Origin of the sequence: Photobacterium lipolyticum (assembly GCF_003026475.1) — a bacterium.
Classification (GTDB): Bacteria; Pseudomonadota; Gammaproteobacteria; order Enterobacterales; family Vibrionaceae; genus Photobacterium; species Photobacterium lipolyticum.
The window spans coordinates 576,715-634,385 of record NZ_PYMC01000001.1; the positions used below are offsets into that span (position 1 = coordinate 576,715).

Annotated in this window: 59 protein-coding genes and 2 tRNA genes; 23 read left to right on the plus strand and 38 right to left on the minus strand. The window is 45.2% G+C overall.

From position 1 onward, the window contains the following. Window positions 1-99: 99 nt before the first annotated feature. The 20 genes from C9I89_RS02525 to C9I89_RS02620 all read right to left on the minus strand — a co-directional run bounded on the left by C9I89_RS02525 (window position 100) and on the right by C9I89_RS02620 (window position 20,586). Window positions 100-1,557, minus strand: a complete 1,458-nt coding sequence (locus C9I89_RS02525; RefSeq protein ID WP_107281755.1) for a sigma-54 dependent transcriptional regulator — start codon at window positions 1,555-1,557, stop codon at window positions 100-102. A 251-nt stretch (window positions 1,558-1,808) separates the two neighbouring features. Beyond that, window positions 1,809-2,213 (minus strand): flagellar export chaperone FliS, encoded by a 405-nt coding sequence (fliS, locus tag C9I89_RS02530; protein ID WP_107281855.1) that lies wholly within the window; start codon window positions 2,211-2,213, stop codon window positions 1,809-1,811. 15 nt (window positions 2,214-2,228) lie between these two features. Beyond that, window positions 2,229-2,513, minus strand: coding sequence for a flagellar rod protein FlaI (locus tag C9I89_RS02535; RefSeq protein WP_107281756.1), 285 nt, complete (start codon window positions 2,511-2,513; stop codon window positions 2,229-2,231). Window positions 2,514-2,531: 18 nt separating this feature from the next. Then, on the minus strand, window positions 2,532-3,905 hold the full coding sequence (gene fliD / locus C9I89_RS02540) for a flagellar filament capping protein FliD (RefSeq protein WP_107281757.1): 1,374 nt from the start codon (window positions 3,903-3,905) through the stop codon (window positions 2,532-2,534). 24 nt (window positions 3,906-3,929) lie between these two features. After that, window positions 3,930-4,364, minus strand: a complete 435-nt coding sequence (locus C9I89_RS02545; RefSeq protein WP_107281758.1) for a flagellar protein FlaG — start codon at window positions 4,362-4,364, stop codon at window positions 3,930-3,932. Between the two features lie 81 nt (window positions 4,365-4,445). After that, window positions 4,446-5,579 (minus strand): flagellin, encoded by a 1,134-nt coding sequence (locus C9I89_RS02550; protein WP_107281759.1) that lies wholly within the window; start codon window positions 5,577-5,579, stop codon window positions 4,446-4,448. A 425-nt stretch (window positions 5,580-6,004) separates the two neighbouring features. After that, window positions 6,005-7,150 carry a flagellin gene (locus C9I89_RS02555; protein ID WP_107281760.1) on the minus strand — a complete coding sequence of 382 codons (1,146 nt, stop codon included), beginning with the start codon at window positions 7,148-7,150 and terminating at the stop codon, window positions 6,005-6,007. 299 nt (window positions 7,151-7,449) lie between these two features. Continuing rightward, on the minus strand, window positions 7,450-8,640 hold the full coding sequence (gene flgL / locus C9I89_RS02560; protein ID WP_107281761.1) for a flagellar hook-associated protein FlgL: 1,191 nt from the start codon (window positions 8,638-8,640) through the stop codon (window positions 7,450-7,452). Window positions 8,641-8,655: 15 nt separating this feature from the next. Next, window positions 8,656-10,539 carry a flagellar hook-associated protein FlgK gene (gene flgK, locus C9I89_RS02565; RefSeq protein ID WP_107281762.1) on the minus strand — a complete coding sequence of 628 codons (1,884 nt, stop codon included), beginning with the start codon at window positions 10,537-10,539 and terminating at the stop codon, window positions 8,656-8,658. Between the two features lie 292 nt (window positions 10,540-10,831). Beyond that, entirely contained in the window at window positions 10,832-11,791 is a 960-nt protein-coding gene (gene flgJ / locus C9I89_RS02570) for a flagellar assembly peptidoglycan hydrolase FlgJ (RefSeq protein WP_107281763.1), read from the minus strand. Between the two features lie 42 nt (window positions 11,792-11,833). Beyond that, window positions 11,834-12,904 (minus strand): flagellar basal body P-ring protein FlgI, encoded by a 1,071-nt coding sequence (locus tag C9I89_RS02575; RefSeq protein ID WP_107281764.1) that lies wholly within the window; start codon window positions 12,902-12,904, stop codon window positions 11,834-11,836. A 189-nt stretch (window positions 12,905-13,093) separates the two neighbouring features. Beyond that, on the minus strand, window positions 13,094-13,864 hold the full coding sequence (gene flgH / locus C9I89_RS02580) for a flagellar basal body L-ring protein FlgH (protein WP_107281765.1): 771 nt from the start codon (window positions 13,862-13,864) through the stop codon (window positions 13,094-13,096). A gap of 17 nt (window positions 13,865-13,881) precedes the next feature. Continuing rightward, window positions 13,882-14,670, minus strand: a complete 789-nt coding sequence (flgG, locus tag C9I89_RS02585) for a flagellar basal-body rod protein FlgG (protein ID WP_107281766.1) — start codon at window positions 14,668-14,670, stop codon at window positions 13,882-13,884. Between the two features lie 20 nt (window positions 14,671-14,690). Then, the gene (gene flgF, locus C9I89_RS02590) at window positions 14,691-15,440 is read right to left on the minus strand and encodes a flagellar basal-body rod protein FlgF (protein ID WP_107281767.1); all 750 of its coding nucleotides are present in this window, start codon (window positions 15,438-15,440) and stop codon (window positions 14,691-14,693) included. A 192-nt stretch (window positions 15,441-15,632) separates the two neighbouring features. Then, window positions 15,633-17,018 carry a flagellar hook protein FlgE gene (flgE, locus tag C9I89_RS02595; protein ID WP_107281768.1) on the minus strand — a complete coding sequence of 462 codons (1,386 nt, stop codon included), beginning with the start codon at window positions 17,016-17,018 and terminating at the stop codon, window positions 15,633-15,635. Window positions 17,019-17,041: 23 nt separating this feature from the next. Next, entirely contained in the window at window positions 17,042-17,758 is a 717-nt protein-coding gene (gene flgD / locus C9I89_RS02600) for a flagellar hook assembly protein FlgD (protein ID WP_107281769.1), read from the minus strand. Window positions 17,759-17,777: 19 nt separating this feature from the next. Then, entirely contained in the window at window positions 17,778-18,194 is a 417-nt protein-coding gene (gene flgC / locus C9I89_RS02605; protein ID WP_107281770.1) for a flagellar basal body rod protein FlgC, read from the minus strand. A gap of 3 nt (window positions 18,195-18,197) precedes the next feature. Beyond that, on the minus strand, window positions 18,198-18,593 hold the full coding sequence (gene flgB / locus C9I89_RS02610) for a flagellar basal body rod protein FlgB (RefSeq protein WP_107281771.1): 396 nt from the start codon (window positions 18,591-18,593) through the stop codon (window positions 18,198-18,200). Between the two features lie 225 nt (window positions 18,594-18,818). Continuing rightward, the gene (locus C9I89_RS02615; protein ID WP_107281772.1) at window positions 18,819-19,649 is read right to left on the minus strand and encodes a protein-glutamate O-methyltransferase; all 831 of its coding nucleotides are present in this window, start codon (window positions 19,647-19,649) and stop codon (window positions 18,819-18,821) included. A 13-nt stretch (window positions 19,650-19,662) separates the two neighbouring features. After that, window positions 19,663-20,586, minus strand: coding sequence for a chemotaxis protein CheV (locus C9I89_RS02620; protein WP_107281773.1), 924 nt, complete (start codon window positions 20,584-20,586; stop codon window positions 19,663-19,665). Window positions 20,587-20,714: 128 nt separating this feature from the next. On the opposite strand from C9I89_RS02620, the gene flgA reads away from it, so the two are divergent. From flgA to C9I89_RS02635, 3 genes are all read left to right on the plus strand, one after another. Continuing rightward, complete coding sequence (flgA, locus tag C9I89_RS02625; protein WP_107281774.1) at window positions 20,715-21,422, plus strand: flagellar basal body P-ring formation chaperone FlgA; 708 nt, start codon at window positions 20,715-20,717, stop codon at window positions 21,420-21,422. A 74-nt stretch (window positions 21,423-21,496) separates the two neighbouring features. Next, a complete protein-coding gene (gene flgM / locus C9I89_RS02630; protein WP_107281775.1) occupies window positions 21,497-21,817 on the plus strand; it encodes a flagellar biosynthesis anti-sigma factor FlgM in 321 nt (106 codons plus the stop codon). A 56-nt stretch (window positions 21,818-21,873) separates the two neighbouring features. Beyond that, a complete protein-coding gene (locus tag C9I89_RS02635) occupies window positions 21,874-22,302 on the plus strand; it encodes a flagella synthesis protein FlgN (protein ID WP_107281776.1) in 429 nt (142 codons plus the stop codon). A gap of 132 nt (window positions 22,303-22,434) precedes the next feature. Here C9I89_RS02635 and C9I89_RS02640 read toward each other — a convergent pair whose 3' ends face one another. Further along, the gene (locus tag C9I89_RS02640; protein ID WP_107281777.1) at window positions 22,435-22,860 is read right to left on the minus strand and encodes an LPP20 family lipoprotein; all 426 of its coding nucleotides are present in this window, start codon (window positions 22,858-22,860) and stop codon (window positions 22,435-22,437) included. 8 nt (window positions 22,861-22,868) lie between these two features. Continuing rightward, complete coding sequence (locus tag C9I89_RS02645; protein ID WP_107281778.1) at window positions 22,869-23,504, minus strand: FlgO family outer membrane protein; 636 nt, start codon at window positions 23,502-23,504, stop codon at window positions 22,869-22,871. Between the two features lie 266 nt (window positions 23,505-23,770). Here C9I89_RS02645 and C9I89_RS02650 point away from each other — a divergent pair, with 266 nt between their 5' ends. Together C9I89_RS02650 and C9I89_RS02655 are read left to right on the plus strand one after the other, a co-directional pair. Beyond that, a complete protein-coding gene (locus C9I89_RS02650; RefSeq protein ID WP_107281779.1) occupies window positions 23,771-24,907 on the plus strand; it encodes a flagellar assembly protein FlgT in 1,137 nt (378 codons plus the stop codon). 62 nt (window positions 24,908-24,969) lie between these two features. Then, a tRNA-Arg gene (locus C9I89_RS02655) sits at window positions 24,970-25,046 on the plus strand. Window positions 25,047-25,281: 235 nt separating this feature from the next. Here the strand turns inward: C9I89_RS02655 and C9I89_RS02660 are convergent. Next, window positions 25,282-25,357: transfer RNA gene (locus C9I89_RS02660), tRNA-Ala, on the minus strand. A 320-nt stretch (window positions 25,358-25,677) separates the two neighbouring features. Between C9I89_RS02660 and C9I89_RS02665 the strand changes: the two genes are divergently transcribed. Continuing rightward, window positions 25,678-25,863, plus strand: a complete 186-nt coding sequence (locus C9I89_RS02665; protein ID WP_107281780.1) for a hypothetical protein — start codon at window positions 25,678-25,680, stop codon at window positions 25,861-25,863. 51 nt (window positions 25,864-25,914) lie between these two features. Here the strand turns inward: C9I89_RS02665 and gltX are convergent, their stop codons facing one another. Next, window positions 25,915-27,339 (minus strand): glutamate--tRNA ligase, encoded by a 1,425-nt coding sequence (gene gltX / locus C9I89_RS02670; protein ID WP_107281781.1) that lies wholly within the window; start codon window positions 27,337-27,339, stop codon window positions 25,915-25,917. A gap of 573 nt (window positions 27,340-27,912) precedes the next feature. Here gltX and C9I89_RS02675 point away from each other — a divergent pair. Continuing rightward, a complete protein-coding gene (locus C9I89_RS02675; RefSeq protein ID WP_107281782.1) occupies window positions 27,913-28,563 on the plus strand; it encodes a DUF2057 domain-containing protein in 651 nt (216 codons plus the stop codon). 323 nt (window positions 28,564-28,886) lie between these two features. On the opposite strand, the gene C9I89_RS02680 is transcribed toward C9I89_RS02675, so the two are convergent. Further along, complete coding sequence (locus C9I89_RS02680; protein ID WP_107281783.1) at window positions 28,887-29,960, minus strand: porin; 1,074 nt, start codon at window positions 29,958-29,960, stop codon at window positions 28,887-28,889. A 744-nt stretch (window positions 29,961-30,704) separates the two neighbouring features. Between C9I89_RS02680 and C9I89_RS02685 the strand changes: the two genes are divergently transcribed. Then, the gene (locus tag C9I89_RS02685; protein WP_107281784.1) at window positions 30,705-31,406 is read left to right on the plus strand and encodes a YccT family protein; all 702 of its coding nucleotides are present in this window, start codon (window positions 30,705-30,707) and stop codon (window positions 31,404-31,406) included. 176 nt (window positions 31,407-31,582) lie between these two features. On the opposite strand, the gene C9I89_RS02690 is transcribed toward C9I89_RS02685, so the two are convergent. From C9I89_RS02690 to zipA, 3 genes are all read right to left on the minus strand, one after another. Beyond that, a complete protein-coding gene (locus C9I89_RS02690) occupies window positions 31,583-32,665 on the minus strand; it encodes a porin (protein ID WP_107281785.1) in 1,083 nt (360 codons plus the stop codon). Between the two features lie 532 nt (window positions 32,666-33,197). Next, entirely contained in the window at window positions 33,198-35,213 is a 2,016-nt protein-coding gene (gene ligA, locus C9I89_RS02695) for an NAD-dependent DNA ligase LigA (RefSeq protein ID WP_107281786.1), read from the minus strand. An 85-nt stretch (window positions 35,214-35,298) separates the two neighbouring features. Then, a complete protein-coding gene (gene zipA, locus C9I89_RS02700) occupies window positions 35,299-36,348 on the minus strand; it encodes a cell division protein ZipA (protein WP_211315191.1) in 1,050 nt (349 codons plus the stop codon). A 365-nt stretch (window positions 36,349-36,713) separates the two neighbouring features. Between zipA and cysZ the strand changes: the two genes are divergently transcribed. The 5 genes from cysZ to crr all read left to right on the plus strand — a co-directional run bounded on the left by cysZ (window position 36,714) and on the right by crr (window position 41,685). Then, entirely contained in the window at window positions 36,714-37,481 is a 768-nt protein-coding gene (gene cysZ, locus C9I89_RS02705; RefSeq protein ID WP_107281788.1) for a sulfate transporter CysZ, read from the plus strand. A 330-nt stretch (window positions 37,482-37,811) separates the two neighbouring features. Continuing rightward, window positions 37,812-38,780: a cysteine synthase A gene (gene cysK / locus C9I89_RS02710; RefSeq protein WP_107281789.1), complete on the plus strand. Its 969-nt coding sequence runs from the start codon at window positions 37,812-37,814 to the stop codon at window positions 38,778-38,780. 315 nt (window positions 38,781-39,095) lie between these two features. Further along, complete coding sequence (locus tag C9I89_RS02715) at window positions 39,096-39,353, plus strand: HPr family phosphocarrier protein (RefSeq protein ID WP_107281790.1); 258 nt, start codon at window positions 39,096-39,098, stop codon at window positions 39,351-39,353. A 54-nt stretch (window positions 39,354-39,407) separates the two neighbouring features. Next, window positions 39,408-41,135 carry a phosphoenolpyruvate-protein phosphotransferase PtsI gene (ptsI, locus tag C9I89_RS02720; RefSeq protein WP_107281791.1) on the plus strand — a complete coding sequence of 576 codons (1,728 nt, stop codon included), beginning with the start codon at window positions 39,408-39,410 and terminating at the stop codon, window positions 41,133-41,135. A gap of 40 nt (window positions 41,136-41,175) precedes the next feature. Next, window positions 41,176-41,685 (plus strand): PTS glucose transporter subunit IIA, encoded by a 510-nt coding sequence (crr, locus tag C9I89_RS02725; RefSeq protein ID WP_107281792.1) that lies wholly within the window; start codon window positions 41,176-41,178, stop codon window positions 41,683-41,685. Window positions 41,686-41,804: 119 nt separating this feature from the next. Here crr and C9I89_RS02730 read toward each other — a convergent pair whose 3' ends face one another. Beyond that, window positions 41,805-42,701 (minus strand): Dyp-type peroxidase, encoded by an 897-nt coding sequence (locus C9I89_RS02730; protein ID WP_107281793.1) that lies wholly within the window; start codon window positions 42,699-42,701, stop codon window positions 41,805-41,807. 177 nt (window positions 42,702-42,878) lie between these two features. Between C9I89_RS02730 and C9I89_RS02735 the strand changes: the two genes are divergently transcribed. Then, window positions 42,879-44,468: an ABC transporter substrate-binding protein gene (locus C9I89_RS02735; RefSeq protein ID WP_107281794.1), complete on the plus strand. Its 1,590-nt coding sequence runs from the start codon at window positions 42,879-42,881 to the stop codon at window positions 44,466-44,468. Between the two features lie 11 nt (window positions 44,469-44,479). On the opposite strand, the gene C9I89_RS02740 is transcribed toward C9I89_RS02735, so the two are convergent. Both C9I89_RS02740 and C9I89_RS02745 read right to left on the minus strand, forming a co-directional pair. After that, window positions 44,480-44,884, minus strand: coding sequence for a hypothetical protein (locus tag C9I89_RS02740; protein ID WP_107281795.1), 405 nt, complete (start codon window positions 44,882-44,884; stop codon window positions 44,480-44,482). Window positions 44,885-44,889: 5 nt separating this feature from the next. Beyond that, window positions 44,890-45,351, minus strand: a complete 462-nt coding sequence (locus C9I89_RS02745; RefSeq protein WP_107281796.1) for a DUF2919 domain-containing protein — start codon at window positions 45,349-45,351, stop codon at window positions 44,890-44,892. 528 nt (window positions 45,352-45,879) lie between these two features. Between C9I89_RS02745 and C9I89_RS02750 the strand changes: the two genes are divergently transcribed. Next, window positions 45,880-46,221, plus strand: coding sequence for a DUF2956 domain-containing protein (locus C9I89_RS02750; RefSeq protein ID WP_107281797.1), 342 nt, complete (start codon window positions 45,880-45,882; stop codon window positions 46,219-46,221). A gap of 46 nt (window positions 46,222-46,267) precedes the next feature. Next, the gene (locus C9I89_RS02755) at window positions 46,268-46,726 is read left to right on the plus strand and encodes a DUF1499 domain-containing protein (protein WP_107281798.1); all 459 of its coding nucleotides are present in this window, start codon (window positions 46,268-46,270) and stop codon (window positions 46,724-46,726) included. Window positions 46,727-46,823: 97 nt separating this feature from the next. Here C9I89_RS02755 and C9I89_RS02760 read toward each other — a convergent pair whose 3' ends face one another. The 6 genes from C9I89_RS02760 to napF form a co-directional block, all read right to left on the minus strand. Beyond that, complete coding sequence (locus tag C9I89_RS02760) at window positions 46,824-46,958, minus strand: TIGR02808 family protein (protein ID WP_107281799.1); 135 nt, start codon at window positions 46,956-46,958, stop codon at window positions 46,824-46,826. 21 nt (window positions 46,959-46,979) lie between these two features. After that, on the minus strand, window positions 46,980-47,552 hold the full coding sequence (locus C9I89_RS02765) for a NapC/NirT family cytochrome c (RefSeq protein ID WP_107281800.1): 573 nt from the start codon (window positions 47,550-47,552) through the stop codon (window positions 46,980-46,982). Between the two features lie 30 nt (window positions 47,553-47,582). Further along, window positions 47,583-48,062 (minus strand): nitrate reductase cytochrome c-type subunit, encoded by a 480-nt coding sequence (locus C9I89_RS02770; protein ID WP_107281801.1) that lies wholly within the window; start codon window positions 48,060-48,062, stop codon window positions 47,583-47,585. A gap of 110 nt (window positions 48,063-48,172) precedes the next feature. After that, window positions 48,173-50,659 carry a periplasmic nitrate reductase subunit alpha gene (gene napA, locus C9I89_RS02775; protein ID WP_107281802.1) on the minus strand — a complete coding sequence of 829 codons (2,487 nt, stop codon included), beginning with the start codon at window positions 50,657-50,659 and terminating at the stop codon, window positions 48,173-48,175. Next, on the minus strand, window positions 50,656-50,928 hold the full coding sequence (locus C9I89_RS02780) for a chaperone NapD (RefSeq protein WP_107281803.1): 273 nt from the start codon (window positions 50,926-50,928) through the stop codon (window positions 50,656-50,658). The genes napA and C9I89_RS02780 overlap by 4 nt, the downstream gene beginning before the upstream one ends. Before the next feature lie 3 nt (window positions 50,929-50,931). Further along, window positions 50,932-51,423, minus strand: a complete 492-nt coding sequence (gene napF, locus C9I89_RS02785; protein WP_107281804.1) for a ferredoxin-type protein NapF — start codon at window positions 51,421-51,423, stop codon at window positions 50,932-50,934. Window positions 51,424-51,712: 289 nt separating this feature from the next. On the opposite strand from napF, the gene narQ reads away from it, so the two are divergent. The 3 genes from narQ to C9I89_RS02800 are packed head-to-tail and all read left to right on the plus strand — an operon-like array spanning window position 51,713 to window position 54,376. Then, window positions 51,713-53,404 carry a nitrate/nitrite two-component system sensor histidine kinase NarQ gene (gene narQ / locus C9I89_RS02790; RefSeq protein WP_107281805.1) on the plus strand — a complete coding sequence of 564 codons (1,692 nt, stop codon included), beginning with the start codon at window positions 51,713-51,715 and terminating at the stop codon, window positions 53,402-53,404. A gap of 10 nt (window positions 53,405-53,414) precedes the next feature. Beyond that, window positions 53,415-54,041 carry a response regulator gene (locus C9I89_RS02795; protein WP_107281806.1) on the plus strand — a complete coding sequence of 209 codons (627 nt, stop codon included), beginning with the start codon at window positions 53,415-53,417 and terminating at the stop codon, window positions 54,039-54,041. Continuing rightward, window positions 54,041-54,376 carry a DUF4156 domain-containing protein gene (locus C9I89_RS02800; protein ID WP_107281807.1) on the plus strand — a complete coding sequence of 112 codons (336 nt, stop codon included), beginning with the start codon at window positions 54,041-54,043 and terminating at the stop codon, window positions 54,374-54,376. The genes C9I89_RS02795 and C9I89_RS02800 overlap by 1 nt, the downstream gene beginning before the upstream one ends. 82 nt (window positions 54,377-54,458) lie before the next feature. Here the strand turns inward: C9I89_RS02800 and C9I89_RS02805 are convergent, their stop codons facing one another. Further along, window positions 54,459-54,740, minus strand: coding sequence for a winged helix-turn-helix domain-containing protein (locus tag C9I89_RS02805; RefSeq protein ID WP_107281808.1), 282 nt, complete (start codon window positions 54,738-54,740; stop codon window positions 54,459-54,461). A 506-nt stretch (window positions 54,741-55,246) separates the two neighbouring features. On the opposite strand from C9I89_RS02805, the gene C9I89_RS02810 reads away from it, so the two are divergent. From C9I89_RS02810 to C9I89_RS02825, 4 genes are read left to right on the plus strand one after another with little or no spacing between them, the layout of a single operon-like run. Beyond that, window positions 55,247-55,612 (plus strand): ArsC family reductase, encoded by a 366-nt coding sequence (locus C9I89_RS02810; RefSeq protein ID WP_107281809.1) that lies wholly within the window; start codon window positions 55,247-55,249, stop codon window positions 55,610-55,612. Window positions 55,613-55,626: 14 nt separating this feature from the next. Continuing rightward, complete coding sequence (gene dapE / locus C9I89_RS02815; RefSeq protein WP_107281810.1) at window positions 55,627-56,760, plus strand: succinyl-diaminopimelate desuccinylase; 1,134 nt, start codon at window positions 55,627-55,629, stop codon at window positions 56,758-56,760. Next, entirely contained in the window at window positions 56,757-57,452 is a 696-nt protein-coding gene (locus C9I89_RS02820) for a M15 family metallopeptidase (protein WP_425440399.1), read from the plus strand. The genes dapE and C9I89_RS02820 overlap by 4 nt, the downstream gene beginning before the upstream one ends. Beyond that, window positions 57,453-57,635 (plus strand): DUF2897 family protein, encoded by a 183-nt coding sequence (locus C9I89_RS02825; protein WP_107281811.1) that lies wholly within the window; start codon window positions 57,453-57,455, stop codon window positions 57,633-57,635. It abuts the gene before it with no gap. The last annotated feature ends 36 nt before the right edge of the window (window positions 57,636-57,671 follow it).

The following is a 57,671-nucleotide window of genomic DNA, read 5'->3' on the forward strand; positions in this document are numbered from 1 at the left end:
TTTCATGCCAAATTAAAACCAATAGTATCAACATGTTGAATAAGAGGAAAGAATACTGGCGGGGTCAAAAAAATGACACCGCCATAGAAAAGTGACAATTTAACGTAAATCTTCTTTGTTTAAACCATACTTACGCATTTTTTCAACCAGAGTCGTTCGGCGCATACCCAGCATATCTGCTGCACGGGCAACAACTCCCATCTGAGCTTCAAGTGCCTGGCAGATCATTTCCACTTCAAGTTCAGCCAGCATCTCTTTCAGGTTCACCCCTTCCGGTGGCAGATCATTTAAGCCTGACATTTCTTCCGGCTCTTCATATGAAGAGGCGAACATATCGGCTAATGCTGCGCGTTCCTGATCTTCTGTTGATAGAAAATTTTCTTCTGGCTGGAAGTCAGGAAGATGACTATAGCGATATTTCATCGGCAAATGATTCACGTCGACCATCTCACCCGGATACAGGATGATAAGGCGCTCAACCAGATTCGCCAGTTCGCGAACATTGCCTGGCCAGTCATGTTCCATTAATGAGGTAATCGCCCGCGGCGTAAAGTGGATTAACTTCGCCCCTTCCGCTTCCATTCTTGCCAGTAGCTCTTGCAGCAACAGTGGCGTATCTTCGATACGTTCACGTAACGCCGGCATTTCGATAGGGAACACATTCAAGCGATAGTATAAATCTTCACGGAACGTGTTCTCGTGGATCATTGCATCGAGATTACGGTGTGTTGCCGCAATAATGCGGACATTGGTTTTAATGGTCGCATTACCACCCACTCGCTCAAAACAACGTTCCTGAAGCACACGCAGTAATTTCACCTGCATCGGCATCGGCATATCACCGATCTCATCAAGAAATAAGGTACCGCCATCTGCCAGCTCAAAACGCCCCTTACGCGAAGCAATCGCGCCGGTGAAGGCCCCTTTTTCATGGCCAAACAATTCACTTTCAAGCAGATCCGGCGGAATAGCACCACAGTTAACAGGCACGAATGGGCCGTCGCGACGAGAAGAATGATAATGAACATTGCGCGCGACAACTTCTTTACCGGTGCCGGATTCCCCAAGGATCAAAACACTGGCATCTGTTGACGCAACTTGTTCTATAAGGTGACGTACCTGGCTGATGCTTTCACTGCGCCCCACCATACTGCGGAATAACATATTCTTCCGCCCGATCTGAGGCACCTGAAAGGTACGCTTACCAAGAAACTCCTGGCAATGGCGTAATGCATCAGCTAATTGACCGTAATTTAACGGTAACTCTAATTCACCCACATAGTTGGGCAACCCTGCTAAGTCACGGGCATGATCAGATAAGGCAATCACCGGGATATGATTATGAATGCGTAAGTAGTCCAAAATTTTCTTGAGTGATTTATTTGAACTAATTTTACCCAGTAAACAGGCACCCCATGCCCTTTCCCAGAGTGGGTTTTCTACTTCATTGGTTGATACCGCTTCATGCTGCTCACCAACAAAACTAAGAATGACACTGAGGTCATGACGGTGCTGCAGATCGTCATCAATAACGAGGGTCTTTGCTATACCTTGCATAGGACTGATATTGCCTGCCTTTATAAGAATTTTCTATTTTGTGGCGTATTCGAGAGGAACAGCAACCAAATGTTATGGCCTGCTATTGTAATAAAAGCACAGGAGAAGGCAACTGGGGACGCATAAAAGCTGTGACCCCAGTACAAAGGAATAAATAAACTAAGACAGGTTTTGGCTAAAATTGGATCTACTCAGCATATTTCTGTAGTTATTTAGCTGTCCTCATTGGCTATAGACAATAAGAATAACTACTACACATCAAGCTGAGTCATGCTGTGATATTCCGTCGGGATCTGCTCCCACGCTGACTTAATCTCACGTAGCATGTCAATCACATCATCAATCAATTCAGCTTTATTCTCCTGGTTTGCCAGGTAAATTTGCTGGATCATGAAGTCGTACAATGCATCAAGGTTGGCCGCAATCTCTCCGCCGTCTTCCATCGACAGGCAGCTGCGTAGGCTGATGATAATATCTAGCGCTTTACCCAAACGCTCACCTTTTACAGCAATAGAACCTTGCTGCATCGCTGCCTTACCCTGGATAAGGCGCTCTATTGCACCGCCCATTAACATCTGAATCACCCGGTGAGGAGATGCCGACGTTAACTGACTGTCTACTGAGACTCGTTTATAAGCCTGTAGCGATCCTCTCATTGCCATTTTATTACCTTACCGAAATTTATTATAAATCTGCATCGAGCGTTGCCCGTGCTGTAGTCGTTGTAGTTGACTTGCTGACAGATCTCTGTGGTGACGGATCCGCGCCAGCAAACACGTCGTCCGCTCAACCGCAGCCTGCCACTCATCTTTATTTAAGCGTTCAGGCTCAGCCATCAACTGTTGTAAAAGAGACTCACGCTGCTGCAGTAACTGTTGCAGCTCATCAGAAGCAACATCACCTTCAACAGCTAAAATCGCCTCCAGTTCATTGTCTAACTGATTTAAACGTTGCATAAAGGCTCTCTTTTATCATTACATCTGGGGCATCATGCTCATCATAGAGCCAAGCTGGCCCTGCATTTTGCCCATTGCTGAATCCATCGCCGTAAATTGGTCATGGGTGCGCTTTTGTACACTATCCATGCGACGATCTAACTTTGCTTGATCAGAATTTAAACGCGTTACCTGATCATTTAAACTGTTTTCCCGTCCTCTGATACTGCCGGTGATCCCGGTATGCGAGTGGATCAAATCTTCAACCCTGCGAGCAAAACCTTTAGGGCCACCAAAAAATTCGCCGACATCGGCAAAATTCTTATCCAGCTGTTTGTCCAGCATGTCATAGTCGACCTCCAGCCGCCCGTTCATACTGGTGGTGATCCCCAATTCACTCAGGGTTTTAACCGACTCTGGCGCGTCTTCGACCGGGTTCGAAAAAGCCGCTCGCAGTTGGTTAGTCACTGCACGGATAATGGTGTCACCCACCAGCGGGCCTTTTTCCTGGGTTTGCGGATCAAACTTGCCGAGTTCCTGGCTGACATCAAAAAACTGGTTATAGGCATTCACAAACTGCTCAATGGCACCGCCAACCTGATTACGATCATAACTCACATCTACGACGGCATGGGGAGTTTCCAGGCCATCGGTCAACTGAGCGAGGTTCAGATCAACCCCCTTGATCGCATCTTCAATCACATTAGCGCTGCTGGTCACGACCGCTAACCCATCAATCAGCACGCGGGCATCTTTCGCCTGCTGCATCTCAGTCATGGAGTTAACGTCATGGTTACTGTTGAAACCAAACTTTTGCAACGTGCTGAATGAAGGCGCATCAACTTTAACCTTGATGCTGTTTTCCTCTCCCGATTTATCAGACGCCAATACTAAACGCGCCCCGACATCATCTTTAATGATGGATGCCATCACTCCGGGGTTAGAAGGATGTCGATTGATCAGGCGAACAACATCAAGAACTTTGCTCTCATCTTCCGGAATATCAACCGTAAACTGCGTACCTGCCAGCCCGATAGCAAGTTTTCCCGCTCCCAATTTCTCTTTTTCATCAAAAGAGCTTGAAACGATTTTGTGGGATTGGGCGAGTTGTTGAACGTTAACCGTATATTTACCGGGAATGGCTTCGGGTGAGGCGGTGGCGGTTAAAACATCAGTGTCGTCAGAGCTCGCCATTCGCGCAGATAATGCATCATTACGACGAAAATCTGACATCAGGTTTTTCATGGTATCTAACGAACCTTTCAGTCGCCCGTAGGCACTGAGACTGACATCAACCTGATCTCGCTGCTGATTAATACGCGCTTCTTTTGGAGCCCGTTCAGATTCAACGATCTTATTAACCATATTGTTAATATCAAGACCTGAAGCGGTGGCCGCTGCGCCTATGTTCATTGACTACCTCAAATGATGCCAGAGTTACACTTTCGTCGTTACCAGCCCCCCGGAATGCGATGCCAGCTGCCGGGAGAGTTCTAACATATCTTCATCAGGGATCTGCCTGACCACATTGCCACTTCGCTTTTCATAGATAGTGACAACATCGCGACCAGATTCTTCATCGATACGAAATGCCAGCCCTTTGTTCAGCGTGCCGACAAACTCTTCGATTTTTTCAACCATTTTCTCAAGCTGTTCGCGTTGGACCTCACTGCGCTTTTCCAGCTCAGCAGATTGCTCTATCCGACGTACGTCCGTTTTACCCTTATCACTACTGTGATCAATACTCGCAGGATTAACGGTGTTTGGTACTGATGGCAAGCCCTGTGAATCGCCTGAAATACTAGCAACATTTGTGCCATTTCTTGATATCGGTGAGGGCTGAGATGAAGTCGATACGGGTTTCATATCCATAATCATTCACCTTCTTACTTTTCTGAAAGCTGCATATAGCAGAAAACGGCAAGGGAAATCCCTTGCCGTTTTTTAGTGGAATTAACCTAGTAGGCTTAGTGCAGCTTGTGGCGCTTGTTTTGCCTGCGCAAGAATTGACGTCGCAGCCTGAGAAAGGATCTGGTTCTTGGTCATATTCGTTGTTTCTTTCGCGAAATCAGTATCACGAATACGGCTGTTAGAGGCAGAAACGTTTTCATTAACGTTATCTAAGTTGTTGATGGTGTGGTTCAGACGGTTCTGAGATGCACCAAGGCTTGCACGATCTGAATCGATTTGCTTCAGGGCGTTATCAAGCACGGCTACCGCTTGCTGTGAACCACCAACACTTGTTACGTCAATGTCTTGAACAGAAGTAGTATCTGCACTTGTAGCTGCTAAACCTAGTGTTGCCTGCAAAGTACCTGATGCAGTGATTTCCTGTCCAGAATCAGACACTAACTGTAATGAAAGAGAACCATCATCATTCTTAGCAACAGAAGCGTTTACATTATCAACAGCACCGTTAATTTTTGTTGCCAGCTCTTCAATATCATCGCCAGATTTAACGTTAACGTCTGTACCATTAATCACCAGATCTTGCGCACCGGCTTCAGCCGTACCATCCGCAGCCTTACCAACTTCCCAATCAGAACCAACTTTTGCAGTACCCGCAGTAGCCGTACTACTCATCGCATCGGCACGAGTATCGGTTAAAGTAAGCTGTACTGCTTCACCGGAATCGGCACCGACCTGAATTGAGCGACTGCCAAACGTACCGTTCATCAGCTTAGTACCACCAAAAGAGGTAGTTTCGGCGATACGGTTGATCTCATCTTTCAGTGCCGTCACTTCTTCTTGGATAGCAACACGGTCATCTTTAGAGTTTGAACCGTTAGCAGATTGTAGTGACAAGTCACGCATGCGTTGCAAGATGTTAGTCGTTTCCTGCATTGAACCTTCTGCGGTCTGTGCCATAGAGATACCGTCATTGGCGTTACGTACCGCCACATCCAGACCACGGCTCTGGGTCATCAAGCGGTTAGAGATTTGCAGACCAGCCGCATCATCTTTCGCGCTGTTGATTTTGCTACCTGTCGCAAGACGCTCCATTGATTTACCTGAAGCTTCAGTCGCCTGGCCTAAGTAACGCTGAGCGGTCATTGCAGAAACGTTAGTGTTTACTGTAACTGCCATAATGTATCTCCTTAAGTATTCAAAATGGCTTGACCAGCCCAGCCGGAAAAACCTTGTTATTCTTAGTACATGAGTTGTAACGGCATGCTCAGGAAAACCTTTAAGTTTTTTTTTAGATAATTTCAAAAACCGCAAGAAGTGTGACCAAGTTAATAAAAATCAACCCGATAATGAACAAAATAGGTTCTGGGGACAGACTTCAAAAATCACTTCCCCATATCAAGCTGTTTGCTCTTCCTAGATACTCGAAACTCAATACTCGTCCCTAACTCCCATAGAACCTCAGGGCCATAGGACCGCTCTTCCCGCCTTTCCTAGAACCTAGAAAACTAGAAAACTAGAAAACTAGAAAAACTTTTCTCCAGACAACAAAAAACGGCAAGAGGTTGCCCCCTTGCCGTTTTGATTATTTCTAAACTGGAAAATTATTGCAGCAGCGTCAGTGCTGCCTGTGGCACTTGCTTGGCCTGAGCCAGGATCGAGGTACTTGCCTGTTGCAAGATCTGGTTCTTAGCCATTTGCGTCGATTCCTTGGCAAAATCCGTATCACGGATACGGCTGTTCGATACCGATACATTTTCGGCAGTATTGGCCAGGTTGTTGATGGTATGGCCCAAACGGTTCTGTTTAGCACCCAAGTCTGCACGCTGAGAGTCGATATACTTCAGTGCTGCATCAATCGTACCTACAGCCTCCTGAGCACCGCCAACCGTGCCTACATCAACGTTTTGTACCGTGACTGACTCACTGGCTGAACCACCGAACAGATCTACACTTCCGCCAGCCGTATCTTTTCCTTGCGCGAGCTTTGTTGTGCCATCAATGGTGACGGCCCCGTTTTCGGAGAATAGCTGAAGCTCGCCTTTTTCGCTGACAGAGGCGACAACGGCGGTTTGCTGACCGTTAATCCGCGTCGCCACTTCTTCAATATCATCGCCTTCAATCATGTTGACTGAGACAGGATCTGCTGAGCCCGCAACATTAATGACTAGTTTATCACCTGCAGCCGCTTTCCAGTCAGCATCCGCCATTCCTTTGGCCTTGATGATATCGCCCCCCATGCGCGAGTCATCGGCACGTACGCTGGTCAAACCCATGATGATCGCTTCACCGGAATCCGCACCGATCTGGAATGCCGCTTCGCCAAACTCACCGTTCAACAGTTTTCGGCCACCAAACGCGGTCGTTTCGGCAATACGATTGAGCTCGTCCTGCAACGCAGACACTTCTTGCTGAATTGCCTCGCGATCCTCATTTGAGTTGGCGCCGTTGGAAGACTGGAGTGACAGATCTCGCATACGCTGCAGAATACTGGTGGATTCTTGCAAGGCACCTTCTGCCGTCTGGGCAATCGAAATACCGTCATTGGCGTTGCGTATGGCGACATTAAGACCACGGGTTTGTGCCACTAAACGGTTGGAAATCTGCAGACCCGCAGCATCATCTTTTGCACTGTTGATTTTGCTACCCGTGGATAGACGCTCCATCGATTGGCTAAGCTCACCAGATGCTTTATTCAGGTAACGCTGCGCAGTCATGGCAGACACGTTGGTGTTTACTGTTACACCCATTTTGCTCTCCTTTGACTTTCGCTTTCAAGCGAAACAGCCTACCCGCAACGAACAGTTCAAAAGACAGTGAAGCGGGGCCAGCTATAATTTATTTATTGGCAATTAATTTGCCACCAGCCCAAACAAAGCAAACAACGTGCCAACATTTAAACCCTTAAATAACAACAAGTTATAGTTTTGAAGGCAATATCAATACAAAAGGCGGCAACAAAATGCCTGTTGAATGGCAGTGTTTGGAAAATGAAAAGCCTTTGCATCAGCAAAGGCTTTTCATTTTCTATACTCAAACCGCTTCAAAATTAAATATAATTAAACAGGTTCAAATCTTTTGTTTTGGCAAAGGCTTGCTGCGATGCCTGCAGTGCCATCATGTTTTCATTTAGCTCAATGACGGCACTGGCATAATCTAGATCTTCCAGGGTGCCGCGAGCCTGGCTCATTACGATTTTAAAATCTTGGTGCATATCTTCCTGACGATCTAAGGTCTGCAGGCGAGTACCCACCTCAGAGCGGGTTCGGTTTATATGCTTGAACGCTTGTGACAGCTCTTCTGCGACCTGATGCAATTCTGCGCTGGATGAGGCATCAGACACATCTTTATCCGCTAGCTCAATCCCCCGCTTAAAGGCATCGAAAACACTGACATGCTCCTGGCGATTCAATGCCAGGCTATCACCGTCTTTAATTTCGCCTTCCAGGTCAATTTGGAGTGTTCCCCACTGGATTCCGGTTTGCGGATCAAAAGGAGCGCTATTAACTAGCGTGCCATTTTGAAAAAGTTCGTATGACGTCCCGGAGCCGGACGCTGAAAACTCCACCCGATATTCTGACTGATCAGTATCATTGCTATTACGGGCCTGTGATAATAGCAACAATGAACCGCTCTGCAGATCATAATCCGCCTGATAGTCGCCATAGGGGTTGGCAACTTCCATAAAGAGTTTATCACCGGCATCATTCACTGGAACATCCACCGAGGGGGCCACTTTTGCCATTCGCTGATAACTATCACCAACATAGGTCACATTGCCACTGCTATCACGGAAAAATGGCTGCTGGCTGTATTGGGTGCCGGCAAAAACAAAATTACCTGACTCATCTTTGCTGTTGACCAGATTCATAAATGAATCGTACAGACCCTGCATATCCTGTTTGTGCGCGATACGGTCATCACCAGACAATGAACCATTGACCATCATCATGGATTTACGCTTTGCCTCATCCAGCAGATTTTCAACTTCAGCAACAGCGGTTTCTTCATTGTTGAGGCGATTTCGCGCCATAGTAATACTTTTTATCGACTGATCGATCTGGGTGTTCTGTTGATCGAAGTTCTGGATATAGATGGATGACACCGGATCATCACCTGCCGTCAGCAGACGTTTTCCCGATGCTAATTGCTGGTGGTTTTCCTGAACCCTCACTTGCTGACGATTCATATCGTTGGACACAGAGCGATAATTATGGAAGCTGGCAACACGGCTGATCATAACTTATGTAACTCCTTATCGTGACGCATTGAGCAGGGTTTCGAAGGTTTCATTGGCTACCGTCATGATACGTGACGATGCCATATAGGCTTGTTGGAACTTCATCATATTGGCCGCTTCTTCATCCATGTTTACCCCTGAAATTTCTGCAACCCGGCTTTCAGCCGCATCTTTTTCAACTAATCCGACTTCCTTCAGGCGTGCCGCTGAGGCCTTTTGCACCCCTATCTCGGTATTAAGCCCTTCATACACATCAATCACTGTCGAACGGCCGTTATCCATTAGTTTTTGCGACTGTAAATCCTGCATTTTTATCAGGTTACCGTTATCACCAGAGGCAGAATTCAGGTTAACCGCAAAGAGATCGCCCCCCATTGCACCTCCGGTTAAGGTGAATCGGGTCCCTCCCACGTTCACTTCTGTGGCCGGCGGATAAGCTTGCGGGGCCTGCAAAATGTTGCCTTTCATATCTAATACGGCAAATTGGCTGCCATCCGGAGACACCGCAACCTGAAACTCATTCAGCGTACCTGCTGCCGTAATACCAAGATCAGCACTTCCATTCACTTTGGTGGCAGAGCTTAAATAACTCTGGGCCGCAAGCTGTGCAGGATCGCCTAGAGTCACCCGTATTTCACCCGCCGCATTTCGGGTCGGGCGTAACGCAATATGCTCGCCAGCCCCTATCGGTGCATCCATCTCTACCCGGAAACCATCCATCGAGAAAGTCGGTGGCGTACCGCTAGGAATCACGGTCTGGCGGTGACCGTCAGGTGAAATCAGCGTGTGTTGGCTGCCATCAAAGGTTAAATTGTATTCACCGATTTTTAAGGCATTAATATCTTCGATATAGACTTTTAAATCGGCACTTGAGCCGGTCGGTATTCTTGCTCGGGCAGCTGCAGAGCCGGGGTCATTGACATCATGAAACAGATTGGCACCAACCTGGCCATTGAGATCCAGACCTTGCGATTGCAGTTCATTGACGGAATGAGCGAAGCCGATGGCAATGCGTCCCATCTCATCCATACCGTGTGACAATGTTTCATCGCGATACTGAAACAGTGCCGCCAGCTTGCCGCCGATATCATCATTTCGGATGGTTTTTAACGACTTACCTTCCACCATAGCCAGCTGTGTTTGCTGTGGATCCGGCTTGCCGCTGACCATACGCAGCTCGCTGGACTCAACACCCGATACCAGCGTATGGCCGCTACCAATCATAATATTGAAGACTTCATCGTTTTTGCGGGTAACGGTTACTTTAGTGTATTGCGACAATTCATTAACCAGGTTTTGATGGCGATCCATCAAGTCATTATCAGCGCCTGAAGCGGGAGTTTTCACTAACGCTTTATGGATATCAACCAGTTCTTTTCCGATATCATTGACGCGATCCAGAGTACGCGCCAAGACATCATTAGCGACCGTTTTTTGCTGTGCCAATATTGTGTGGTTATCGTTAAGCCCGGCGGCAACCAATTTCGCCTTTTCAAGCACAACTTTGCGCGATCCCATATCATTAGGGCTGTCAGACAAGGCTTTTACCGCGTCGTACCATTGGTTCATGTCTTCAGGGATTTTTTTGGCGCTGTTTGCCAGCATATTGTCTAAACGGCCTAACTGCCCTTCCCGCTCTGTCGCATAACTTAAGTTTGTCGTTGTCAGGTTAAGCTCATTGGTGGCAAATTGATCGTAACCGCGGCGAACTTCTGCCGCGTGCACACCGGTACCGTACTGACTGCCGCCCCACCATGTGGGGTTATTGGTTTCCTGAACCACTGACTGGCGGCTATACCCTTCGGTATTAACGTTGTTGATGTTATGGCTGGTCATATTGAGCTGCCGCTGTGCAGTAAGCACACCTTGAGAGCCCAAACTGAGCAGATCAAACGCCATAACGCCTCCCGTTAGTACAAGGTTTAGTAAATCAAACAATTACCCTTTTGTTATGCAAAAATCATTCCAAAGATAAAAAACATTTAACCAGTTGATTTTCATATAATTTAATTTAGTGGTGGTGATTATTTATTGAACTAAGGCAAAGGGTTGCCGAAGAAAAGCAGTAACGAGTAGCTAGAATAACGTTCAGAGGAAGAGCAGAAACCGAGTAGCGAGCTAATTGAGGATTCTGTGGTCCAGTGGTCCGCTCTTCTCCAGGAACTCGAAACCAGAATCTCGCCCCTGTTCTTTACTCCATCAATGATTTTACTGTATTCATGACATTGATAACTTTGTCGGAGTAGTTGGGATCGGTCGCGTAACCGGCCTGGTGCAAGTTCCGAATAAAATGGGTGGGTTCGGCTGGTTGTTCTAACGCTTTCGAATAACGCGGGTTATCGTTCAGAAAACGAACGTAATCATTGAAGCTGTCCTGATAATTATCATAGGAGCGGAACGCCGCTTTTTCTTGCACTGCTATACCCTGGTGGAATTCTAGGGTATTGGTCGCCACTTTGCTGCCTGACCAGCGAGGGTCAGCTTTGATATTAAACAGGTTATTACTGGATCCTGCCGCATTTTTAATGACTTTCTTCCCCCAGCCAGTTTCAAGGGCTGCCTGAGCAATGAGCACGGAAGGATCGGTCCCTATCGCACGGGCCGCTTTTTCGGCATACGGGCGCATTTTGGTGACAAAATCTTGTGGTGTCTCGAAAGTTTGTTGCATCTTTGGTGCTAGCATTGGCGGTTGAGCCATGTTCAAGCTGCTGGCCTGCATCGCTTTGAATGCATCATCCGCCGCTTTATCTACCATCGCCTGATCCGGCTTTTTACCCTGTCCATCGACAGGCAAACGAAGTGGCGCATCATGCACCGCATTACGGAGCACTTGATCTGGCTCCTGAGCGTCTTCACCGCCCAGTTGCGCAACAATCATATCGGCTAACCCCAGTGATCCCGTAGAACTTAATTCACTGGCCATCTGCTCATCATGCATTTGCTCAAAGAATTTCGTGTTCTGGCTACTCATCAAATCAGATTCAAACGCTTCGTTGGCCTGACGCATCGACTTAAATAACATCTGAGTAAAAATCGACTCAAACTGCTCGGCAGCAGCACGTAATGAGCCAGCCTCGTCCCCGTTAATGCCTGCTCGTAACCTTTCTAAATTCGAGATGTCATGGACAAAGCCAGTGTCGATATTTTTCATTGATTTAATTTCAGTCCTGAGTAATAGGCTTTGGGCCTGCTCTTAAATAATAATGAGTTGACCTTCAATGGCTCCCGCCTGCTTTAATGCCTGCAAGATAGCCATTAAATCTGAAGGGGCAGCACCAACCTGATTCACAGCACGCACCAACTCGTCTAAAGTGACGCCCGGTTCAAACTTAAACATACGTGAATCTTCTTCTGTCACTTCAATATCAGAATTAGGCACGATAACGGTTTCGCCGCCGGAAAAGGCATTTGGCTGACTAGCCTGATAGTTTTCTTTTATCGAAACGGTCATACCGCCATGGGTAATTGCGGCCGGTTTCAGTTTCACGTGCTGGCCAACCACAATGGTACCAGTACGTGAGTTAACAATAATTTTGGCAGCGCCATCAGCAGGGTTGAACTCGATATTTTCAATCGTTGATAAGAAAGCAACACGCTGGCTGACATCACGAGGGGCACGAACGCGTACCGATGTCGCATCCACTGCGGCCGCCATTTGCGGGCCTAAAAACTGATTGATGGCATCAGACATGCGCTGCGCCGTTGTAAAATCTGATTCGAACAGGTTGAAGGTAAGAAAGTCACCACGACCAAATGGGTTCGGAACTTCCTGTTCGACAATTGCACCATTAGAAATTCGTCCTACCGTCGGTATATTACCCACGACTTTCGAACCATCGGCCCCAGTTGCACTGAAACCACCAACCACCAAACTACCCTGTGCCACCGCATACACTTTACCATCCAGACCTTTAAGGAAGGTTTGCAGTAAGGTACCGCCACGTAAGCTCTTGGCAGAACCGATTGATGACACCGTAATATCAATAGACTGGCCTTGCTTGGTAAAAGGCGGCAGTGAGGCATTGACGGCTACCGCAGCGACATTTTTGGTTTTTGGCTTAGTACCAGCAGGTAACTGAATACCAAAATTTTGCAGCATCGCGTTAAAACTCTGATCAGTAAAGGGAGTCGTTTCACCCGTTCCCGGCAGACCGACAACCAGACCGTACCCCACCAATTGGTTACTACGTACCCCGGCGACTTCTGACACATCTTTAATGCGTGCAGCTTGCAGTGGCAATGCCAACATCAGCATCAGACTCATGCAAAAAGTACGTAATTTCACTTCAGCGCTCCGCAATTCACTATCGAATAATTAAAATTTAAATAACCTTGTAGCGATTTCACTCGCAGCGAGTTCGTTCAAGAGCAAAGAGAAAGCGCGCAGTTTATTATTATAAATGAGCACTTTCGATGCTGATATTGAGCGAAATAGCAATGAGTGGAATTGCTGCTAGAGGCTGACGTTAAAAAAGCGCGCCAACCATCCCTGCTCTTGGGTATCTTGCCTGTCACCGGTGCCTGAATACTGAATACGGGCATTTGAAATACGGGTCGAGGCAATGGTATTTTCCTGGCTGATATCATCCGGACGGATCGTGCCACTGACTCGGATATATTCATCACCCGTATTGAGGGTTAACCACTTCTCGCCTCGAACCATCAGGTTGCCATTCGCCAGTACATCAATCACTTCAACCGAAATTGAACCCTTAATACTGTTGCTTTGATCGGCAGAGGTACTACCGGCAAACTTATTGGCGTTCGCCACTTCATAAGAGAGATCGCGATCGCCTATCGTCAATGGCTTACCACCTAAAACCAGAGGATCCATCGATAAATCCGTTGATTTATCAAGATCGGCACTGGCACTCTTTTTAGCCTGGGTTTTCTCTTCTAACAATACCGTGACGATATCACCAATACCGCGAGGCTTCGTATCATCATACAGATCTTGTGCCTGTGTCAGGCTAAACAATGAACCTGTTGCCGTTGCATAGTGCTCAGGCTTAGGTTGTGGTCGAACCGTATTCCAAGCCGGATCGCCTGCCTGCGGATCTTCACGACGACGCAGCATATCAATCAAATCCGGACCTTGGTTGGTTGAACCTTCCACGGCATCAACCGATGTTGTCGCTTGGGCAACATCGGACTCTTCCGGGACCTGCTGCATAATTTCACAACCGGAAAGCATGATCGCCAGGCATACGATTAATTTTTTCATATTAATTTAGCTCCCAGTTACAGCTGCTGGTTCACATAGCTCAGCATCTGATCAACGGTAGAAATAACTTTCGAGTTCATTTCATAGACCCGCTGCGCTTCAATCATGTTAACCAGCTCTTCGGTTACATTCACGTTTGACGTTTCCAGCATCGACTGACGGATCGCCCCCATTCCATCAAGACCCGGAACACCCTCTTGGGCATCACCACTTGCACCTGTTGGCAAGAACAGGTTCTGACCAATTGGTTCAAGGCCACCAGGATTAATGAAATCAACCGTAGTGATTTGTCCTAATACCTGATTTTCCTGCTGACCACGAATTCGAGCTGACACTTCACCATCATTACCGACAGTGATGCCCACTGCATCCTCAGGCACAACAATTTCAGGTTGCAGCACGTAACCGGAGCCTGTTGTTACCAGCTGACCTTCGCCATTGACGGTGAACTGACCATTACGGGTATAACCCATGTTGCCGTCTGGTAAAAGGATCTGAAAGAAGCCATCGCCTTCAATCATCATATCCATGGCGTTATTGGTCGTTTGGGTATTACCCTGGGTAAAGACCTTTTGTGTTGCCACTACTTTCGAACCCGCCCCCAGCATCAGGCCTGTGGGTAATTGGGTATCCTGCGATGATTGACCACCAGGCTGATTAATATTCTGGTAAAACAGATCTTCAAATACCGCACGGCTTTTCTTAAAGCCCACGGTCGAGGCATTCGCCAGGTTATTTGAAATGGTCGAGATATTGGTTTGCTGGGCGTCAAGACCGGTTTTACTTACCCACAAAGCTGGATGCATATTTGTTTCCTTTTATCGGATTAGCCTAAACGCAGCAGGGAAGAAGACGCCTGGTCCATTTCTTCTGCAGTTTTCATTATCTTGACTTGCATTTCAAAATGACGCTGAAGATCAATCATACTGGTCATTTCCCCCACCGCATTGACATTGCTGCCTTCCAACGCCCCTTTCAGTAAGGTGACACCTGCGTCAGCATCAAATACCTGAGCCGGTGTTTTCGATTTGAACAGGCCATTGACGTCTTTATACAACTCACGATTATCCGGGCGTACTAACTTCAACCGATCGACGACTTCCATCGCTTCCGGTGGCGCCCCTTGGGGTAATACCGAAATCGTACCATCGTTGCCGACTTCAATTTTGCTGATTGGGAGAGGGATAAAGATCGGACCGCCATTTTCACCCAGCATCAGATTGCCGTTGCTGTTTTGCAGCATCCCGGTTTGGTCTATTTTCAAGTGGCCAGCACGGGTATAGGCTTCCTGGCCAGAGGCATCTAATACCGCAAGCCAACCATCACCTTCAACGGTGACATCAAGGTCGCGCCCGGTTGTCATAACGGAACCTTGTGAAAAATCTTGCCCGGGACGCTCTGTCATCGCAAAAACCCGAGATGGCAAACCTTCGCCGTATGCCTGCATACTACGCGCTTGCTCCAGATCAGCTCGAAACCCCGTTGTTCTCACGTTGGCAAGATTGTTGGCATGTAACTGCATACCATACATGTCTTGCTTGGCACCACTCATGGCTAAATACAGCGCACGATCCATTATGACTCTCCCATCTCAACCTCATGGGATTAAGCAATAAGTGTGCCACTGATGTAAACTTCATATTAATCAATATATTGAAAATGCATGGACGTGAGGAGGAAGTCTGAAAAGACAATTTTATGACGGATAGGAACAAAATTTGCCGCCTTATGGCCAGGCGGCAAGCTGTTTTATGGTGCGAAGGCCAGTTTATCGGATTTGCAGGATAGTCTGTTGTAGCTGGTTATCCACCTCTAGGGCTCGGGAGTTGGCCTGGAAGTTACGCTGAGCGGTAATAAGATCAACCAGCTCCTGAGTCATATCGATATTAGACTGTTCCAGCGTACCACTTTTAACGGCACCGAACGCGCCCTGGCTGGCTTCACCCCAGATAGCCGAACCAGAATCCTGGCTTGTTACCCACTGCGTTCCGCCTTTAGATACCAGCCCCTGCTCGTTAGGAACGCGTACCATACCCACTCGGCCCAAAGTCACGTTTTCACCGTTACTGTAGGTGGCAACGATAGAGCCTTTAGAATCGATATCCACCTTGGCCAGATAACCTGTGGTCGCACCATCTTCGCTGAAACGACGCATTTCAAACGGGGCTGCATACTGGGTTGGTTCATCAAAATTGATATTTAAGGTCTGGGTATCATCCGCACCATTCAGTTCGAGCCCAGCACCGCCTTCACCTTTCCCCAAGCTCTGGGTCACGATTTTCTGGCCATTATTAACCGACTTCACAGACCCATCGGTATTAAACTCAATATAGGTACCAATATGACCACTACTATCAGGTGCATTTGCTGCGCCTGTTGCTACTTCACCATCACCTTCTGGTGTGGTATTAACACTAACTGGTTTTTCACCGGTGGCATCCGTTACTGTATAGAAAGCAGCCCAGCGATTTGGAACACTATTCGTTGCTCCCTCTGCTCCCTCTGGCGTAGAACCCGCATCTTTAACGTAATAGGTCGTCATTTTATATGGCTGACCGAGTGAATCATACATTGTCACAGATGTTGATTTGTTATAGGTATCTGAATCGTTAAAATCAAATTTCTGTGCATCTTTTGCTTCACCTGCTGCAGGTAAATTAACACCAATATCGATGTTTTTAGAAGCTCGAGGCTGACCAAACTGATCCGGTACCTTCAGCGCCTGTGATTCGTAAGACATCACCTGATCCGTTTCCTGATCGACGCCGTAACCCAACAAGTATTGACCTTCGGAGTTGACGATCTGGTTCTCTTTATTCAGGTGAAAAGCACCATTACGTGTCAGGCTGTTATTCTGAGGTTGCAGCTTGTCATCAGCCACCGCAAAGAAACCGCTACCAGAGATACGGAGATCCATCGGATTGTTAGTGTAGATACTCGAACCCTCATGGAACTGCTGCGCAACAACAGAAGTCTGTACACCACCACCGGTCGTGGTCTTGGCATTTGAAAAAATTGAGCTAGAGTACACGTCGCCAAATTCAGCACGCGATTCTTTAAATCCGTAGGTATTGGAGTTAGCAATGTTGTTACTCGTGGTGTTCAGATCTTTCTGTGATGCACCAATACCGCTCAATGAAATATTAAATCCCATGTTCTGAATCTCCTAATACCTGTTTAGACCTTGCCAACTTCTAACACTTCAGCAAGTTTAAATGGCGAGTCAAAGCCCGCGAGGTTAAGCATGACATTGCCGTCACCATTACCAAGCAACACACTGTTGACATTCGCGTAGGTAGACACATCAAATTCTTGGTTTTTACCGTTAACTAAACCAGCCACTTTCAATTTATAGCGGCCTTCCGGCAACTGATTGCCATTTTCATCGGTACCATCCCACTCAAGGCGATGTTCGCCTGGAGGCTTGGCACCAAGATCAAACGATTTAATCAACTGACCCTGTTCATTTTCAACTCGCACCAGCGTGTTATTAAGCGCTTGAGGCAACTTAACCATGCCGGTAATACCACCGTCAGCTTGCTTCACACCGGTGGTACTTGGGATCAAAACATCACGCCCGACCAATGAAGACGCTTGCAGTGCCTGGTTTGACGTCATGGCAGAGTTTAAGCTGCCAAACTGTTCATTCATCTTGGTGATACCGTCTACCGTGGCAAACGATGCCATCTGGGCGATCATCTGATCATTACCCACCGGTTTAAACGGATCTTGCTGGGCAAGCTGCTTGGTCAGTAACGACAGAAAATCTTCTTGTTTGAGCTCGTTCTGACCCGTTACTTTTGACTGCGATTCTTGCAGCTTTTTCTCTTGCATCCCCTTGAGTTGATCAAGGTAGGACAAGTTGCTTTGACCTGTGCCTTTAATACCGGTCATAACAGTGACTCCTTAACCCTTATTTACCCATCTTCAGCGTACTCATCAGCATCTGCTTACTTGCATCAGCGACTTGAACATTGCTCTGATAGGAACGAGACGCCGAAATCATGTTGGCCATTTCTTCCATCACGTTGACGTTAGGTTTGTAAATATAACCTTCCGCATTCGCCATTGGATGTTGCGGGTTATATTCCGCACGAAGTGGTTTCTGGCTTTCAACAATACCTTTGACCTGTACCGGTACACTTTCCTGGCGCTGAGCACCTGCATTTTGCAGTGCCGCGGCAAAGATCGGATGACGCGCTTTATAAGTTTCTTTCGCAGAACTACTGACGCTATTGGCGTTAGCAAGGTTACTTGAAGTGGTATTCAGACGAATTGATTCTGCGCTCATGGCAGATCCTGTCACATTAAACACATTAAACAGGCTCATCGATTACTCCCCTCTCAGTGCCTTGCTCAGATTCTGGAATTTAGAACCTAAAAAATCCAGTGATGCCTGGTATTCCAGCGAATTTTGCATAAACAGATTTTGCTCTAATTGCGCATCAACCGTATTACCATCACCAGTATCAGGCTGGGTCGGAACACGGTACATCTGCTCACCCATAATTTTTGTAGAGGCAGAGATATGCCGCCCATCGGTTCGGCTCAGGCCAATGTTTGCCCCTGATGTTGCCGCTTTTAATGCGCGATCAAAGTCCATATCTTTTGCTTTATATCCCGGAGTATTAGCATTCGCTATGTTGCTCGCCAAGGTTTCAGCACGCTTACCGCGTACGCCAACCGTATGCTGATGAACACCTAGCGCTTTATCAAAAGAAATGGACATACTTGCCTCCAAAATAACTTGATATATGTTTAGCAATTACAGTGCCAAGTTTTATTTTAAAGGAGGATAGTCAGGGTTTGGGGCGAGGTAGAGAGTAGAGAGTAGAGAGTAGAGAGTAGAGAGTAGAGAGTAGAGAGTAGAGAGTAGAGAGAGTTTGAACTTTAGCGGCTGGATGCCAAGTTTCGAGGTACTAGGCTCTTTTCCCGAACCTAGTACCTCGCATCTTTACTTTAATTTATAGATAATCCCAGGATTACAGCGGATCATCTCAAATTTATCCGTTAGCCCCGTCAGCGATTCAGATGCCCCTAAGAACAAATACCCGCCTGGATTTAAACTGGCGGCCATTTGGTTAAGCACCTTAGCCTTCATCTCAGGAGAGAAATAAATCAATACGTTACGGCAGAAGATAACATCAAACTTACCCAGTAATGCATAGCTGTCCTTTAAGTTTTGCGGACGGAAGCTGACCAGGCGTTTCACTTTGTCATTTACCCGCATACGACCATCGCCATTATCTTCAAAGAAAATACGGCGCCGCTCCGGCGACAGGCCCCGACTCAGTGCCAGATTGTCATAAGCACCAGCACGACAGGTATCTAACATGGTTTGGGAAATATCTGTTGCTGTGATCTGCACACCTGTAGGCAACATTCCCGGACGACGGTTCTGAGTTTCCAGTGTTGTCATTGCAATAGAATAGGGTTCCTGGCCCGAAGAGCTCGCCGATGACCAAATCTTGATCGGACGTTTATTCGCGGCTAACTCCGGCAAAATTTTATCGGCCAGAACAGTGTACGGATAGGAATCCCTAAACCATAACGTTTCATTGGTTGTCATAGCATCAACAGCGGCGACACGCAGATCTCGATTTCGACCACTGATCACTACTTGCAGTAATTCAGATAGAGATGATAGCGAAAATCGGCTGACTAATGGACTCAGGCGGCTCCGCACCAAGTACTGTTTACTATCGCCAAGTACAATACCGCATTGAGCTTCCAAAAAACGGCAGAAATCTCGGTATTCTTGGTCCTTTATTGTTATAGCTGTCATCTACTACTCTTTGTCAGGATTTTTCAGGCATCGCAGCTTTAACAGCAGCTCCCAACTCATCTGGGTTAAATTTAGGAATAAATGCGTTTGCACCGACACGCTCAACCATTGCCTGGTTAAATACTCCACTCAGGGATGTGTGTAGGATAACATGTAAATCTTTTAAGTTAGCATTGTTACGTATTTCAGCCGTCAGTGTATAGCCATCCATTTCTGGCATTTCTATATCTGAAATCACCAGAGCAAGCTGATCATAAATACTGCCTTCCTTTGCCATATCCTTCAGTTTATTGATAGCTTCTTTACCATCTTTCACTAAGACACACTCACAGCCAATGGCTTCAATCGCTCGCTGCACCTGTTTGCGTGCAACGCTGGAGTCATCGGCAACCAATACACGGCGGATCTCAGGCGAGTCACTGACTAACTCTTCAAGCACTGTACCAGTAATATCGGTATTGACTGGCGAAATTTCATCAAGGATTTTTTCTACATCCAGAATTTCAACCAGTTCGTTATCAATCTCGGTTACCGCCGTCAGGTAGTTTGCTTTACCCGTTCCTTTTGGTGGCGGCAAAATCGACTCCCAGTTCATGTTGACAATCCGCTCAACAGAAGTAACTAAGAAGCCCTGAATAGAGCGGTTGAACTCAGAAATAATAACAAAACAGTTATCAAGATCATCAATCGGACGACCACCTGTCGCCAGACTCATATCAATCACAGAGATCGTCTGACCACGAATATGCGCGATCCCTTTCACCAATGGATGCAAATTTGGCATAGACGTCAATTTCGGGCACTGTAGTACCTCTTTCACCTTAAAGACGTTTATTCCATAGCGCTGGCGCCTGTTGAGTCTGAATGTCAGAAGTTCCAGACGATTTTGACCAACGAGCTGGGTGCGCTGATTCACCGAATCAAGTATCCCGGTCATAAGGTGACTCCATGTTATGTATTTTTATATTTAGTAAAGTGAAGACAAGAAATCTCACCTGTAATCACATACTATGAGCATTAAGCCTAACTATTGTAACCTCATAGACTGTTAAAAAGAGTAAAATCGTGAGCCAAAGAACACATTTAAAACTCTTCACATTGATCTTCGGCCTGTTACCGATTTTCTTTAGCACTATTCTTTTCGCAGCACCGCATACTGTACTTGAGACGGTACGGAGTGCTGCAAAAGATCATGTCGCACAAATCATTCAAAAACCAGCAAAGGGACAACTCAATATTACCGCTTCGCCATTAGACTCCCGGCTAAGACTATCACAATGCTCTGCCTTACTGGAAAGCTCTATTCCAGGTAAGCAGTCACTCTCTGGTAATATCACGGTATTAGTTCGTTGCTCCCCGGAAGGCTGGCAAGTTTATGTCCCTGTTAAAGTACAACTATTACTGCCACGAGTTGTTGCCGCCAAGCCGCTGGCACGCGGTACTTTACTCACAGCCTCGCATTTGAGCGTTATGTTGGTGGAAAGCCGTTTTCAGCGGGGAATTGTCTTTGAGCACCCTTCTGAAATTATTGGTTCAACCGTAAAACGTACCGTTAACATGGGCGAAGCCGTACAAGGCGGGGATATCTGTCTGGTTTGCCGAAACGACACTGTGATGATTAAAGCAAGTGGGGGGGGCTTAAATATTGTGACAAAGGGTACCGCTTTAACGGATGGTTCGCTGGGTGAACAAGTCCGGGTGCAAAATAGTCAATCGAAACGTATCATTGATGGTATTATAACCGGGGTTGGTGAAGTAACCGTTAATTTTTAAAAAAATGCTAAAGTTATTAGACCAACCAGCCGATAGTATGGCTGTCTCTAGTTTATTGTTCAAAGGCTAAATTTATGGCAAGTATTGATCAACTACGTTCCGGTCAGCCTATGGCAACGGCACGCAGTAATCAGAACAACGTGTCAAACTCATCATCAGGAGCTTCGGGGGCTAAACCTTCTGTGGCACCGCGAGGGCAGCATGACGCCGTGTCGCTAAGTTCGCAAGGTAAAGCGGTTGGGCAAATTCATCAGCAGCTTGCTGCTGAGCCAAGCTTTGACAGTGCAAAAGTCTCGGCAATTAAAGAAGCTATCGCTAGCGGTGCTTATATTGTTGATGCTGACAAGCTGGCATCTAACATGATGAAATTTGAAGATGAGCTGCGTGGGCTGTAAAACTGCCCATCGCTCTCTTTTTTATTTGTTTGCCGACTGCAACCAGTGAGAACGTGATGTCCCAGAGCATAGAGCAATTACTAGAACTTCAGCACGCGACGTTAATCTCACTCTCACGTCTGCTCGAACAAGAGAAAGGTGCCATTGTTAACCGCCAATCAGTCGAAATTGATCGTCTGGCTAAAGACAAACTCGCACTGATTAATCAGATCCAACAACAAGATCACCTCATTGCCAGCCATGCTCATCGCCAACAATTAGTTGATAACCCAGAACTTGTGCAAAAAGTCGAACAAATAAAAGTGATTGTTTCTCGCTGTAAGGAATGTAATACCGTCAATGGTGAAGCGCTGCAGCGCGCGCAACTCAGCTTCCACAAACTCAATAACTTATTTCAGCAAAGCCGTGGCAAGCAGCAGATGACCTATAACAGTGAAGGTGTTGCACAGAATATCCGCTCTTTAGGGACGAATATAAAGGCCTAGATACTAGATACTAGATACTAGGTTCTAGGTTCTAGGTTCTAGGTTCTAGGTAGAACAAAACATCACTTCTTAGTCAAAATAATGCCTTTTCTTTTCCTAGCCCCTCGTAGACTCGTTTCTCTACTGTATAACTTAAAACATTGTCTCTTGATTAGACGGCAAATGGAACACTTCACCATGCTGCTTCATCTTCTCCATTTTACGCAAATCTAATTGCATTTCAGTCACATAGCTATCCCCTACAGGATAACTGCTAATGACCTCTGCGCCTCGAATAATACCATCAACGGCACCATCCGTACTTTCGATACCCAGCTGTTGATCATCCATTTCCGCACGCGCACTAATCCGCATGCCATAGACCTGCTCAGTCAGTTCACGGTAGGCATCAATTTTAGACGCACGCATCGCACGCATACGCTTTTCTTCATTAGTACGGCCTCGCTGCTCACTGATCGTTGCATATCCAACAGCGGTGATTTTTTCATCACTGCGCATTTCGGTTAAAGGCTGACAACCTGCTAACAGTAGAAAAATCACCATCATCCAGCAACGCATAACAACTCCTAAGGCTTCAGAACTACAGTATTACGATCAAATTGTGCGGTTTCAGAACGGATAATAACACCATTTTGGATGCGCATTTTATTCAATGAGTCAAGATCACGTCCAATACGATCTGCTGGCAGAAAACCCTGTGCAGAAGCAATCACGACACGAGAACGCATACCTATAATACGGGCATTGACCAGAACGCCAGCACCCTGACGCAACATGGTACCGGTTAAGACATAGTCAACAGGCTGCTGAGCGGCAAGTTCTTTCCAGTTACGACTAATAGAAAAATCACCATCAGGCGTCACTTTTATCGCCCCTGTCGCTTTATAATCAACAATCGTGTATCCACGTTGCTGCATCTGAAACATAAAGCTTTCCGTCACCGAATTACCCAGCCAGTTTGTTTCCGTCATCTCTTGCAGATCGACAAATGAAGTCACTGCCAGCGGCGTTTTTGCAGTCAGGTACTGGTTCGAATTGATCAGCTGTTCGGTTAACCCTTCAACAAAGAAGTCCATCGTGTGGCGAGGGGTTTCCGTTAACATAAAAGCACTGCCCGTATACGGTTCTTTGCCATTGTAAATCGGAGAGTAGGTACATGATACCGTCATCAGTGACAGCAGCAAGACTATCCATTTTTTCATTCTAACCAGCTCCGGATGAAAAAAGACTTGTAGCCTGTTATCGTTCATTGAAAGAAAAACTTTATCCATAATTTCACTATTACCATAGAAAATGTTTTTAGGAACACTCTTTGCATACGCTCTTTGCACACTAGCAGTGTTGTCATGTTCAACAATTCACTTAAAATAGTCAGGCAAGCATCAACACTAACTTGATATAGGAAACGGCAAGTTTTATCTTCTGCTAATTGCTATACAAGCAAATTCCATACCTAAGTTGAGAAAATATGAACAGAAACATAATAAGATGCTTAAGTAGCTTGTGTTTAATCACGTCATTCTGCGTGAATGCTGCTTGGCTTGAGGTCACCGGTCAAGCCGCTATGCTTGAAAGTGAGAGTACGGCCCGAACCAACGCCCTTGAAGACGCCGTCTACCAGGCCATGTTATATTCCGGCGCTGATATATCAAGCTTCTCTCATATCAAGCCCTATCTAGCATCAGAGCGTGAAGAATATCAGTTCAGTGGCAATGAAGTTCGCCATGTCATGGTGTTAAAAACCGGAAAAAAAAGCGGCAATCTTTATGTGACAGCGCGTATTGATATCTACCCATCGGCAAATACTTGCCACAAAATTCAATACAAAAAAGGATTACTGCTCGGCCAGTTCGACATTGTTTCACCTCAACATGCCGCTATGGGGGGGATTTATCAGTTGGGTGATGATTTCACCGCTATGCTTAAACGTCAGATTGAAAGAAAATCACAGAGCTTTGTTGTATCAGGTATCACCCGAGTACCGATTCGACCTGAGCAGCCGGACACGATGACCATGCTAGCTGAAGACAATGATGCCCAGTACATTATCAATGGCCAAATAACCGACCTCACCTCAACATTAGATCAAAAGCTGATAAGAAGTGATCAGGTGATCCGACAGTTTGCCGCAACAGTACAAGTGATGGACGGCAAAACCGGTGAACAACTCTTTCAGAATAATTATCGGGAAGTTGCCGAGTGGCCTTTTTCACGGGTAAGTCAGGTTGATACCAAAAGCGCACGATTCTGGCAATCCAGTTACGGCCAGGCGGTACAACGAATTAGCCGTAACGTAATGCTCGATTTGGAATCATCTCTGTCTTGCCGTACCAGCTTACCGGAAGTCGTGAACGTTCACGGTAATACCGTGCAAGTTAATGTGGGCCGTATTCATGGGGTAACCCGAGGAGATCAGTTACAACTTTGGCATAGCGCCGGCTTTATTGATCAAATGGGGATCCCGCGTAACCGTATGGTTCAGACAGAAATCACCTTAACCGTAGAACGTGTCTACGAGAAATCAACAGAGTTGTCAGTTAACCAGAGCGATCTGGCCAGCAGCATTCAACCTGGTGATTTACTGACCAAGCAAATACTCCGTTAGCAGTAATTACTTAAAATCAGAGAGAATTTAGGTATAATGGCCTTCAAGCACTTAGCTTGAAAGCTCCCTTAGCTCAGCTGGATAGAGCGTCCCCCTCCTAAGGGGAAGGCCGCAAGTTCGAATCTTGCAGGGAGCGCCATTTCAACGTACTCTAATTTTCACTATTCTCTTTCTTTACTACCTCAGTCTGTTTTCCTTCATTTATTGATAATACCACCCAGTGCCAACTTGCCATGCGCAAAAACATAAAATAAAAACGAGGCAGAAATCGAACATTAAGAACTGACAGGCATAAAAAAACCTCACCTGAGGTGAGGTTTTCGATCTGGCAATTATCGCCCTCTCATAATTAAGACAAAACGATAAAAAAAATTTGGTGGAGCTAAGCGGGATCGAACCGCTGACCTCTTGCATGCCATGCAAGCACTCTCCCAGCTGAGCTATAGCCCCAAATGAGAAACTGATATTAAAAACATAATGAATTCATGTCAATACCTTCAATATCCTGATATTAACACTTTCCATAATTCTGTTAACTTGATCAAATTCATGCCGTTTTTGAAATTTTTTAAATTTTATAAGGCCTGTGTTTAAGCATAAGGATGCCGATGCTTATTAAGATTTGAAAAATATGATCCTGTTCTATGCTCTGAAATGAATGAGATGTAAACATTCATTTTTATGCGATAAATGTGGGATTTTGTAGGTTCAAATATATTACCTACAAATAATAAGGAATTGAAACTTCAACGGTACATGGGAGATTGCGTATGAAAAAGTTAACGATTTTTGTTACAGCAGCATTATTATCAATGAGTTTTAACTCAATGGCATTTACTCTTGCTGGTACTCCACTGGTTCTAGACCAAGATGCTTTCAGATACTGCGCTGGTGCAAAAAACATCAACGTTTGCATGGAACGCTATTTGTTAATACATAAATCAGATAAGAAGTAACTTAAGTACAAGCAATAACGAGCGGAATGAAAAGTCATTCCGCTCGTTCATTTATGCGTTTGCTTCACGCTCGGCAATAAATGCCAAAGCCATGTTAATTCGAGCAATCACGCGCTCTTTACCCACCATCATCATCACCGCATCAACAGATGGTGATTGCCCCTGACCAGTAACAGCAACACGCAGTGGCATACCCACCTTGCCCATACCGACTTCAAGCTCTTCGCAGGTTTCAGCAATCACTTTATGCAAGTTTTCAGTTGTCCACTCAGCTAATGCTTCTACTTTGGCCAGTGCCAATGCCAATGCATCTTTTGCGACAGGTCGCAGGTGTTTCTTCGCTGCCCCTGCTTCAAACTCGCTGAAGTCTTGGTAGAAATAGCGAGATTGCTCCGCCAGTTCAATCAGCGTATTACAACGCTCGCCAACCAGTTTAATGACATCCGTAATCGCTGGACCATTCGCGGTATCAATTCCTTTTTGATCTAAATGCCATTGCAGGTATTTAGCTACGTACTCAGGCTCTGCTGTTTTAATGTAGTGATTATTCAACCACAGTAACTTATCGGTATTAAATGCAGATGGAGACTTACTGATTGAACCTAAGCTAAACAGCTTAATCATCTCTTCCATTGAGAAGATTTCCTGATCACCGTGTGACCAGCCCAGACGCACCAGGTAATTCAATAGTGCTTGAGGCAGATAACCTTCATCACGATACTGCATAACGCTTACCGCACCATGACGCTTAGATAATTTAGTGCCGTCATCTCCTAAGATCATTGCACAGTGTGCAAACTCAGGTACTGGTGCGCCCAAGGCATCATAAATATTGATCTGACGAGGTGTGTTGTTAATGTGGTCTTCACCACGCACAACTTGGGTAATGCCCATATCCCAATCATCAACAACTACACAGAAATTGTAAGTCGGGCTACCGTCGGTACGGCGAATGATCAGATCATCGAGTTCACTGTTAGCAATTTCGATATGACCACGAACCTTGTCATCAAAAACCACCGTTCCTTCTTTCGGGTTACGGAAGCGAATAACAAAAGGGGAATCTTCCGTTGCGGCAGCATTCGCGGCAACAACCTTCGGGTGTTTTGCATCGTAACGAGGCTTAAGGCCGGCAGCCATTTGCTCTTCACGAAGTTCTTCAAGCAGCAATTTAGGGCAGTAACACTTATAAGCTTTGTCTTCAGCCAGTAGCTGATCGATTAGCTGGTTATAACGATCAAAACGTTTAGTCTGATAGTAAGGACCTTCATCCCAATCCAGACCCAGCCATTCCATACCTTCAAGGATGGCATCGATCGCTTCTTGTGTAGAGCGCTCAAGATCAGTATCTTCGATTCGAAGAACAAATTCGCCATCCATATGCTTAGCAAATAACCAAGAATAAAGTGCAGTACGAGCACCACCGACATGGAGAAAGCCTGTTGGACTTGGAGCGAAGCGAGTTTTAACCGTCATGAAAGAACCTTAAGTAAAAATGATGAGCCAAATAGTAGTGCGACCGCACCACCTTCATCGATATTGACGCATTTTACCACCAGCCCAGCAATCCACAATACAGTTATATGGCCAAACCACCTCAAGATACGAGATTCATAGCGGCCTCTGGTAACTCAATTCGATCGATATGTGCGTGGGAATACCGTTCCCTTTCAAACACATTTTGTAAAGAGGTGGCTCGAGTATACAATTTAACCGTTGCATCATCATGCTGAGCATCTCGCATAAGCCTTGCTAAATTTTAGCAACAAAAACACCCAACAAAAGACTAAAATTTAAATTATTGACGCTTTTCATAACATGATAACCACAAGGACAGCTGTAAATAACATTCACCAAAGTTTATTTAAGAAATCTTAATCAAAAAACAGTTAAATCCTTTGATTGGAAAACCATCCTGTGCCCCTGTCTTATTTTATAATAACTTATTAAAAATATATCACAAACCCTCACCCTTACGTTATTATATCGAATCAAACAATTTTCACTTAAATTCGCATTTATGGCTGAATAAAAAGAGATTCTATTTCAATGAAAATAAAAAATATTGTTACCTGTAGTATGATAAGTATCTTTTCATTACCAATTGCAGCTGACGTTAAATTAGAACTTCCAAAAGAAGTAACTGTTTTATCGGTCAATGGCAAAGAAGGGGAAAGTGGATTACTTGAGTTTGTTAACTCTTCTCCTGACCATATTAATCTACCTAATGGTAGCAATCAGATCGTTTATGATGTCAGAAAAGTTTACAACAAAGGTTCGAGTCAAGGTAAGAAATATCAATCCCCACCTATGGTGTTGAGTTTTAACAGTATTGACTCTGCTGTAATGATGAAAGTGCCACAATTAAATACATTAGACTCCGCCCGAGAATTTGACAAAAAATTAACCATAAGCTTAACAGACGAGTCCGGTAACTCCATTGAACACAGGAATATTCAACTACCTATAAATGGGTTCTCAATTAATAAAAATTATAGCCAACTCTTAGAAAGCTATAATAAAACTCAGATACCACAACTTAAAACCGTTGCCAATAGCGTAATAAACACAACAGAGAATAAAATTAAAAACAATGTATCTGAATCATCAAAACTAACCATACTCAAAGATATTTTCATACAAATGGAGCAAGAAGAAAAGCAAGAGTTTCTTACTTGGGCTATCAATAATATTCACTAATTCAGTATTAACCACCATTAGAATCAGGTCATTTATTGGCCTGATAGATCAATAACCATCATAATAAACTCAACTTCCACTATAATATTTATTCTTATTTCCATGACTAAATCTAAAACAACTTTGCATTTAATTTAATCATAAGAAATAACCAATCCTGTTCAAACATTTAAATATTATGCTTTTAATTAATACTATTTCGCTTAGATTGAATTCCCGGAGGAAGCTCGAAGCATGCTCATTGAAGTTGTTTGGCTATATAAATAAAAAGGCTTCGGTAAAAACCGGAGCCTTTTTAATACAATGATTATTGAATCAACAGATTAGAAGTACCATTCAGTACCGATACGTACCATGGTATCACCTTCTCCATCGTTGCTATGTTCTGCAACGCGTAGGAATGTGTATACAGAGTTAAAGCTATAACCAAATTCTGCCGTTAGTGTTTCACGATCTAAATATGCATCTGTTTTAGAGTCAGTCTCACCCGTTTGATTAGCATAACCTAAACGGAAATTTGCGCTACCCATGTAGTAGTTAGCTTGTACTGAGTAGGCTTCTATTTCACGCTTGTCATAAGTAAAGCCACCCTTATCTTTCGCATCATATTCACCCGTTTTATACGCGGCGGCAATCATTACGCTGTCCATTGGACGCAACTCGAAACCAGCAAAGAAAGAGTCCGTATCACCGACAGAATCCGCTTTAGCTGCTTTTACGCTTCCATCAGCTTCTAATGATGCATCTGAACCAGAATCAAAGATGGTATCAGTTGCTGTTTCAAATGCGGCGTGAAGGGTTAGCATCTGAACCGGAGTAACAGAAACTTTAGCCCCGTAGAATGTAGAATCATCGGTCTTTGAGCTACCGTTACCCAATGCCACACTAAAGTTAACCATATCAGCATAGTTAATTGAGTCAAAACGTACTTGCTGGCTCTTACGGTCAAATAAGAAACGCTCACCGCTGCGCCATCCGCGGTCAAACGTCGTACCCATGTTAGATGCACTGTAAGGCCAGTCAACCAGTTCATACATTGGTGTTAGCATACGACCAAAGCGTACCGAACCCCAGTCATCCCCGCGCATACCGACGAAGGTATCACGGTTACCTAAATCAGCACCATCGTCTAAAACCCAGCCAGATTCAATCTGAACAAAAGCCTCTACGCTGTCTGTCATCGCCTGTGCCGCACGGAAGCCAACACGGCTCTCGTTTTCTAATTCAAAAGTGCCACCTTTCGCACCGTAGTCTACCGCAGAGATAGAAACGATACCATAAACCTCAACCTTAGAATCATTCGACTCACCGATGGTATATGCATTGGCAGAGACTGAAGCCATCGCTGCTGATGCGATAGCCGCACCTAATAATGTACGCTTGAATGTCTTATTCATGGAAAACTCCTGATAATCTAATAACTAGCTGTTTTATGTGCACTTTCCTCAGTTGGCCGCCGAAGGTCAGCACACATAATTATTTTTAAGTTGTTTTGAACAGGAGCAAGACTACAAGCTTTTTTTGGTGCGTAAAAATAGCACAAAAAAAACTATGACACCCTTCAAACCAGTAAAACCTAAAAAAAAATAAAATATTTAATATCAGATAGATAACCAAAAAAAATAAGAAAACATAAACCACAGATCACATGGATTATTGTGCACTCAATCGCAAGATTGAGTGCGATACGGACAAATACCAGCCGACCAATGAGAGTTTATGAGGGGGCTATAGATTGATTGATGTTTATTTTGACCAGAAGCGTGATCTTCCTCTCGTTCAGTTAACCAGTTTATGAACTTACTTCCGATTATCAGCTTGTTATTTCATGACAATAAGTAGTATTGAGACAATATTGATTAATCACTTACTCGGAAATATAAAGTCGAAAACTCAGCTAACTAAAAGCAAAAAATTATCGATAAATCCTTAAAAAACAACATAATTTAAATAAAATAGCCAGAGAGCATATCTGCTCTGGTAATTAATCTCATGGTTGTGACTGAGCTCTGATTACTACTATAGAGAGAGTAAATAAGCTTTTTCACACCAGACCAGCAAAGTAAAATCGTTTTACAAAATATCTTTTCACGGGGACAGTCGCTAACAGGTTGAGCGGCCCCTTCAAGGAGTCTTTATTAATGAAGATAAAACAAATTGCTTTGGCAACAATGCTGCTACCGTTTGCACCGATAGCAGCGGCGCAGGTAACAATGGAAATACCGAAGGGGATTCAACTGTTGGTGATTAACGGCCAAGATACCGATTACTCCATGTTTGGCTTTGATCATAAGCCTGAAATTAAGTTGCCAGATGGTGCCAATCAGGTCGTTTTCCGTATTGCTAAAGTCGTCAGAGATGCTGGCAGTAAAACAACAAAATTTAAATCCGTTCCTATCGTTATCCGTTTTGATGGCGATAATACTCAGCTAACACTCGACATTCCGAACATCCAGACACTGGATGAAGGCCGCAACTTCAACAGCGCGCCTTCGTTTACGATCAAGGAATCAGGGAATGATTATCCTTTCGTATACGATACGCTGTATGTAGGGTTTGACCTTGCACCTGATTTTACTCGTAAAGTTGAGAAGTATAATAAGAGTGGAGCAATTGCCAGCATCAACGCTGGCATTTCAACCACGAACACAATAACCGCTTCAGTTGCTCAGCCACAGAAAGTGACATCTAAAGCCGCGACTCAATCAACAACCAACACAACAACACCAGCACAACTCACAGAATCCAATAAGGCTGAAATGATGCTACAGCACTGGTTCCACCAGGCCGATGATAAAACAAAGAAGAAGTTTTTAAGCTGGGCTGTCACCAATATCAATTAACTCTTTAATCCCAACCGGGCTAACAACAAAAAGGCTCATTCATTAATCATGAATGAGCCTTTTTGATGGGTTTGGTATTAAACACAATTTTCTCTCTGTACAGAGTAAAAAGCCGACTGATATATAGTCGGCTTTAACATCATATTACGTTATGTTTCTATTAGACAAAGTGCCCGTTAGAAATTGTACGAAATACCCACACCGGCTCCAAACATACTTTCGCCACCGCGAGTGATCTGGTAAGGACGGAAAAATACTTCCGCACTTGGGTCAATAAAGTATGACGCATTAAACGAGACGATATCTTCAGATTTTGGCGTTGATTTGACACCGCCGGTTTCAAGATCTTCCTGAGCGGCATAACCTAAGCTGAATTTCCAGTCTTCCATTGAATAAGAAACCCCTACCGAGTAAGAATTCTGATCCTGGTCTGGCGCACCGTTATCATATTCGGCACCCGCGATTTTATAAGCCCCTTGCACACCAATTGCACCAAACGTTGCCTCAAAACCGACAAGGAACAGCTCAGTGTCAGAACCAACACGTTTTACAGTTTCATCTGCCGCTGTCGTTTTATCATCTTCTACACCTTTAGTTACTTGGCGGTCAACACCAAGTTCATAACCAAGATGGAATACCGCTGGACCTGCTTTTACACTGGCAGAAGCGCCATACCAATTATTTCCATCTTCAGTAACGTTACCTTTACCGGCTGCCACTGAGAAGTTCACCGCGCCAAACTGGGCGGAATCAAAACGAACCATGTCGTTCTGACGATCGTAGTTTGTACCGCCTTCGACAGCGCCCGTCCAATCAAACACTTCACCAAGTTTGTTACCTGAGTATGGCCAGTCAAGAATTTGATATGCAGGTGTTAGCATACGACCGACGCGTACTTTACCGGCATCAAATTCAAAACCGATAAAGCTATCACGGAAACCCATCCAAGAAATACTACCGTTGTCAGATTTCACGCTGGTACCATCGCCTACGTCACCGGCTTCCATCTGCCAGAACATCTTAGGACCTTTTTCCAGATCGAGGGTACCACGTAAACCGAAACGTGATTCATTCAGAACATTTAAAGTACCTTCACCACTACCGTCATTACCTTCAGCCTCACCACCCCATACAGAGACAGCAGCCAGGCCATACAATTCATAATTTGCTGCTGCTGGTGCTGCTTGAACCGCAACTGAAGCCATTGCAGCAGCTGCAACTGCCACACCTAAAACTGAACGCTTAAACATGTTTTCCATGGAATAACTCCTAAAAAATATTAGCTGTTTACTTGAGCCTTAAAGGTTGGCCGCCGAAGGCATCAAGTAACTCTCCCGATATGTCTGCCGAAATCTAAATTCGACTAAATCATATTTTTTTAGTTCTTTGTGAACCGCTGTAAAACTTCAGGTACAAGACTACTTTCGCAGCGCGAAACATCAACCAGAACTTAATTTATTCTTTGAAAAATATGACTCAGTGCAAAGTTTCCACGCTACAGTGATCAAGATCAAAACTCCTCCAAAGAACTTATAAATAAACCTAAAAAACACACGAATACAATAGGATACAAAAAAACAAAAAACATAAAATGAGAAGTGTCACTAAAAAAACACCTATTGTTTTTATGTTCACATCTTGAAGGCCGTCATATTTATAAAAATTTAATTGAACTATTTTATTGCTGTTAAATATCTAGAGGGGATATTTTTTAAGAGAAATAAAGGCAGGGGGAATAAATGGGTATATTCAAAACTATGCCAAATAAGAACATACCCGGGGAGGAAAAGGTTAACGATTCATGAAATCAACAAGCGTTTGTTCATCCCAAATTTCAATGTCAAGCTCTTGTGCTTTGGCTAATTTAGAGCCCGCCGCTTCACCGGCAACCAGTAAATCGGTCTTCTTGGAGACACTGCCCGTCACTTTGGCCCCCAGGCTCTGTAACGCCGCTTTAGCATCAGAACGGGTCAGTTGCGATAGCGAACCAGTTAAAACCACAACTTTGCCGTCGAGGGGCAACTCCATGTCTGCATCCGGCTTTTCTATCGCAGGCCAGTGAATACCGACAGCCAGTAAGTCAGCGATCACTTCCATGTTATGCGGTTCACGGAAGAAGTTGAACAGGTGCTCGGCAACAATATTGCCGACGTCCGGAACCGTAATTAGCTGTTCTTTCGTCGCCTTAGCGATAGCCTCTAAAGTTTCAAAATGGTTTGCCAGATTTGCAGCAGTGGCTTCCCCAACCTCTCGAATACCGAGTGAATACAAGAAACGGGATAGCGTGGTCAACTTTGATTTATTGAGAGAATCAATCAGTTTTTGGGCAGATTTCGGCCCCATACGTTCAAGCACCGTCACAGTACCAGCCGACAGTTTAAACAGATCCGCAGGGGTCGAGACCATTTCCCGATCAACCAGCTGCTCGATGACCTTTTCGCCGCAACCATCAACATCCAGCGCTTTACGGGAAACGAAATGCTTAAGGGCTTCTTTTCGTTGCGCCTGACAGAACAAGCCGCCAGAACAACGCGCCACCACTTCGCCGTCAACACGCTCCACTTTCGACTGACACACCGGGCATTCTGTTGGAAAGACAATCGGCACGGCACCCTCAGGGCGACGTGACTCAACCACAGAAACAACTTGAGGGATCACGTCCCCCGCCCTCCGGATAATCACGGTATCGCCAACCATTACCCCTAAGCGGGCCACTTCATCGGCATTATGCAGTGACGCGTTACTGACGGTAACACCACCGACGAAAACCGGCTCTAACTTCGCAACCGGCGTTATCGCCCCCGTTCGCCCGACCTGAAACTCAACATTGTTAAGTACCGTCATCTCTTCTTGGGCCGGAAATTTATAGGCAATCGCCCAGCGCGGTGCTCGCGCTACGAATCCAAGTTGCTCTTGTGTCTCAATATCATCAACTTTGATCACAACACCATCGATTTCGTAAGCCAGATCCTCGCGACGCAGGCCGATATCCTGATAGTAGGCAATCACATCGTTCAAGGTATCAAGCAGCCTGATCTCAGGGCACATCGGTATGCCCCAGTCTTTCAGCTGTACAAGGCGATCATACTGGCTTGGGGCCAGCTCCAGACCTTCGACAACGCCGACAGAATAGGCATAGAAACTTAACGGGCGGGTTGCGGTAATTTTTGAATCTAGCTGGCGCAGGCTGCCTGCGGCCGCATTACGCGGATTGGCAAAGGGCTTCTCGCCTTTATTTAGAACACGTGTGTTCAGCGCATCAAAGCCTTTTTTAGGCATGAAGACTTCACCACGAACTTCCAGCCTAGCTGGCCAGCCTTCTCCTCGCAGCTTCAGCGGAATGGAACGGATGGTACGTACGTTGGCGGTAATGTTTTCACCGGTACTGCCGTCGCCCCGCGTTGCCGCCTGAACCAGCACACCGTTTTTGTACATCAAACTTACCGCCAAGCCGTCCAGCTTAGGCTCACAGCAGTAACTTAATTTTCCCGCAGAGATAAGGCGATCCTGCATCCGTTTTTCGAAGGCCTGCAGATCTTCGTCGTTAAACGCATTATCCAGCGATAACATAGGTAGTTCATGCTTTACTTGGGTAAAACCGTCAAGTGGAGTACCGCCAACTCGCTGGCTAGGAGAATCAACCGTGACCAATTCCGGGTATTCAGCTTCCAGCACCAGTAACTGTTGCATCATGCGGTCATATTCAGCATCAGGAATTTCTGGGTTATCTTCTACATAATAACGGTGACCGTGATATGCGAGTTGTTCACGCAACGCGGCAAGTTGTTGCTGAATGTCGGTACTCATTACTCTTCCTACCTAAAAAATAAGGCTCCTCTGCAGGAGCCTAATAGAAACTATATATCTTAACTATGGATCTTAAATCTGGATCTTAAATCTGGGTGTACAGTTTAGCTTTTTCACGATACGCGTCGATTCGGTTCGGTGTGATCATGGTTCGTTCATGATCAAGCACATCGGCATTTAATTCGTCGGCAATCTGCTGAACCGTTTGTAGCATCAAATTGAAATTCTGATCAGCGCGACCATAACAAGGCAGCATCAGATAAAAAGAAACACCCGGCGTTTCAAAGTTGTCTTCGTTCCCTTCAGGGAAGTTGCCCGGATGGATCATATTGGCAGCCGAAAACAGAACCGGTTCAACGCCGGCCAGATCAGCATGGCGGTGGTAAACCGCGTTATCGCCAAAAATAAGATTGTGCTGCTCGAGACAACCAAATAATTTTGCGCCTTGCAGCATCTCGCCGTTACGGGCATGAACACTCAGCGCCAGATAGCTCGGTTCCAGTACCGGCTCGGGTTCAACCATAGGGACAAGAGAAGGGGCTGGTTCTTCAGGTTCAATAACCTCTGCAACCTCGTCTGAACTATCCGCAACAACCGGTTGGGCTTCTGCACCGCTGTTGGGTTCGGCGTCAGGTCTTTCAGACAGCGCTGCACTAGACAATGCTGTATCCGCAGTTGCCGGCTCAGCTTTGACGACTTGAACAGGTTCAGCCGGCCCTTGCGGTTCAACAGGCATCGCCTCAGTCTCAGATTGGTATGTATCGATACTCGCTTGCGGTTCAATTTTCTCCGCGGTTGCTGACATTTTTGGCAAATCATCGACAAAAGATGCGTTACAGGCTACATCAAGTAGCGGATCAGCCTGCAACTTTTCGCCAAAATGTAATTCAGGCTCCGTGCGTTTATGGGCTTTTTTCTCTGCTTCTTCTGGTCCAGTATTGACCACCCGAACGGAACCGACGCCATCTTGATCAAAACCATCGGTATCTACATTGTTAGTATCCCCTAACTTACCCAACGGTTTCTCACCAAATTTCGCGGGCTTTTCTTTTCTGCTGGTCCAAAGACCGTGTAAAAGAAGCGCAGAGATAGCCAGCGCACCAACAATAATAAGAACCAGACGCAATTCCTGCATTATGAATACTCTGAATTAACTCGTTATCCCTTACGGGGTAAATAATAGTAAAAGTGTCACAGGACTTACAAAAGCACCTGAGCCGATTAAAAGCTAACAGGTTTCAAGCCTACTATTAACTTAATGTACCAAAACTCAATTAATAATGAGAAGATGAATATTGTTATTCGTGCAAGATAGTGCTGCTGAGCACAAATTTGCACAAATTTCAGACAAAATAACCACCAAACTTCCCTCTAATTAGCTATGACAACAAGTTTGGAATTTGATTCTACACCGTTCTCCCCGTTAACATGCTCTCTGTATCCTATAAAGGAGAGCAACGTTCACCTCTCTGGATGAGAACTTTGTGTAAGGAGTATTTAATGTCAAAACCGCAAATCATCCAAGCCCCAGTCAGTGGCGCAGGGTACTTTTTTAAAGGCATGTCTTTAGCCATGCAACCGGGGACCCGACGATTTGTCATTCTGCCTCTATTAGTTAACGTGCTGTTGTTTGGCAGTGCATTTGGTTTTGTCTTAAGTCAACTCAGTGATTGGATTAACAGCTGGTTAGCATCATTACCGTCATGGTTAGATTGGCTGTCATATTTGCTTTGGCCATTGCTTGCAATAGCAACGCTGGTAATATTTTCATATCTCTTCAGTACCATCGCCAATTGGATTGCTGCGCCGTTTAATGGCTTACTGGCAGAACACCTCGAAGCCAAACTGACCAATAAGCCTGCGCCAGATGCGGGGCTAAAAGAGATAATGAAAGACCTACCGCGGATCATGGGTCGAGAATGGATTAAACTTAAGTATTACTTGCCAAAAGCTATTGGTTTACTCATCCTGCTTTGGATTCCGGCTATCGGCCAAACCGTTGGGCCGGTATTGTGGTTCTTATTCAGCGCATGGATGATGACCATCCAATATGTCGATTACCCATTTGATAACCATAAAATTCCTTTTGAATCAATGCGTGATGCCTTGAAACTCAAACGAGGTAAATCACTCAGCTTTGGTAGTTTAGTCATGCTGTTTACCATGACTCCAATACTGAACTTATTTGTCATGCCAATCGCCGTATGCGGCGCAACGGCGATGTGGGTCGATCATTACCGAGAGCAGATGATAGGTACTCGACACTAGGCACTAGGCACAAAGGAGAGGTTAACTCTCCTTTGTTATTTCAAATGCTACGAGCAAAATACGCCTTGCTCGTTCTAAATTGAACATTCAAAAAATAACCTACTCATTATCAATCAGCTACCGTATACGAAGTCCAAGAACCTTTCCCATCAGCCTTAGACCATAGGCCAACTCTTTCCACGACCGCACTTCCCTCTCGAACCTCGAACCTAAAATTTAGGGTCTTCCTTTATAACAATAAGATATAACAATAAATTACTTTCCAAATACCGATGACGGTTTATCCTTACTCTATCTGAAATTAGAACGTGTCATGAAGGAACGACAAGCATGAGCAAGATTTACGAAGATAACTCCTTAACGATTGGTAATACTCCACTAGTACGTCTGAACCGCGTAAGTAAAGGTAACGTTCTGGCTAAAGTTGAAGCCCGTAATCCAAGCTTCAGCGTTAAATGCCGAATTGGCGCAAATATGATTTGGGATGCCGAGAAAAAAGGCCTATTAAAAGAAGGTGTTGAACTGGTTGAACCAACCAGTGGTAACACTGGTATTGCTCTGGCTTTCGTTGCTGCAGCACGCGGTTATAAGCTGACACTGACCATGCCTGAAAGCATGAGCCTTGAGCGCCGTAAGCTCCTTAAAGCATTGGGAGCTAATTTGGTGCTGACCGAAGCACCAAAAGGTATGAAAGGTGCTATTGATAAAGCAGAAGAGATTGTGGCGTCAGACCCAGGTAAGTATCTGTTACTGCAGCAATTTAACAACCCTGCCAACCCTGAAATTCACGAAAAGACGACTGGCCCGGAAATTTGGGACGCAACCGATGGTGGCGTTGATGTCTTCGTTTCTGGTGTCGGAACAGGCGGTACGCTGACAGGCGTTAGCCGTTTTATTAAACAGCAAAAAGGCAAAGCCATTACAACGGTTGCCGTTGAACCTTCCGAGTCGCCGGTTATTACCCAGACCCTGAACGGCGAAGAAGTGAAACCGGCACCTCACAAAATTCAAGGGATCGGTGCGGGCTTCATTCCTGGCAACCTTGAGCTGTCTCTGATTGATGAAGTTGAACGCGTCAGCTCTGAAGAGTCAATTACAATGGCACGTCGCCTGATGGAAGAAGAAGGCATTCTGGCTGGTATCTCTTCCGGTGCCGCAGTGGTGGCTGCAAACCGCATTGCTGAACGCCCAGAATTTGCCGGTAAAAATATTGTTGTTGTGCTACCAAGTTCAAGTGAACGTTACCTGTCCACGGCTCTGTTTTCAGGTATTTTCACAGATAAAGAAACCCAACAGTGATCACACTTTTAAGTAATCCATAACCAATTCTTGCCTTAAAAAGCCCCTTCCGGGGCTTTTTTGTTGCATTTTTCCTTTACGTTTAATATAAACTTGCAATGTTTTAATTTAAGCATCGAATTAAAAGGTTAAACTTTGACCGTAAAGATGCAACCAAGACAAAAAATCTCATGAAAATTTGACTTGGGTTAAGCTAAAACGACGAACTGTTGGGTAGTTTGTACTTAGTATTGGCAAGCCAAGACTACACACGTTAAGCTTTCTTTCAGTTACGTAAATATTAAATAAATATTATATCGATAATCGGGGTGAAAAATGTATCAGAAGCAAGTTGAAATTACTGCAGAAAACGGTCTACACACTCGTCCAGCGGCTCAGTTCGTTAAAGAAGCTAAAGGGTTCGACGCCGACATTACTGTTACTTCTAACGGTAAGAGCGCAAGTGCAAAAAGTCTGTTCAAACTACAAACACTAGGTTTAGTTAAAGGTACTCACGTAACTATCTCTGCTGAAGGTGCTCAGGCACAAGCTGCAGTAGACCACCTGGTTGCTCTAATGGACACGCTGCACTAATTCGCCGTCTGTTTATTACGTTCCCTAGTTTTTTAGTTAATTTAAGGTAAGGCTATGATTTCAGGTATCCTGGCATCTCCTGGTATTGCTTTTGGTAAAGCACTGCTACTACAAGAAGACGAGATTGTTCTTAACAAGACTCCAATCTCTGCAGACCAGATCGATAACGAAATTCAATGTTTCTTCGACGCTCGAAAAAAATCTTCTGAGCAACTAGAAGTAATCAAAGAAAAAGCACGTATCACCTTCGGTGAAGAGAAGGAAGCGATCTTTGAAGGTCACATCATGTTGCTGGAGGATGAGGAGCTTGAAGAAGAAATCATAGCCTTCATTAAAGACAACAAAGCATCTGCAGCCCTTGCTATTCACTCTATTATCGAAGAGCAGGCAACAACGCTAGAATCTTTAGATGACGAATACCTGAAAGAGCGTGCAACGGATATCCGTGATATCGGTAGCCGTTTCGTCAAAAACGCATTAGGTATCAGTATCGTTAACCTAAGTGCAATTAATGAAGAAGTGATTCTGGTTGCAAACGACCTGACGCCTTCTGAGACGGCACAAATCAATCTGGATTACGTACTTGGCTTCATTACTGATATCGGTGGCCGTACTTCGCACACCTCTATCATGGCGCGTTCTCTTGAGCTACCTGCAATCGTAGGTACCAACGATATTACAACTCGTGTTCATAATGGTGACATGCTGGTTCTTGATGCAATCAACAACCAAATCGTGATCAACCCAACACAAGCCGAGTTAACTAAATTCAAAACGATCCGTGACGAGTACCAGGCTGAGAAAGATGAGCTTGCGAAACTGAAGGATCTACCTGCAATTACCCTTGATGGTCAGCAAGTAGAAGTTTGCGGTAACATCGGTACCGTTAAAGACTGTGACGGTATTAACCGTAACGGCGGTGAAGGTGTTGGCCTGTACCGTACCGAATTCCTGTTCATGGACCGTGACTCTCTTCCAACCGAAGATGAGCAGTACCAGGCGTATAAAGACGTTGCTGAAGCAATGCACGGCGAGTCAGTGATTATCCGCACCATGGATATCGGTGGCGACAAGGATCTCCCATACCTGGATCTGCCTAAAGAAATGAACCCGTTCCTGGGCTGGCGTGCAATTCGCATCAGTCTGGATCGTCGTGAAATTCTACGTGATCAGTTGCGTGCAATTCTACGTGCATCTGCACACGGTAAGATCCGTATCATGTTCCCGATGATTATTTCTGTAGAAGAAATCCGTGAACTGAAAGCAGCTATCGAAGAATACAAAGCTGAACTACGCACTGAAGGCCTTGCCTTCGACGAGCAAATCGAAATCGGCGTAATGGTGGAAACACCTGCAGCAGCTGCTATCGCTCACCACCTTGCTAAAGAAGTATCCTTTTTTAGCATTGGTACAAACGACTTAACCCAGTATACTCTTGCAGTTGACCGCGGAAATGAGCTTATTTCTCATCTATATAACCCGCTATCACCTGCAGTACTGACTGTGATCAAGCAAGTTATCGATGCTTCTCACAAAGAAGGTAAGTGGACTGGCATGTGTGGCGAGCTAGCAGGTGACGAACGTGCTACCCTATTGCTATTAGGTATGGGTCTGGACGAGTTCAGCATGAGCGGGATTTCAATTCCACGCATTAAGAAAGTTATCCGTAACGCTAACTTTGCTGATGTTAAAGCTATGGCAGAGCAAGCACTTGCTCTACCAACGGCTGCTGAAATCGAAGCACACGTAGAAAAATTCATCGCAGAAAAGACCATCTGCTAATATAGCTGCAGATAGAATAACAACGCTTAGGAGCAACGATATGGGTCTGTTTGACAAATTGAAGAAGCTGGTTTCTGACGACAGCAACGAAGCTGGTGCAATCGAAATTATCGCACCACTTTCTGGCGAAATCGTAAACATCGAAGATGTGCCAGATGTTGTTTTTGCAGAGAAGATCGTTGGTGACGGCATCGCTATCAAGCCTGCTGGAAACAAAATGGTTGCACCAGTAAACGGTACAATCGGCAAGATCTTCGAAACCAACCACGCTTTCTCTATTGAGTCTGACGATGGTATTGAGCTTTTCGTTCACTTCGGTATCGATACTGTTGAACTGAAAGGTGAAGGCTTCACTCGCATTGCAGAGGAAGGCCAAACTGTTAAAGTCGGTGACACTGTTATCGAATTCGATCTTGCGCTACTGGAAGAGAAAGCAAAGTCAACTCTGACTCCTGTTGTTATCTCTAACATGGACGAGATCAAAGAACTGAACAAACTTTCTGGCGCAGTGACTGTGGGTGAAACTCCAGTTCTACGCATCAAGAAGTAAGATTGCCTCAGTCTTAACAAAAACGCCACCTTCGGGTGGCGTTTTTTGTTGGGGAAAAGAAAAACGAGTTTCTAGGTGCGAGTATCTAGTCGTTACTCGCCCCTAGCTTCTCGGAACTTCTACAAACTTTCCAACATCTCAACCGACGGTGCAAAGAAGTATGCGCCTGTAACTGCCTTCGTAAAACGCAGCATCTGATCCGATTGGCCATCCGTCTCGCCGTACATGCTCTTTAACATCGCATTGAAATTATGCTGAGTATGGCAATAGGCAATAAACAGCAAGCCGTGATCACCCGTTACCGTGCCGTACGGCAAGCTGTGGCGTACAATCTTCAGCCCTTTACCTTCTTCTTTAAGATCAACGCGGCCAACGTGAGAAGCTGCGGGGACATCTTCCAACTCAACAGAGTCCAGCTTAGTACGACCAATCACTTTTTCTTGCGCCTGAATATTCAGACGATTCCAAGCGGGCAGGTTATGCACGAATCGCTGAACCATCACGAAACTTCCACCAGCAAACTCGCCATCTTTGATCAAAGCAACATCACTACGGGCTTCTGTGGTTTTCGGGTTTTCCGTGCCATCAACAAAATCAATCATGTCACGTGAATCAAGGTACTTAAAACCATAAGTCTCGTCTAACACTTCAATATCTTTTGCTACAGGCTCAAGAAAGCAACGTAAGGTATAGAAGTTCAGATCATGACGGCTTGAGTTTATATGAAGCAGAATATCCCCTCCCGTTGCAGGTGCCGTAATATCACCGTCACCAAGCGGCGTAAAATCATCAAATTCTGCTGGGCAGCCTTTCTCTAAAGACTGCCAAAATGCTTTACCAAAAGCCATACTCGCACGAAGATTGGCATCAGGCTGCTGCTCGTTCAGTGTTGCTAATCTGTGATGCAGCGATTTACATTGAGCTATAACCGCGTCCTTGCCTCCGATAACCTTCATGACCACATAAAGGGCAAAAGGTCCGGCTTCTGGCAAAACTGCGGGTTGTGCGATAGCCATATGATTCTCCTGAATATTATTAATTTGAACCTAGATAATTGATTATAACGTTTCCGGCATTTTTAACCGACCAAATCATTGCCAGCTATCGCATTTAACAATAGAAAACCTTTACAACACTACCGATGTTTATCAATATTAGCTCTGAAAAAAACAACATGGAGTTAGTTGCATATTGTGGGCCGAGTTTTTTCTCTTGCTTTATCTGCCATCCTGATAACTATAAGCTCTAGCGTTGCTGCGCTTGAGACTGTTACGCTTCAGCTTCGCTGGTTACATCAGGCGCAATCGGCGGGATTTTACATGGCAAAAGCAAAAGGCCTGTATCAACAAGCCGGTCTCAATGTTGTGATTAAACCCGGCGGCAATAACCAGGTTCCATTAAAAGAGGTGATCGCTAAACGTGCAGACTTTGGTGTGGGTAACACTGAGGTACTCATTGCCTATGGCCATGGTTTCCCTTTAGTCGCACTCGCGACAGTGTTCCAGCAATCTCCTTCTATTCTGATCACCACTGATAATAGCCACATCCAGACCCTCGATGATTTAGTGGGAAAAAAAGTGATGATGTTTTCTGGTACCGAAGATGCTGAACTCATTATGTTATTAGCTAAAAATAATATCGAGCTTACAGAATTTGAACAAGTTACTACCTCTGCCAATATTGAAGATTTGATTAGTGGAAAAATCGATGCTTTCAACGGCTATTTGACCAATGAACCCTATTACCTGAAAGAACGCGGTCTTAACTCTCTAATTTTTAACCCGGCAGACGACGGTATTAATTTCTATAGCGATATCATCTTCACCCATCAGGATCTGGCACGAAATAAGCCAGAGCTCGTCGATCGTTTCCGTCAGGCGAGCATTGAAGGTTGGTACTATGCCTTAAGCAACATTGAAGAAACCTTAGATGTTATCGAACAGCAATATCAGACCAACAAAACGCGCGCACATCTTCGGTTTGAGCTCACGACGGCAGCACACATGATCATGTCTGATTTAATCGAAATCGGGCGTATGAATCCAAATCGCTGGCAACATATTGCCGATCAGCTCGCCGCATTAAATATGTTGCCCGCGACAACTATTGATGAGAAATTCCTCTACCCCTTACGCTCAGAGTTAACCTGGCTAGACATTAAAAGCTGGGTACAAATTGGTGCCATATTACTCACCTTAACTTCCTTAACTGCTTGCTATTTTTCATTTACAAACAATCACCTGAAAAAAGAAATCACTCGCAGAATTAAAGCAGAAGAAAAAGCGGAACGCATTGCTCGTAAAGACATGCTAACGGGGGTTGCCAACCGCTATGCATTAATTGAAACGCTGCATCAAACCGTCACCAACAGAAAAGACCGACAGCCCAATCCAGCCTTGCTGTTTATCGATTTGGATAATTTCAAAGTCGTAAACGATACCTATGGCCATCAAACCGGTGATCGGGTGCTACAACAGTTCTGCTCTCGAATGAATGGCCTGTTGCCAGAAAATGCTTTTTTTGCCCGGTTAGCGGGCGATGAGTTTATCGTATTGCTGCCGACAACAACTGAAAGCCAGGCTAATCAACTGGCGAAACAGGTTACAGCCTGTGCAAGTAAGCCTTTTATGATAGGACCCTATCAAATTCAGATCGGGGCCAGTGTCGGCACAACGATTTACCGCTCAGGTGATACACCCGATTATTTTTTATCGCGTGCCGATAGCAAAATGTACGGCCATAAAAAACGCTCCCGACAGGAGCGTTATACCATTCAATCTTAAGCCGGTGAACGTTATACCGAAGTCACTTCAACATGAAGTTTTACCTGTTCATGGGAATCGTTATCAACCGTTTCAAATGATGTAGGCGAATTCAAACCCGTTGATAGTGTGGGTGAGATAATGGTACGCCACGCACCGTCATCAAGACGCTCTTGTACCTTGAAAGCAATTATCACTTCTTCCGCTGATACTTCCAGCAACTCTGCACTACCAACCAGTTCACGCGCACTGCTCCCCTCTTCTGAGGTGCCGAAAAAAACCGTTTCTTCCCCAGGTAACAGAGACAGTGACGTATTTACCGTCTGCTTGGTATCTAAACCAGTCAGTTCAAAGTTAACGTCTAATAACCAATCGGCCATGGCTAAAGGGCTTAACAGTGCACTAAAGAGCACTAAACCTTTACTCCATTCATTCATTTGCTTTACCTCTCTATGGGCTTATCTGCAAATGTATTCCTGACTCGGGTGCTTCTCATCAAGTACAAGCTGAACCAAAGGGTAAGCAACATCGTCGTTGCGCGAGTCCAGCTGAATGCACCATGTGTGAGCGACAGGTGATACAGTTGCAGTAAACAATCAGTTATATAGGCAGCAAGTAATAGTTTTTTGCCGTGCTGCCATAAAAAATTCATTACGTTGTGATTTTTATATCGCTGGCCGGATAACCACATCAACAGTAGTGCGGGTAGCCCTATCACCATACCGACATATAAGCTTTCTCGTAATGGATAGAAAATTGTCAGTATTTGCGATCCCTGATCGCGGCTGGCTCCAGCCATTACAAAGACAATCCACGCTTTGGCACTGAATGCCAAAGCTAACCACAACATCATCGAAGGCTTTAACAAGCCATGCTTGTCATAAGCATCAATTGGATAAAACAAAGTGTTTCCTCACACATCCTCTCTCTATGAGCAATGGTGGCAAATCACACCAAATTCAACCAGTTGAATATAATGTACATTGTATTTATTGTTTTCGTAAGATAATCCATCTCGATAGAATAATAACCTCGCCGTGGTTAATTCTGTGGTACACCGCACTTTTCAATTATTCATCTTGTAGCCAAGATCACGCTTTACCTTCTAATAAACACACAAATTCTGTTTTTATTACGAAAACAACGATGTCATAACAACTTCTGAAATTTTATAAAAAATAACCACAACCGATAAATATCAACAACTTAACTATTTACAGGCAGTGAGGCGAACCGATAAATGTTTATTCATCGATTGAAATATTCCTACATATCTCACAATTATATTCACTAAAAACAGACTCCCCCCAAGTAAAGACAAGGTATATACCCATGCTGGATCACTCCGAAGGGCGAGTTTTCCTGCATCTTGAGGTTACTTGGGTATAATCACAAAAACACCTCTATGATCAGACCATTGAGCGGAGTTAAAATGACCATCCAGAAAAACCCAAATACCCCCTCACCAGAAACGCAAGCTGAAGCAATGCGCATTGCGAAAGCGACACAAAAGCCAGGCCAAACCAAAGATCAGACTAAATTGGTTGCGGCCGGCATTCAAAAGGGCATCGAACTCTATAAGAAACAGCAAAAAGTCAAAGCGCGTGAACGTGACAAGCTGCGTAAAAAACAGGTCAGCGGCAAACAGGAACAACCTAAAGAAGTGGCTGCAGCCACTCCAGAAAAAGTCGTCATTCATAAACAACACTGGTTGCCATGGGTGCTACTCTTGGTCTCATGGGTAGGATTTGCCTATTTTCTAATGCAATCGTGACACAACCATAAATCATAAGACCACACAAAAAAACAGGACGGCAAAAATGAAGCTTCAATTAAAAAAGCCCCTATTTCTGCTAGCAAGCACCGCTATTTTGTTCGGTTGTTCGAACGCCGACACTGATAATGTATCATTCCCTGATCGCTCAATGCAGCCATGCCGAGAGAAGCCAAATTGCGTATCGACTCTCGACGAACGACATGAGTACCAATTAGCGGGGTTCGGCCTGACCGAAACGGGTATTAACAATTGGAATCTTATCGAACAACTAGCACTATCATTACCCGGTGCCAGCTTAGGTTCTCAAAAGGATGGTTACATTCGGGTCGAATGCCGCAGTAGCATATTTAAGTTTGTTGATGATTTTGAAGTGCGCCTGCAAGACAACCGGCTTATTGTGCGTTCAGAGTCACGGGTGGGTTATTCAGATTTCGGCGTTAATCGTAAACGTGCAGAACTGTTCCGCAGTAAGCTCTCTGAAGCGGGCTACATAAAACCGTAGCTACCTGGCGATGAATTAGCGCATTAAAAAGCCACGTCTGACAGACATGGCTTTTCATTACTTTTTTACGCTGCAGTAGCTAACTACAGTCAGGGGATTAGAGATTTTTGTCTTTACCCAGCGCCAGTACCCCTACCGATATCGCAGCGACAACAGCAAACCCCGTTAAAATGATAACAGGCATTGCGGCATAACCTAGCGCGTGCCAAATAATCGACTCTAATGTACTCATCGTATACTCACCTTTTAGTTGTTACCAACCTTCAACATCTTTCATGTCAGGTAATTTATGTGCAATACCTTTATGGCAATCCACACACGTTTTCTCACCCGATGCCAATGCCGTGGAGTGCTGTTTAACACTACGCGGGCCTTGTTCTGAAAAGTCCATATATTCGAAGTTATGGCAGTTACGACATTCCTGCGAATCATTTTCTTTCATCCGGTGCCACTCACGGTTAGCAAGGTATGCCCGGCGCTCTTTGAATTTTTCTTCGGTACCGATAGTCCCCATCGCAAAAGCCACCAGCTCTTTTGATGCCTGCACTTTACGAACGATCTTATCTGTCCAGTTATGAGGTACGTGGCAGTCAGAGCAAATCGCCCGCACACCAGAGCGGTTCGAGAAGTGAACCGTTTCACGGATCTCTTTCACAATCGGCGCATGGCAGCCTGAGCAAAACTCTTCGGTATTGGTTGCTTCCATTCCGGTGTTAAATGCCCCCCAGAATAACAAGCCGCCCATAAATCCCATGAATAAGACGACACCAACGGCCACTTTACTTGGCGATGTCAGTCTTCTCCAAAATGCCTTTAAAAGGTTCATATATAGCCTCTCTTTTTATTGTGGCTATAATTAGCGCAGAGCATCAACACGTTGGAAATCATTTTCAACCAATGGCTTTGCATCAGCTTGAGGTACATGGCATTGCAAACAGAAGTAACGACGAGGGGAAACATCTGATAATACCTGTCCTTCACGGGTCTGATAGTGGGTTACACTGATTTTTGTTGCACCCATTTCTTTTGCATTTTTCCAACTGTGGCACGCCAGACATTTGTTGGCATTTAGCGATACTTCGTAATTACGAATGGAATGTGGAACTAAAGGTGGCTGATAAACATAATCACTATCAATCGTCCCCTGATCGCGAGGGAAGCGTTTGAAATCATCAGCGGGACGGGTGGTTTCCAGCTCGCTAACACCACGTAAAGATTCTACCCCACCAATACCGCCAGCATTAGTAACGGCTTGGTTGTTAAGCTCTTCTGCCCCCTGCACTGCACTGGCTAAAAACATACCAACAGTCATGACCGCTAAAACTAGTCGCTTCATTGTATTCTCCGCCTTATGGCTAAATTCGTTTCAAGAAAGGTAACTACCGAATCCCTGTCCCCCTCATATCTCTGCGTACAGGGATCAAGCAGCCAGCTTCATACGATTAATTAAACTTTAGTGATCTTGATTGGGCACTTTTTAAAATCTGTCTGCTTAGACAGCGGATCAGTGGCATCCAAAATCAGTTTGTTAACCAAGATGCGAGCATCAAAGAATGGTACAAAGACCAAACCGACAGGAGGACGGTTACGACCTCGGGTTTCAACTCGACAACGAACTTCACCACGACGAGATGCCAATAACACTTCATCACCACGGCGCAGGCCACGGGCCTGGGCATCATCAGGGTGGATATAACAAACCGCATCAGGCACTGCTTTGTACAATTCAGGGACACGGCGGGTCATAGTTCCGGTATGCCAGTGCTCTAATACACGGCCAGTACATAACCACATGTCATAATCTTTATCTGGCATTTCCGGAGCAGGCTCATACGGTGCAAAAATGATATTTGCTTTACCGTCTGGCTTACCATAGAACTTAAAGCCAGTGCCTTCAGGAACATATGGATCTGAACCTTCAGCAAAACGCCATTGTGTTTCTTTGCCATCAACAACCGGCCAGCGCAAACCACGTACTTTATGGTACGTATCATAGGGTGCTAAATCGTGACCATGACCGCGACCAAATGCTGCGTATTCTTCAAACAGGCCTTTTTGCAGATAGAAACCCTGCGCTTTTGCATCATCGTTAAGCTCTTGCGCTTCAGAAAGCGGGAACTTATCCACCTGGCCATTACGGAACAGCACTTCATACATGCTCTTACCGCGGTATTCAGGCATTTTCGCCAGCAGATCATCACCCCACACTTCTTCAATCTTGAAGCGCTTAGAGAATTCCATTAGCTGCCAAAGATCTGATTTTGCATCACCCTGCGCTTCAACCTGCTGGTACCAGGCTTGAGTACGACGCTCGGCATTACCGTAAGCGCCTTCTTTTTCTACCCACATTGCAGTCGGAAGGATCAAATCAGACGCCTGAGCAGTTACTGTTGGGTACGGATCAGAACAAACAATGAAGTTTGCCGGGTTACGGTAACCAGGCAGACGTTCTTCATTAATATTCGGGCCCGCCTGCATGTTGTTATTACACATAACCCAGTAAGCATTTAGCTTGCCGTCTTTTAGCATGCGATCCTGGACGACCGCGTGATAACCCGGTTTTGGCGGAATCGTACCTTCAGGCAGTTTCCAGATTTTTTCTGCGATCGCACGGTGCTTGGGATTTGCCACCACCATGTCGGCTGGCAAACGGTGAGAGAACGTACCCACTTCGCGCGCTGTACCACAGGCAGACGGCTGGCCAGTCAACGAGAACGGGCTGTTACCCGGCTGAGAGATCTTACCGGTTAATAGGTGAATATTGTAAACCAGGCTGTTCATCCACACACCGCGGGTATGTTGGTTCATCCCCATGGTCCATAGCGACATCACTTTTACTTTCGGATCTGCGTACTGCTTTGCCATCTCCAGCAGTTTTTCTTGGGAAACCCCAGACATTTCAGATGCTTTTTCTAACGTATACTCTGCAACCGACGCTTTATACTCCTCAAAGCTCATCGGGTGCATTTTGCCGACGTTCGGATTTTCGGCCTTCTGCTGCAGCGGATGCTCATCACGAAGACCGTAACCAATGTCTGCCGTCGCACGCTTGAAGTGAGTATGCTTATCAACAAAGTCCCAGTTCACGGCATCATTTTGGATGATGTAGTTAGCAATGAAGTTAGCAATTGCCAGATCGGTCTGCGGTTCGAAAATCATACCGTTATCAGCCAGTTCAAATGAACGGTGATAATAGGTCGACAACACGTTTACTTTGACATGAGGATGACTTAAACGGCGATCAGTAATACGTGTCCATAGAACCGGGTGCATTTCAGCCATGTTTGAACCCCAAAGCACAAACGCATCGGCATGTTCGAAATCATCGTAGCAGCCCATCGGCTCATCGATACCAAAGGTACGCATGAAAGCACCGACAGCAGAAGCCATACAGTGACGCGCATTTGGATCGATGTTGTTAGAGCGGAAGCCGGCTTTCATCATTTTTGAAGCGGCATACCCTTCCATGACGGTCCACTGACCAGAACCGAACATACCCACACTTGTCGGGCCTTTCTCTTTCAGTGCAGCTTTCCATTTCTCTGCCATAATATCGAAGGCTTGATCCCAGGAAATAGGGGCAAAGTCGCCGTCTTTGTCAAACTTGCCGTTTTTCATCCGCAGCATAGGCGTTTGCAGACGGTCTTTTCCGTACATAATCTTAGAGAGGAAATAACCTTTGATACAGTTCAGGCCTTTGTTGACAGGCGCTTCCGGATCCCCCTGAGTGGCAACGACACGACCATTCTGCGTACCTACCAATACCGAACAACCTGTACCACAAAAACGACACGGAGCCTTATCCCACTTAATTTTGGTTTGGTCAGAACTAACAATTAAGTTAGTTGCTGACGCTGGCAAGCTAATACCAGCAACAGCTGCCGCAGATGCAGCCGCGTTTGCCTTAACAAACGCACGTCTTGTCATTTTCATGAGTCATCCTCAGATTGCGGATCAAAGTGTTCAATTTGGTGGTACACTAAAAAAGTGATTAAAACATGTTCTAAATTATTTATTTTATCTATAGTATCAGTCACATAACCCTGATTCGCGGTTTCCAGAACGACAATGATCTTTCCCTCTTCGCTCTCACCATGAATTTCCGTGTTCGGGAAATCAAGTATCTGAGTTTTCACGACTTCTAAATGATCAGGTTTTACATGTACAACCAGGCTAGAGATATGCACTTCCTGTTGCGCCATAGGCTATTTCTCTTCTACTTCGTTAATCACCATGGTGATTGCTGATGTCGGACAAACCGATAAACAGGCACCACAGCCTGTGCAATCATCTGCTTTCAGAGCTGGCTGGGCGACCCCGCCTGCTTGCAGCCTGAAACGTATTGCTTGTACTTCACACATGTCACCGCAGCTGCGGCACTCAATCTTGTTATGTGCCAGACAACTCTGGTTAATCTGAGCTTTCAGCTCCCAGGGATTGTCCGTTTGTGGATGGAATAATGACTCAGGACAAGCTTCTGCGCAGCGGTAGCAAAAAGTACATTCACCATAGTTAAAGTCGATGGTTGGAAACCCTCCATCGCCTTTTACAATAATCTGGGATTCACATGCACTGATGCATTTATTGCAGCGGGTGCAGCTATCAGTAAAAACTGCTTCATCAATAACCCATGGCAAGCGCTGCAATTCAGGAGTGCGACGACGCGTAAACATTTTACGACGTGAACGATCGAACATTTGCTAACACCTTTGGTAAAGTAATGTGAAAATAAGCATTTTTACGGGCAGCACTCAATGCGGTAAGACAGTATATAAAGTTGTCATAACTCATCATCTTTTTACATGACTAGTTTAAATCCAGTAATAATTGCTTAAATACCCAGTAAGGGCTAAATATAGGTGAAATTGTTTTGGATCAATAAAATAAAGGGACAACCTTCACATTATTCTACTAAGGAATTCATAAGCCAGCTTCGCTTACGCATGCCTACGATCACATAAGTCATTATTTAAATAAGGAATTACTGTGCAGAACAGGCCACTCAAGCCAGTTACCACAACCATAGCCCGCGCCATGCTGGCTATCTTGTTATTATCCGTTGCCACCACCAGCTTTGCGCTGCTTACGCTTGCTTCCAGCTTGAATGACGCTGAAGCAATCAATGTTTCCGGCTCACTGCGCATGCAGAGCTATCGCTTAGCCTATGATATTCAAACCGATTCACAGCAATTATCAGACCACTTAGATCACTTCGAAAAATCGCTGTTTTCACCATCAATGGCCGCACTGGAACACTGGACGGTGCCTACCGACATTAAAAAGCACTATTACGGCTTAATTAGTCGCTGGGAAAATCTTCACCCTCAGCTCCATAGTTCCGATCGCCAGCAGTATTTGAATAATGTCGCCAGCTTTGTTGATCACATTGATAGATTTGTCTTTGAGCTGCAGGAATTTTCTGTCATTAAACTGCAAGTATTGTCGGTAATAGGTGGCATTGGACTAAGCCTGATCCTGCTCGTTGCCCTGTTCACGATTCATTTCACCCGACGTAAAATCGTTTTCCCTCTGAATCAATTGGTTACTGCCAGTGAACATGTCCAAAATGGCCACTTCGATATTAGACTGGATGTAAAAAGTGATAATGAGTTAGGCATACTGGCCGATAACTTTTGCAAGATGTCTTCTGAACTCGGTAAGTTATATCGCGGTTTAGAAAAGAACGTGAACGAGAAAACACATCGCCTGCGTCACGCCAATGAATCACTCCAGGTACTCTATAACTGCTCACAAGAACTGTCAGTCAGCCGGTTAACCTCACAAAATTTCTCTGCCATGCTAGAAACAATGGTGGCGGTGGAAGGATTAACGGCAACTAAACTGATTATAGAAGAAAACAGCGGCGGACGATCTGAGCTAACCGCCGGGATTGAATCTACCCAACCATGGCATTTTCAGGATTTAGACATCGACGGGCAAGTTCTTGGCCAGCTATGGTGGCAATATACCTTGCCCTGCCCGGATCAAACGTTGATCGATAATATATCGCGCATTTTGGCCCGTGGGATCTATTACAACCGGGCCCAAAAGCAGAGCGAGCAATTGCTCTTAATGGAAGAGCGGGCCACCATCGCACGCGAGCTACATGACTCATTGGCACAGTCATTGTCTTATCTGAAAATCCAGATGACCTTGCTAAAACGTCAGTTAGCCAACAATGACACCGATAGCGCCAAACAGATACAGGCCGATATTGATAGCGGGTTGTCAGGCGCTTATACCCAATTAAGAGAATTGCTGAGCACCTTCCGCCTCACGATCAAAGAAGCAAATTTTGGTGAAGCCTTGGTAGAGATGCTCAAGCCATTGGAAGAGCAAACGGATGCCCTGTTGATCATTGATAACCACTTGTCATCGCTCAGTCTCGATGCCCATCATCAGGTACATTTACTGCAAGTGATCCGAGAAGCGGTACTCAATGCGATAAAACATGCCCATGCTGACGAAATTGTCGTCTCTTGTGTGCAAAAAGATGATCGAGTAGATATAAAAATTCGTGATGATGGATTAGGCTTCGATCCTAAAAACGAAAAGCTAAACCATTATGGTTTAGCCATTATGACAGAGCGAGCATCGCGCCTACATGGCGATCTTAAAATAAATACAATGCCGGGCGCAGGCTGTGAAGTGAGCCTCACATTTTCACTTCAGCTTTAAGGACAAAAATATGACCTGTTGGAAAGTAATGATTGTAGATGATCACCCGTTAATGCGACGTGGGATCGGCCAGCTATTAAGTTTTGAACCCGATTTTGAGTTGATTGGCGAAGCCAGCAATGGTGCAGATGCCATCGCTCTGGCCAATGAGAAAAATCCTGACTTAATCCTGCTCGATTTAAATATGAAAGGAATGTCAGGCTTAGATACCCTCAATGCAATGCGTGCAGAAGGGATAAGCGCCAGCATTGTTATCCTGACCGTCTCTGACAGCCGTACAGATATTAAAGCGTTAGTGGCGGCAGGGGCTGATGGCTACCTGCTAAAAGATACCGAGCCCGATGAACTCATCAGTCTGCTAAAACAAGCGTTATGTAGCGGCAAGGCCTACAATGATTTGGTTCGTCAACACTTAGAAGATAATACGGAACAAGATTCTCTGCTGAACACGCTTACTGACAGGGAAATGCAGATTTTACAAGAAGTTGCCAAAGGCTATAGTAATAAGAAAATTGCTGATACCTTATTTATTTCAGAAGCGACCGTAAAAGTGCACATGAAGAGTTTGCTGAAAAAGCTACAGGTCAAATCACGTACCGCAGCGACAGTTCTTTACCTGGAAGCACAAGGACAATAATGAAAAAGAATCTGATGATAGTACTGGTATCTTTGTTCTTATTCGGCTGTGAAACAACGCGGTTGAACAACGAAAGCAGAGATATACAAGTTGTGTGGAATAATAGCGAAAAAATCAACCAATGTACCCACAAAGAAACCATCACCAGTTCTGAGGGGCACTGGTATACATTTTTGTTTATCGGCAATCAGGAGTTAACAGAGGGGGCGCTTAACGCACTGAAAAATCGTGCCAGTGCACTTGGCGCCAATACCATCGATTTATACGCGCCACGAACATTTAGTACATCAGTTACCATGATGGGCAATGCTTATGTTTGCCCCTCATCGCTTTGATTAACCGTTCCATTCATCGGCCCCCTCAAACAAATAAAAAAAACCGCAGCAAGTGCGGTTTTTTCATTTATATCAATAGGTATTAACTAGCGAGTGAAGTGATCAGATCACCCTCTCGATCTTCAACCCATTGCAGATCGAAAGGCCCCCAGTCACTTAATTGATAATAACCATCATTGTGTCGCTTACCATCCTGGATAAAGGTAAGCTCTATCCCTAAACCAGGTAACGCTTTTAATACATCCTGAATGGTACGACGTGGCCATCCCGTCTGTTCAATCAGCCTTGGGACATTTGGCCTTTCGATATGCTCGACAAGTAGTGCCAGATAAAGACGACGAGCAAAAACCGGATTCAGTTCCATTGAGACCTCCATAATACTAATTTGAGTAATCATCGGGCCTGTTACGGATTGACAGCCGAGCTCTATTTCCTCATAGCAAATCTATGTATTCAGCATGTTACAGTCACTTATCCTCTCACTGCTATTGAGGGAAATAACAATGATATGAACAACAACATACAGATGACTATTCAAATTGGTATAAAAGAGGCTTCATTATTCAGAGTAATAAAAAAGAAATGTTGAGTTTGATCAAGATGAGAGAGGGTTTGGTCACCGATACAGAATAGAAAGCGGCCCAGATCTCATTTTTGTGACCTCGCATGTATATCCGTTCCCCCCTTTCAGCCACTACACCTCCATAAAGAGTCAATAATTCTGACGAAAACTCACGAATCCTGCATTCCGGTGCATTGTGATCGCCGTACGTATCAATTAAGGTTGCCTATATATACCCCATTGCTAAGCCTGTGCAATCTCGCTATAAAGGAGAGCTAATTTGATAATAATAGTAAGTCAGCCCCATTATGAGTACGATTGCCTACGGCATTAAAAACTGCGACACCATCAAGAAAATGAAAAAGTGGCTGGATGCAGAAAACCAGGAATACACCTTTCACGACTACCGTGTTGACGGTTTAGATCTGGCCATGCTGGAAAAGTTTGAATCTGAATTGGGCTGGGAAGCGATGGTCAACAAGCGCGGTACAACTTACCGCCAGCTTACTGACGAACAAAAAGCAAACCTTGATAAAGAAACGGCTATTACGCTGATGCTGGCATACCCGGCAATGATCAAGCGTCCACTGCTCGTCCACAACGATAGCTACTACTTGGGCTTTAAGCCTGCCCAGTACCAAGCCATTTTTCAGAAGTCACTTTCTAATCAGTAATAAAGGATACAAGGATGTCAGACAGCCCGGTAATCGCACTGGCGAAAGATCTTATCAGCCGCAAATCCGTTACACCGGAAGATGCAGGCTGTCAGGACGTGATGATTGCACGTCTTGAAAAACTCGGCTTCACGATTGAAACCATGGTCTTTGAAGATACCACTAACTTGTGGGCTCGCCGTGGTACAAAAGCACCACTGTTTGTTTTTGCCGGCCATACCGATGTGGTTCCTGCCGGATCATTAGAGCAATGGCATACTCCACCGTTTGAACCGACGATCATTGATGGTTATCTGCATGGTCGCGGGGCCGCCGATATGAAAGGCTCATTAGCCAGCATAATTGTCGCCATTGAACGTTTTCTGGCAGAAAATCCCGATCACCCCGGTTCCGTGGCACTGCTGATCACCTCAGATGAAGAAGGGCCATTTATCAACGGGACAACACGTGTCATTGATACCCTGGAAGCTCGTAATGAAAAAATCGATATGTGTATTGTGGGTGAGCCATCCAGTACTCATACGGTCGGCGATATCGTCAAGAATGGTCGCCGGGGTTCACTCACCGGTGATTTGACCATAAAAGGCATTCAAGGTCATGTCGCCTACCCGCATTTAGCTGAAAATCCAGTTCATGAAGCACTGGCGGCACTGGCTGAGCTGGCGGGAACGACTTGGGATAATGGTAATGCTTACTTTCCCCCCACCAGCTTCCAAATCGCCAACCTTACCGCAGGAACAGGTGCTTCGAACGTCATTCCGGGAGAGTTTCATGTTCAGTTTAATTTTCGCTTCAGTACCGAACTGACTGATATCGACATTCAGCGCCGTGTTCATTCGATGCTCGATGCCCACGGTTTAAACTATGAACTGAAATGGACACTGAGCGGTTACCCGTTCTTAACCGATGAAGGCACGCTGGTTGAAGCCGTTGTCGCAGCCGTTGAAGAAGTGAATCATACCAAGCCAGAACTGTTAACCACAGGTGGCACGTCTGATGGTCGCTTTATTGCCCGAACCGGTGCGCAGGTTGTCGAGCTTGGTCCGGTAAACGCCACCATCCATAAAGTCAATGAGTGTGTCAAAACCGCAGATCTTGAGAAGCTGACTGATATGTATCAGAAAGTATTAGAAAAAGCACTGAGATGATGACCTCACGTTATGCTCGGCAGCTTACTGCCGGGCAACTCACCGGCAGAGAGACCAGCCACTTAGTGAGTCATCAAAACTTTCTGTTGCATCACCTGATGCAACCGGCTTTCGCTGCTCTGCAACAAGCCGCGCAACGGACTGGAATTGATTTGCAGCTGGCCAGTGCGTTCCGCCCTTTTGAACGTCAGTTATTAATCTGGAACAACAAGTTCAACGGCGTCAGACCACTGCTTGATAGCCAATGCCAGCCATTAGATACCAGCAAGCTTTGTGAACTGGATAAAATTGTTGCCATTTTGCGTTGGTCAGCATTGCCGGGTGCCAGCCGTCATCACTGGGGAACAGATGTTGATGTCTATGCAAGCAACTGTTTACCCGCCGATACCCAATTGCAATTAGAGCCATGGGAATACGAAACGGGAGGCCATCAGGCCGAATTTCATCAATGGCTTAAAGACAATATGGCGGACTATGGCTTTTATCTGCCCTATGCAGAGGATCGCGGCGGGGTCGCCACCGAGCCGTGGCATATCAGCTACCATCCAGTGAGCCGGGAGTTGTTGGCACAACTGACACCTGAGTTGCTTTACCGCACACTTAATAGCAGCCAAATAGCAGGAAAGTCGCAGATACTGGCAAACCTTGATAACCTCTATACTAGGTTCATTAAGAATATCTGTGAGGTCTAAATGGAATGGTTATTAAACCCTTGGGTGATCTCAGCCATCGTTCTCAGCGTCGTGGTCAGTAACATTATGGCCTTAAAATATACCGCGAACATGAAGTTTGGCTACCGCGACAAGGCCAAATACCTCAAAGAGAAACATGACCGTGAAAAGGCCGAGAAGGAAGAGCAAGATCCGAGTGATTAAATGCGAGTAACTAGAAACGAGTAACTAGATTCTAGT

Bases quoted from the DNA above. Each gene is read 5' to 3' on its own strand.
- C9I89_RS02755 (WP_107281798.1), top strand. From the start codon at position 46,268: ATGAAGCTTCAATTAAAAAAGCCCCTATTTCTGCTAGCAAGCACCGCT.
- C9I89_RS02615 (WP_107281772.1), bottom strand. From the start codon at position 19,649: ATGACAGCTATAACAATAAAGGACCAAGAATACCGAGATTTCTGCCGT.
- C9I89_RS02680 (WP_107281783.1), bottom strand. From the start codon at position 29,960: ATGAATAAGACATTCAAGCGTACATTATTAGGTGCGGCTATCGCATCA.
- fliS (WP_107281855.1), bottom strand. From the start codon at position 2,213: ATGAGAGGATCGCTACAGGCTTATAAACGAGTCTCAGTAGACAGTCAG.
- C9I89_RS02620 (WP_107281773.1), bottom strand. From the start codon at position 20,586: ATGACCGGGATACTTGATTCGGTGAATCAGCGCACCCAGCTCGTTGGT.
- C9I89_RS02750 (WP_107281797.1), top strand. From the start codon at position 45,880: ATGACCATCCAGAAAAACCCAAATACCCCCTCACCAGAAACGCAAGCT.
- C9I89_RS02765 (WP_107281800.1), bottom strand. From the start codon at position 47,552: ATGAACCTTTTAAAGGCATTTTGGAGAAGACTGACATCGCCAAGTAAA.
- flgH (WP_107281765.1), bottom strand. From the start codon at position 13,864: ATGAAAAAATTAATCGTATGCCTGGCGATCATGCTTTCCGGTTGTGAA.
- C9I89_RS02535 (WP_107281756.1), bottom strand. From the start codon at position 2,513: ATGCAACGTTTAAATCAGTTAGACAATGAACTGGAGGCGATTTTAGCT.
- C9I89_RS02730 (WP_107281793.1), bottom strand. From the start codon at position 42,701: ATGGCTATCGCACAACCCGCAGTTTTGCCAGAAGCCGGACCTTTTGCC.
- C9I89_RS02795 (WP_107281806.1), top strand. From the start codon at position 53,415: ATGACCTGTTGGAAAGTAATGATTGTAGATGATCACCCGTTAATGCGA.
- flgK (WP_107281762.1), bottom strand. From the start codon at position 10,539: ATGGCGTTTGATCTGCTCAGTTTGGGCTCTCAAGGTGTGCTTACTGCA.
- C9I89_RS02800 (WP_107281807.1), top strand. From the start codon at position 54,041: ATGAAAAAGAATCTGATGATAGTACTGGTATCTTTGTTCTTATTCGGC.
- flgG (WP_107281766.1), bottom strand. From the start codon at position 14,670: ATGCATCCAGCTTTGTGGGTAAGTAAAACCGGTCTTGACGCCCAGCAA.
- cysZ (WP_107281788.1), top strand. From the start codon at position 36,714: ATGTCAAAACCGCAAATCATCCAAGCCCCAGTCAGTGGCGCAGGGTAC.
- C9I89_RS02665 (WP_107281780.1), top strand. From the start codon at position 25,678: ATGAAAAAGTTAACGATTTTTGTTACAGCAGCATTATTATCAATGAGT.
- flgL (WP_107281761.1), bottom strand. From the start codon at position 8,640: ATGATCAGCCGTGTTGCCAGCTTCCATAATTATCGCTCTGTGTCCAAC.
- C9I89_RS02555 (WP_107281760.1), bottom strand. From the start codon at position 7,150: ATGGGTGTAACAGTAAACACCAACGTGTCTGCCATGACTGCGCAGCGT.
- fliD (WP_107281757.1), bottom strand. From the start codon at position 3,905: ATGAACATAGGCGCAGCGGCCACCGCTTCAGGTCTTGATATTAACAAT.
- C9I89_RS02810 (WP_107281809.1), top strand. From the start codon at position 55,247: ATGAGTACGATTGCCTACGGCATTAAAAACTGCGACACCATCAAGAAA.
- C9I89_RS02545 (WP_107281758.1), bottom strand. From the start codon at position 4,364: ATGGATATGAAACCCGTATCGACTTCATCTCAGCCCTCACCGATATCA.
- C9I89_RS02740 (WP_107281795.1), bottom strand. From the start codon at position 44,884: ATGAATGAATGGAGTAAAGGTTTAGTGCTCTTTAGTGCACTGTTAAGC.
- C9I89_RS02675 (WP_107281782.1), top strand. From the start codon at position 27,913: ATGAAAATAAAAAATATTGTTACCTGTAGTATGATAAGTATCTTTTCA.
- cysK (WP_107281789.1), top strand. From the start codon at position 37,812: ATGAGCAAGATTTACGAAGATAACTCCTTAACGATTGGTAATACTCCA.
- flgF (WP_107281767.1), bottom strand. From the start codon at position 15,440: ATGGATCGTGCGCTGTATTTAGCCATGAGTGGTGCCAAGCAAGACATG.
- C9I89_RS02575 (WP_107281764.1), bottom strand. From the start codon at position 12,904: ATGAGTCTGATGCTGATGTTGGCATTGCCACTGCAAGCTGCACGCATT.
- C9I89_RS02760 (WP_107281799.1), bottom strand. From the start codon at position 46,958: ATGAGTACATTAGAGTCGATTATTTGGCACGCGCTAGGTTATGCCGCA.
- C9I89_RS02525 (WP_107281755.1), bottom strand. From the start codon at position 1,557: ATGCAAGGTATAGCAAAGACCCTCGTTATTGATGACGATCTGCAGCAC.
- C9I89_RS02650 (WP_107281779.1), top strand. From the start codon at position 23,771: ATGAACAGAAACATAATAAGATGCTTAAGTAGCTTGTGTTTAATCACG.
- ligA (WP_107281786.1), bottom strand. From the start codon at position 35,213: ATGAGTACCGACATTCAGCAACAACTTGCCGCGTTGCGTGAACAACTC.
- flgC (WP_107281770.1), bottom strand. From the start codon at position 18,194: ATGAGCCTGTTTAATGTGTTTAATGTGACAGGATCTGCCATGAGCGCA.
- flgM (WP_107281775.1), top strand. From the start codon at position 21,497: ATGGCAAGTATTGATCAACTACGTTCCGGTCAGCCTATGGCAACGGCA.
- C9I89_RS02685 (WP_107281784.1), top strand. From the start codon at position 30,705: ATGAAGATAAAACAAATTGCTTTGGCAACAATGCTGCTACCGTTTGCA.
- C9I89_RS02635 (WP_107281776.1), top strand. From the start codon at position 21,874: ATGTCCCAGAGCATAGAGCAATTACTAGAACTTCAGCACGCGACGTTA.
- ptsI (WP_107281791.1), top strand. From the start codon at position 39,408: ATGATTTCAGGTATCCTGGCATCTCCTGGTATTGCTTTTGGTAAAGCA.
- C9I89_RS02690 (WP_107281785.1), bottom strand. From the start codon at position 32,665: ATGGAAAACATGTTTAAGCGTTCAGTTTTAGGTGTGGCAGTTGCAGCT.
- flgJ (WP_107281763.1), bottom strand. From the start codon at position 11,791: ATGAAAAATATCGACACTGGCTTTGTCCATGACATCTCGAATTTAGAA.
- C9I89_RS02805 (WP_107281808.1), bottom strand. From the start codon at position 54,740: ATGGAACTGAATCCGGTTTTTGCTCGTCGTCTTTATCTGGCACTACTT.
- gltX (WP_107281781.1), bottom strand. From the start codon at position 27,339: ATGACGGTTAAAACTCGCTTCGCTCCAAGTCCAACAGGCTTTCTCCAT.
- C9I89_RS02825 (WP_107281811.1), top strand. From the start codon at position 57,453: ATGGAATGGTTATTAAACCCTTGGGTGATCTCAGCCATCGTTCTCAGC.
- napF (WP_107281804.1), bottom strand. From the start codon at position 51,423: ATGTTCGATCGTTCACGTCGTAAAATGTTTACGCGTCGTCGCACTCCT.
- C9I89_RS02550 (WP_107281759.1), bottom strand. From the start codon at position 5,579: ATGGCAGTTACAGTAAACACTAACGTTTCTGCAATGACCGCTCAGCGT.
- C9I89_RS02640 (WP_107281777.1), bottom strand. From the start codon at position 22,860: ATGCGTTGCTGGATGATGGTGATTTTTCTACTGTTAGCAGGTTGTCAG.
- flgB (WP_107281771.1), bottom strand. From the start codon at position 18,593: ATGTCCATTTCTTTTGATAAAGCGCTAGGTGTTCATCAGCATACGGTT.
- C9I89_RS02780 (WP_107281803.1), bottom strand. From the start codon at position 50,928: ATGGCGCAACAGGAAGTGCATATCTCTAGCCTGGTTGTACATGTAAAA.
- C9I89_RS02770 (WP_107281801.1), bottom strand. From the start codon at position 48,062: ATGAAGCGACTAGTTTTAGCGGTCATGACTGTTGGTATGTTTTTAGCC.
- C9I89_RS02645 (WP_107281778.1), bottom strand. From the start codon at position 23,504: ATGAAAAAATGGATAGTCTTGCTGCTGTCACTGATGACGGTATCATGT.
- zipA (WP_211315191.1), bottom strand. From the start codon at position 36,348: ATGCAGGAATTGCGTCTGGTTCTTATTATTGTTGGTGCGCTGGCTATC.
- C9I89_RS02820 (WP_425440399.1), top strand. From the start codon at position 56,757: ATGATGACCTCACGTTATGCTCGGCAGCTTACTGCCGGGCAACTCACC.
- C9I89_RS02715 (WP_107281790.1), top strand. From the start codon at position 39,096: ATGTATCAGAAGCAAGTTGAAATTACTGCAGAAAACGGTCTACACACT.
- flgD (WP_107281769.1), bottom strand. From the start codon at position 17,758: ATGACCGGTATTAAAGGCACAGGTCAAAGCAACTTGTCCTACCTTGAT.
- dapE (WP_107281810.1), top strand. From the start codon at position 55,627: ATGTCAGACAGCCCGGTAATCGCACTGGCGAAAGATCTTATCAGCCGC.
- napA (WP_107281802.1), bottom strand. From the start codon at position 50,659: ATGAAAATGACAAGACGTGCGTTTGTTAAGGCAAACGCGGCTGCATCT.
- crr (WP_107281792.1), top strand. From the start codon at position 41,176: ATGGGTCTGTTTGACAAATTGAAGAAGCTGGTTTCTGACGACAGCAAC.
- flgE (WP_107281768.1), bottom strand. From the start codon at position 17,018: ATGGGATTTAATATTTCATTGAGCGGTATTGGTGCATCACAGAAAGAT.